The organism is Flavobacterium fragile (assembly GCF_023634865.1).
Taxonomy (GTDB): Bacteria; Bacteroidota; Bacteroidia; order Flavobacteriales; family Flavobacteriaceae; genus Flavobacterium; species Flavobacterium fragile.
Window position 1 is genome coordinate 1 of record NZ_JAMLJN010000001.1, and the last position, 57,671, is coordinate 57,671.

Annotated in this window: 58 protein-coding genes (1 of these 58 running past the window's edge); 27 read left to right on the forward strand and 31 right to left on the reverse strand. The window is 32.8% G+C overall.

Going from position 1 to position 57,671, the window contains the following annotated elements:
* Nucleotides 1-262 precede the first annotated feature (262 nt).
* On the forward strand, nt 263-685 hold the full coding sequence (locus NAT47_RS00005; RefSeq protein WP_250579279.1) for a flotillin family protein: 423 nt from the start codon (nt 263-265) through the stop codon (nt 683-685).
* 102 nt (nt 686-787) lie between these two features.
* Complete coding sequence (locus NAT47_RS00010) at nt 788-1,483, forward strand: zinc metallopeptidase (protein WP_250579280.1); 696 nt, start codon at nt 788-790, stop codon at nt 1,481-1,483.
* Between the two features lie 200 nt (nt 1,484-1,683).
* Here the strand turns inward: NAT47_RS00010 and NAT47_RS00015 are convergent, their stop codons facing one another.
* Nucleotides 1,684-3,054: a saccharopine dehydrogenase family protein gene (locus NAT47_RS00015; RefSeq protein WP_250579281.1), complete on the reverse strand. Its 1,371-nt coding sequence runs from the start codon at nt 3,052-3,054 to the stop codon at nt 1,684-1,686.
* A gap of 123 nt (nt 3,055-3,177) precedes the next feature.
* Here NAT47_RS00015 and NAT47_RS00020 point away from each other — a divergent pair, with 123 nt between their 5' ends.
* Together NAT47_RS00020 and pckA are read left to right on the forward strand one after the other, a co-directional pair.
* Nucleotides 3,178-3,564, forward strand: a complete 387-nt coding sequence (locus NAT47_RS00020; protein WP_250579282.1) for a DUF423 domain-containing protein — start codon at nt 3,178-3,180, stop codon at nt 3,562-3,564.
* Nucleotides 3,565-3,633: 69 nt separating this feature from the next.
* Entirely contained in the window at nt 3,634-5,259 is a 1,626-nt protein-coding gene (gene pckA, locus NAT47_RS00025) for a phosphoenolpyruvate carboxykinase (ATP) (protein WP_250579283.1), read from the forward strand.
* Between the two features lie 69 nt (nt 5,260-5,328).
* Here the strand turns inward: pckA and NAT47_RS00030 are convergent, their stop codons facing one another.
* The 3 genes from NAT47_RS00030 to NAT47_RS00040 form a co-directional block, all read right to left on the reverse strand.
* Nucleotides 5,329-5,661 carry a hypothetical protein gene (locus NAT47_RS00030; RefSeq protein ID WP_250579284.1) on the reverse strand — a complete coding sequence of 111 codons (333 nt, stop codon included), beginning with the start codon at nt 5,659-5,661 and terminating at the stop codon, nt 5,329-5,331.
* 149 nt (nt 5,662-5,810) lie between these two features.
* The gene (locus NAT47_RS00035) at nt 5,811-6,560 is read right to left on the reverse strand and encodes a uroporphyrinogen-III synthase (RefSeq protein WP_250579949.1); all 750 of its coding nucleotides are present in this window, start codon (nt 6,558-6,560) and stop codon (nt 5,811-5,813) included.
* 17 nt (nt 6,561-6,577) lie between these two features.
* Nucleotides 6,578-7,243 (reverse strand): DUF4271 domain-containing protein, encoded by a 666-nt coding sequence (locus NAT47_RS00040; protein WP_250579285.1) that lies wholly within the window; start codon nt 7,241-7,243, stop codon nt 6,578-6,580.
* Between the two features lie 103 nt (nt 7,244-7,346).
* Between NAT47_RS00040 and NAT47_RS00045 the strand changes: the two genes are divergently transcribed.
* From NAT47_RS00045 to NAT47_RS00055, 3 genes are read left to right on the forward strand one after another with little or no spacing between them, the layout of a single operon-like run.
* Nucleotides 7,347-8,069: a polyprenol monophosphomannose synthase gene (locus NAT47_RS00045; RefSeq protein WP_250579286.1), complete on the forward strand. Its 723-nt coding sequence runs from the start codon at nt 7,347-7,349 to the stop codon at nt 8,067-8,069.
* Nucleotides 8,069-9,415 carry a dihydroorotase gene (locus NAT47_RS00050; protein ID WP_250579287.1) on the forward strand — a complete coding sequence of 449 codons (1,347 nt, stop codon included), beginning with the start codon at nt 8,069-8,071 and terminating at the stop codon, nt 9,413-9,415. Before NAT47_RS00045 ends, NAT47_RS00050 begins: the two co-directional genes overlap by 1 nt.
* Nucleotides 9,415-9,792: a DUF4296 domain-containing protein gene (locus NAT47_RS00055; protein WP_250579288.1), complete on the forward strand. Its 378-nt coding sequence runs from the start codon at nt 9,415-9,417 to the stop codon at nt 9,790-9,792. The genes NAT47_RS00050 and NAT47_RS00055 overlap by 1 nt, the downstream gene beginning before the upstream one ends.
* Here NAT47_RS00055 and NAT47_RS00060 read toward each other — a convergent pair.
* Nucleotides 9,773-10,765 carry an NAD-dependent epimerase/dehydratase family protein gene (locus NAT47_RS00060; RefSeq protein ID WP_250579290.1) on the reverse strand — a complete coding sequence of 331 codons (993 nt, stop codon included), beginning with the start codon at nt 10,763-10,765 and terminating at the stop codon, nt 9,773-9,775. The two genes, NAT47_RS00055 and NAT47_RS00060, sit on opposite strands and share 20 nt — an antisense overlap.
* A gap of 178 nt (nt 10,766-10,943) precedes the next feature.
* On the opposite strand from NAT47_RS00060, the gene tyrS reads away from it, so the two are divergent.
* Nucleotides 10,944-12,233, forward strand: coding sequence for a tyrosine--tRNA ligase (gene tyrS, locus NAT47_RS00065; RefSeq protein WP_250579292.1), 1,290 nt, complete (start codon nt 10,944-10,946; stop codon nt 12,231-12,233).
* Here the strand turns inward: tyrS and NAT47_RS00070 are convergent.
* The 5 genes from NAT47_RS00070 to NAT47_RS00090 all read right to left on the reverse strand — a co-directional run bounded on the left by NAT47_RS00070 (nt 12,226) and on the right by NAT47_RS00090 (nt 19,972).
* The gene (locus NAT47_RS00070) at nt 12,226-13,206 is read right to left on the reverse strand and encodes a LuxE/PaaK family acyltransferase (RefSeq protein WP_250579294.1); all 981 of its coding nucleotides are present in this window, start codon (nt 13,204-13,206) and stop codon (nt 12,226-12,228) included. The genes tyrS and NAT47_RS00070 overlap by 8 nt on opposite strands.
* Nucleotides 13,207-13,399: 193 nt before the next feature.
* A complete protein-coding gene (locus tag NAT47_RS00075; protein ID WP_250579296.1) occupies nt 13,400-15,292 on the reverse strand; it encodes a T9SS type A sorting domain-containing protein in 1,893 nt (630 codons plus the stop codon).
* Between the two features lie 210 nt (nt 15,293-15,502).
* Nucleotides 15,503-15,841 (reverse strand): T9SS type A sorting domain-containing protein, encoded by a 339-nt coding sequence (locus NAT47_RS00080; protein ID WP_250579297.1) that lies wholly within the window; start codon nt 15,839-15,841, stop codon nt 15,503-15,505.
* 106 nt (nt 15,842-15,947) lie between these two features.
* Nucleotides 15,948-17,123: a hypothetical protein gene (locus NAT47_RS00085; RefSeq protein ID WP_250579298.1), complete on the reverse strand. Its 1,176-nt coding sequence runs from the start codon at nt 17,121-17,123 to the stop codon at nt 15,948-15,950.
* Nucleotides 17,124-17,248: 125 nt separating this feature from the next.
* Nucleotides 17,249-19,972: a TonB-dependent receptor gene (locus tag NAT47_RS00090; protein ID WP_250579299.1), complete on the reverse strand. Its 2,724-nt coding sequence runs from the start codon at nt 19,970-19,972 to the stop codon at nt 17,249-17,251.
* Nucleotides 19,973-20,152: 180 nt separating this feature from the next.
* On the opposite strand from NAT47_RS00090, the gene NAT47_RS00095 reads away from it, so the two are divergent.
* Nucleotides 20,153-20,842 carry a response regulator transcription factor gene (locus tag NAT47_RS00095; protein ID WP_250579300.1) on the forward strand — a complete coding sequence of 230 codons (690 nt, stop codon included), beginning with the start codon at nt 20,153-20,155 and terminating at the stop codon, nt 20,840-20,842.
* Entirely contained in the window at nt 20,842-21,885 is a 1,044-nt protein-coding gene (locus NAT47_RS00100) for a sensor histidine kinase (protein ID WP_250579301.1), read from the forward strand. The genes NAT47_RS00095 and NAT47_RS00100 overlap by 1 nt, the downstream gene beginning before the upstream one ends.
* Here the strand turns inward: NAT47_RS00100 and NAT47_RS00105 are convergent.
* Both NAT47_RS00105 and NAT47_RS00110 read right to left on the reverse strand, forming a co-directional pair.
* A complete protein-coding gene (locus tag NAT47_RS00105; RefSeq protein ID WP_250579302.1) occupies nt 21,859-22,914 on the reverse strand; it encodes a glycosyltransferase in 1,056 nt (351 codons plus the stop codon). The genes NAT47_RS00100 and NAT47_RS00105 overlap by 27 nt on opposite strands.
* Nucleotides 22,914-23,735 (reverse strand): UDP-2,3-diacylglucosamine diphosphatase, encoded by an 822-nt coding sequence (locus tag NAT47_RS00110; RefSeq protein ID WP_250579303.1) that lies wholly within the window; start codon nt 23,733-23,735, stop codon nt 22,914-22,916. The genes NAT47_RS00105 and NAT47_RS00110 overlap by 1 nt, the downstream gene beginning before the upstream one ends.
* A gap of 124 nt (nt 23,736-23,859) precedes the next feature.
* On the opposite strand from NAT47_RS00110, the gene trmB reads away from it, so the two are divergent.
* The 10 genes from trmB (at nt 23,860) to NAT47_RS00160 (ending at nt 31,455) form a co-directional block, all read left to right on the forward strand.
* The gene (gene trmB / locus NAT47_RS00115) at nt 23,860-24,534 is read left to right on the forward strand and encodes a tRNA (guanosine(46)-N7)-methyltransferase TrmB (RefSeq protein ID WP_250579305.1); all 675 of its coding nucleotides are present in this window, start codon (nt 23,860-23,862) and stop codon (nt 24,532-24,534) included.
* Between the two features lie 53 nt (nt 24,535-24,587).
* Complete coding sequence (locus NAT47_RS00120) at nt 24,588-25,214, forward strand: LysE family transporter (protein ID WP_250579307.1); 627 nt, start codon at nt 24,588-24,590, stop codon at nt 25,212-25,214.
* 3 nt (nt 25,215-25,217) lie between these two features.
* Nucleotides 25,218-25,574, forward strand: coding sequence for an MGMT family protein (locus NAT47_RS00125; RefSeq protein WP_250579309.1), 357 nt, complete (start codon nt 25,218-25,220; stop codon nt 25,572-25,574).
* A gap of 195 nt (nt 25,575-25,769) precedes the next feature.
* Nucleotides 25,770-26,357, forward strand: a complete 588-nt coding sequence (locus NAT47_RS00130) for a YceI family protein (protein ID WP_250579310.1) — start codon at nt 25,770-25,772, stop codon at nt 26,355-26,357.
* 25 nt (nt 26,358-26,382) lie between these two features.
* Nucleotides 26,383-27,771, forward strand: coding sequence for a hypothetical protein (locus tag NAT47_RS00135; protein ID WP_250579312.1), 1,389 nt, complete (start codon nt 26,383-26,385; stop codon nt 27,769-27,771).
* Between the two features lie 63 nt (nt 27,772-27,834).
* Nucleotides 27,835-28,392, forward strand: coding sequence for a YceI family protein (locus NAT47_RS00140; RefSeq protein ID WP_250579314.1), 558 nt, complete (start codon nt 27,835-27,837; stop codon nt 28,390-28,392).
* A gap of 211 nt (nt 28,393-28,603) precedes the next feature.
* A complete protein-coding gene (locus NAT47_RS00145; protein ID WP_250579315.1) occupies nt 28,604-29,746 on the forward strand; it encodes an Mrp/NBP35 family ATP-binding protein in 1,143 nt (380 codons plus the stop codon).
* Between the two features lies 1 nt (nt 29,747).
* Nucleotides 29,748-29,987: a NifU family protein gene (locus NAT47_RS00150; RefSeq protein ID WP_250579316.1), complete on the forward strand. Its 240-nt coding sequence runs from the start codon at nt 29,748-29,750 to the stop codon at nt 29,985-29,987.
* 75 nt (nt 29,988-30,062) lie between these two features.
* Nucleotides 30,063-31,121, forward strand: coding sequence for an NAD(P)/FAD-dependent oxidoreductase (locus NAT47_RS00155; RefSeq protein ID WP_250579317.1), 1,059 nt, complete (start codon nt 30,063-30,065; stop codon nt 31,119-31,121).
* Between the two features lies 1 nt (nt 31,122).
* Nucleotides 31,123-31,455, forward strand: coding sequence for a 2Fe-2S iron-sulfur cluster-binding family protein (locus NAT47_RS00160; protein WP_250579318.1), 333 nt, complete (start codon nt 31,123-31,125; stop codon nt 31,453-31,455).
* A gap of 31 nt (nt 31,456-31,486) precedes the next feature.
* On the opposite strand, the gene NAT47_RS00165 is transcribed toward NAT47_RS00160, so the two are convergent.
* The 5 genes from NAT47_RS00165 to NAT47_RS00185 form a co-directional block, all read right to left on the reverse strand.
* Nucleotides 31,487-32,269, reverse strand: a complete 783-nt coding sequence (locus NAT47_RS00165; RefSeq protein WP_250579319.1) for a DUF3050 domain-containing protein — start codon at nt 32,267-32,269, stop codon at nt 31,487-31,489.
* A gap of 123 nt (nt 32,270-32,392) precedes the next feature.
* On the reverse strand, nt 32,393-33,571 hold the full coding sequence (locus tag NAT47_RS00170; RefSeq protein WP_250579320.1) for an acyl-CoA dehydrogenase family protein: 1,179 nt from the start codon (nt 33,569-33,571) through the stop codon (nt 32,393-32,395).
* Nucleotides 33,572-33,768: 197 nt separating this feature from the next.
* Complete coding sequence (locus NAT47_RS00175; RefSeq protein ID WP_250579321.1) at nt 33,769-34,473, reverse strand: tRNA1(Val) (adenine(37)-N6)-methyltransferase; 705 nt, start codon at nt 34,471-34,473, stop codon at nt 33,769-33,771.
* Between the two features lie 60 nt (nt 34,474-34,533).
* Nucleotides 34,534-35,061: a ribosome maturation factor RimM gene (gene rimM, locus NAT47_RS00180; protein ID WP_250579322.1), complete on the reverse strand. Its 528-nt coding sequence runs from the start codon at nt 35,059-35,061 to the stop codon at nt 34,534-34,536.
* 15 nt (nt 35,062-35,076) lie between these two features.
* Entirely contained in the window at nt 35,077-35,631 is a 555-nt protein-coding gene (locus tag NAT47_RS00185) for a 30S ribosomal protein S16 (RefSeq protein WP_250579323.1), read from the reverse strand.
* A gap of 173 nt (nt 35,632-35,804) precedes the next feature.
* On the opposite strand from NAT47_RS00185, the gene NAT47_RS00190 reads away from it, so the two are divergent.
* From NAT47_RS00190 to NAT47_RS00205, 4 genes are all read left to right on the forward strand, one after another.
* Entirely contained in the window at nt 35,805-36,491 is a 687-nt protein-coding gene (locus NAT47_RS00190) for a DUF6252 family protein (protein WP_250579324.1), read from the forward strand.
* 153 nt (nt 36,492-36,644) lie between these two features.
* Nucleotides 36,645-41,171: a DNA polymerase III subunit alpha gene (dnaE, locus tag NAT47_RS00195; RefSeq protein WP_250579325.1), complete on the forward strand. Its 4,527-nt coding sequence runs from the start codon at nt 36,645-36,647 to the stop codon at nt 41,169-41,171.
* A gap of 97 nt (nt 41,172-41,268) precedes the next feature.
* A complete protein-coding gene (trxA, locus tag NAT47_RS00200; protein ID WP_332841709.1) occupies nt 41,269-41,601 on the forward strand; it encodes a thioredoxin in 333 nt (110 codons plus the stop codon).
* 127 nt (nt 41,602-41,728) lie between these two features.
* The gene (locus NAT47_RS00205; RefSeq protein ID WP_250579328.1) at nt 41,729-42,877 is read left to right on the forward strand and encodes a sensor histidine kinase; all 1,149 of its coding nucleotides are present in this window, start codon (nt 41,729-41,731) and stop codon (nt 42,875-42,877) included.
* 1 nt (nt 42,878) lies between these two features.
* On the opposite strand, the gene NAT47_RS00210 is transcribed toward NAT47_RS00205, so the two are convergent.
* The 3 genes from NAT47_RS00210 to greA form a co-directional block, all read right to left on the reverse strand.
* Nucleotides 42,879-43,967, reverse strand: a complete 1,089-nt coding sequence (locus NAT47_RS00210; protein ID WP_250579329.1) for a transglutaminase domain-containing protein — start codon at nt 43,965-43,967, stop codon at nt 42,879-42,881.
* A gap of 127 nt (nt 43,968-44,094) precedes the next feature.
* Nucleotides 44,095-44,484, reverse strand: coding sequence for an HIT family protein (locus NAT47_RS00215; protein ID WP_250579330.1), 390 nt, complete (start codon nt 44,482-44,484; stop codon nt 44,095-44,097).
* Between the two features lie 49 nt (nt 44,485-44,533).
* Complete coding sequence (greA, locus tag NAT47_RS00220) at nt 44,534-45,010, reverse strand: transcription elongation factor GreA (RefSeq protein ID WP_250579331.1); 477 nt, start codon at nt 45,008-45,010, stop codon at nt 44,534-44,536.
* 153 nt (nt 45,011-45,163) lie between these two features.
* Here greA and NAT47_RS00225 point away from each other — a divergent pair, with 153 nt between their 5' ends.
* Nucleotides 45,164-45,586: a Rieske (2Fe-2S) protein gene (locus tag NAT47_RS00225; protein WP_250579333.1), complete on the forward strand. Its 423-nt coding sequence runs from the start codon at nt 45,164-45,166 to the stop codon at nt 45,584-45,586.
* A 54-nt stretch (nt 45,587-45,640) separates the two neighbouring features.
* Here the strand turns inward: NAT47_RS00225 and NAT47_RS00230 are convergent, their stop codons facing one another.
* The 6 genes from NAT47_RS00230 to NAT47_RS00255 form a co-directional block, all read right to left on the reverse strand.
* Nucleotides 45,641-47,836, reverse strand: a complete 2,196-nt coding sequence (locus NAT47_RS00230) for a TonB-dependent receptor (protein WP_250579335.1) — start codon at nt 47,834-47,836, stop codon at nt 45,641-45,643.
* A 270-nt stretch (nt 47,837-48,106) separates the two neighbouring features.
* On the reverse strand, nt 48,107-48,508 hold the full coding sequence (arfB, locus tag NAT47_RS00235; protein ID WP_250579337.1) for an alternative ribosome rescue aminoacyl-tRNA hydrolase ArfB: 402 nt from the start codon (nt 48,506-48,508) through the stop codon (nt 48,107-48,109).
* Nucleotides 48,501-50,036 (reverse strand): DUF4301 family protein, encoded by a 1,536-nt coding sequence (locus NAT47_RS00240; protein WP_250579339.1) that lies wholly within the window; start codon nt 50,034-50,036, stop codon nt 48,501-48,503. The genes arfB and NAT47_RS00240 overlap by 8 nt, the downstream gene beginning before the upstream one ends.
* Entirely contained in the window at nt 50,006-50,620 is a 615-nt protein-coding gene (gene pnuC, locus NAT47_RS00245) for a nicotinamide riboside transporter PnuC (protein WP_250579341.1), read from the reverse strand. Before pnuC ends, NAT47_RS00240 begins: the two co-directional genes overlap by 31 nt.
* Nucleotides 50,617-51,333, reverse strand: coding sequence for a phosphoglycerol geranylgeranyltransferase (locus NAT47_RS00250; RefSeq protein WP_250579343.1), 717 nt, complete (start codon nt 51,331-51,333; stop codon nt 50,617-50,619). The genes pnuC and NAT47_RS00250 overlap by 4 nt, the downstream gene beginning before the upstream one ends.
* 1 nt (nt 51,334) lies before the next feature.
* Nucleotides 51,335-52,021: a 4'-phosphopantetheinyl transferase family protein gene (locus NAT47_RS00255; protein WP_250579345.1), complete on the reverse strand. Its 687-nt coding sequence runs from the start codon at nt 52,019-52,021 to the stop codon at nt 51,335-51,337.
* A gap of 129 nt (nt 52,022-52,150) precedes the next feature.
* On the opposite strand from NAT47_RS00255, the gene ahcY reads away from it, so the two are divergent.
* The gene (ahcY, locus tag NAT47_RS00260; protein WP_250579346.1) at nt 52,151-53,467 is read left to right on the forward strand and encodes an adenosylhomocysteinase; all 1,317 of its coding nucleotides are present in this window, start codon (nt 52,151-52,153) and stop codon (nt 53,465-53,467) included.
* A gap of 126 nt (nt 53,468-53,593) precedes the next feature.
* Here the strand turns inward: ahcY and NAT47_RS00265 are convergent, their stop codons facing one another.
* Genes NAT47_RS00265 through NAT47_RS00275 form a run of 3 tightly spaced genes read right to left on the reverse strand, consistent with a single transcriptional unit; the run spans nt 53,594 to nt 55,496 of the window.
* Nucleotides 53,594-54,301 (reverse strand): PH domain-containing protein, encoded by a 708-nt coding sequence (locus NAT47_RS00265; RefSeq protein ID WP_250579347.1) that lies wholly within the window; start codon nt 54,299-54,301, stop codon nt 53,594-53,596.
* A 53-nt stretch (nt 54,302-54,354) separates the two neighbouring features.
* Nucleotides 54,355-54,717, reverse strand: a complete 363-nt coding sequence (locus NAT47_RS00270) for an MmcQ/YjbR family DNA-binding protein (protein ID WP_250579348.1) — start codon at nt 54,715-54,717, stop codon at nt 54,355-54,357.
* A gap of 8 nt (nt 54,718-54,725) precedes the next feature.
* Nucleotides 54,726-55,496, reverse strand: coding sequence for a cyclase family protein (locus tag NAT47_RS00275; RefSeq protein WP_250579349.1), 771 nt, complete (start codon nt 55,494-55,496; stop codon nt 54,726-54,728).
* Between the two features lie 52 nt (nt 55,497-55,548).
* Here NAT47_RS00275 and NAT47_RS00280 point away from each other — a divergent pair, with 52 nt between their 5' ends.
* The gene (locus tag NAT47_RS00280; RefSeq protein WP_250579350.1) at nt 55,549-55,935 is read left to right on the forward strand and encodes a hypothetical protein; all 387 of its coding nucleotides are present in this window, start codon (nt 55,549-55,551) and stop codon (nt 55,933-55,935) included.
* Nucleotides 55,936-55,937: 2 nt separating this feature from the next.
* Here the strand turns inward: NAT47_RS00280 and hemW are convergent, their stop codons facing one another.
* Entirely contained in the window at nt 55,938-57,083 is a 1,146-nt protein-coding gene (gene hemW / locus NAT47_RS00285) for a radical SAM family heme chaperone HemW (RefSeq protein ID WP_250579351.1), read from the reverse strand.
* Nucleotides 57,084-57,147: 64 nt separating this feature from the next.
* Nucleotides 57,148-57,671: the 3' portion of a crossover junction endodeoxyribonuclease RuvC gene (gene ruvC / locus NAT47_RS00290; protein WP_250579352.1), read on the reverse strand. 31 nt of this gene lie beyond the right edge of the window; only the last 524 of its 555 coding nucleotides appear in the window; the start codon falls outside the window, past its right edge; its stop codon occupies nt 57,148-57,150.

Consider the following 57,671-nt stretch of genomic DNA (forward strand, 5'->3'; position numbering starts at 1 on the left):
GAAAAAGCTTGCCTTAATTGCAGTTGTAAACAAACTATTAAAACAAGCTTTTGCGATTGCAACAAAAAAAGAATATTATTCAGTGAAAATTAACTAAAATAAATTTGGAAAAAAACACAGTTCATTCTGAACTTGTTTCAGAATCTATATTTTATAACCGCAGACTCGCAGATTTTAATCTATGAGTCTGCGGTTTTTTCTTCTCTTTTTTGTAACTTTTTTCATTTTTTACGTATAATAGGTAAAACTAAAACTATAAAAAATGGAAAAAAGAAATTTAGGAAAATTAGCTTTCGGAATTGTTTTTACGGTGATTTTTATCATTGGTGCTCTAATGTTTGGTTTGCCAAGATACAACGTCTGGCAACAAGAAATGGCAGGAAAAGCGGAAATGGCTAAAGCCGAACAAAACCGTAGAATTTTAGTCGAAGAAGCTAAAGCTAAATTAGAAGCCGAAAAATTAAATGCTCAGGCAGAAATTGAACGTGCAAGAGGAATGGCAGAAGCAATGAAAGTAGAAAACGGAACCTTGAGCGAAACCTATAATCAATATTTATTTATCAGAACTTTAGAAAAGTTAGCCGATAAAGGCGATTTGCCTCAAATTATTTATGTGCCAACAAACGGAATGGTTCCTGTAATGGATGTTTCTAAAAAGTCTCCTGTAAAACAAATGCAAGAGTAGTTGTTTTTAGAAATATTTAACGAATGCCAATTTGACATTTTGTAACTTTGGCTTGCAGTTTGATTAAAATTAATTAAATTTAAAAAATTAAAAAAAATAGGTATGTTAGGATATTATGTTATGATTGGAGCTATTGCTCTTGTAAGTTGGATAGTAAGTTCTCGTTTGAAGAGTAAGTTTAAATACTATTCAAAAGTATCACTAAGAAACGGAATGAGCGGTGCAGAAATCGCTGAGAAAATGCTTCACGATCACGGAATTTTCGATGTAAAAGTAATTTCAACTCCAGGAAGATTAACCGATCATTATAATCCGATGGATAAAACCGTAAATTTATCAGAAGCAGTTTACAACCAAAGAAATGCGGCCGCGGCTGCTGTTGCGGCTCACGAAGTGGGGCATGCTGTGCAACATGCGCAAGCCTATAGTTGGTTAACCATGCGTTCTAAAATGGTTCCAGTAGTAAATATTTCTTCCAGCATGTCGCAATGGTTAATTATGGGTGGTTTGATTTTAGGTTTCGCTTCTAAATCAAGTATTGGTTTTTATGTAGCGGTTGCAGGTTTAATTTTAATGGCAATTGCAACAACGTTCAGTTTTGTTACACTTCCAGTGGAATACGATGCAAGTAACAGAGCTTTAGCTTGGTTGAAAAATAAAAATATGGTAAGCCAACAAGAATATGCTGGTGCCGAAGATTCGTTAAAATGGGCAGCTAGAACTTATGTAGTGGCAGCTTTAGGAGCTTTAGCATCTTTATTATATTGGGCTTTCCAAATTTTAGGTTCTAGAGAATAAACTCAATTTGTGTAAATTAGAAAATCCGTCATACATTCAATTTGACGGATTTTTTTGTTGATTACATTTCAATTTGTTAGTGATTTGCTTTCATTGTCAATTGATTTGATTTGAAAGTAAAAACAGAATCAATTTCAAACGCAATAAAAAAAATCCGAAATCGTAACTGATTTCGGATTTTGTAAATTATAGAATAGTGTTTAATTTTTCACATTCAACGAATTGTAACCCAAATAAGGAACTTCTATTTCTTTGAAAATTACGCCGTAATCTTCTAATTCTTTTAAGATGGGATTATATACTTCTTTAGTAATTGGTAGTTGAACTCCAGGAGTTGTAATTTCTTTGTTTAAGATTTTCAATGTTGCAATAGCTACTGGTAGACCAACCGTTTTTGCCATAGCTGTGTAGGTTTGGTCATCACCAATGCAGACCATAGTCGAATCAATTTGTTTTTTCTCACCATTTAATTCGTAGCCAAACTTGTGATACATCACAATCATGTCTTTGTCATTAGGTTCTAAAGCCCATTTTTCAGCTAATATTTTTTCTAAAATTTGAGCTGGAGTCGCTTTAACTAATCCTACTTTTTTGTTTGGATTGAATAAATCGATTTCCACTAATTTGTCCCAAATGATATCATCTTGATCAATTTTTTGTGCATGGCGTAATTTGATTTCAACAGTATCCGTTGGATGATAAGGTAAAAATGAATTCGTAAATTCACGATACGTCATGTTTTCTGAGTTGTCAATGGTGTACGAATCATCGGTCATACCCAATTGTACTAAAATATCCCAAGCTCTTGAATACCCCACTCTTCTTATGGTTCCTCGGTAACAAGTTAAAGCGTCGTCTAAACCATAAACACTTCTATATTTTAGAGAATCACGATTTGCGTATGCTTCAAATCTTCCGTAGCCTTCTACTTCTAAAAATTCCGTTCTTCTAAATAATTTTGAATAAGGAATGTATTTGTAATTTCCTTCTTGAATAAACTTTGCAGCTCCTCCTTGTCCAGCTAAAACTACATTTCTTGGATTCCAAGTGAATTTATAATTCCACAAATTAGTATCGCTTTCAGGGGCTACTAATCCTCCACAGAATGATTCGAATAAAATGATGTTACCACCTTTTTCGCGAATTTCATCTAGTACTTTCATGGCGCTCATATGGTCGATTCCTGGGTCAAGCCCAATTTCGTTCATGAAAACCAATCCGTTTTCTTTAGCTGCGGCATCTAATTCTTGCATTGCCGGGCTAATGTAAGATGCGGTTACCATATGTTTTTTAAAAGTAATACAATCTTTCGCAACTTCTAAATGCAAATGAGCTGGCAACATTGAAACTACAACATCTGCTTTTTGAATTTCTTCTTTTCGTTGTGCTTCATTAAAAATATCAAAAGCTATCGCTCTAGCATTTTTATGATTGTTGATTTTTTGTTTTGCCAAATCTTCTGATAAGTCACCAATTGTAATCTGAAGATTCTCGGCTTCAGAATGGTCTATTAAATATTTTATAAGAGAAGAAGCAGAACGACCAGCTCCAATGACTAAAATATGTCTCATTTTCTTAAATGTAAAAATATCACACGAAGATAGCTAAATGTTATATTCATAAAAATAATTTCTTCATTTATCTGATAATTTAACATAAAAACTTTTGCTATATTTGATAAAAAATTTGAAAAAATGGATAAGAAAATACTATTAGTTGCTGCTTTTTTAGGTGTAACTGCAATTATATTAGGGGCTTTTGGTGCACATGCGTTAAAAAAAGTACTTTCGTTAGAGCAATTGGCAACATTTGAAGTTGGGGTGCGTTATCAAATGTATCATGCGTTGTTTCTTTTGTTTTTAGGAAGTTTTGCTTTCTTAGGAGAAAAAGAACGTACCATTATTTTTTATTTAACAATTACTGGGGTTTTGTTTTTTTCAGGCTCTATTTATTTTTTGGCAACAAATACAATTACTAATTTGAAGACGAAATTTTTAGGACCTATAACGCCTGTTGGAGGACTATTTTTAATAACTGCTTGGGGGTATTTATTTTATTCCATGTTGACTAAAAAACAATAATTAAAAAGGTTATCTAAAATTAAATTTATAATTTTGCACTTTATTTAAAATACAACATAACACAATTTTATGGATACAAATGCTAAAACTACGAAATCGATTTCGTTAGAACAGTATGGAATCGTTAATGTTTCTGAAATCATATACAATCCTTCATACGATTATTTATATAATGAAGAATTAAACCCGGCTTTAGAAGGTTTTGAAAGAGGTCAGTTGTCAGAACTTGGCGCAGTAAACGTAATGACTGGTGAATTCACAGGTCGTTCTCCTAAAGATAAATACATTGTTAGAGACAGCGTTACAGAAAACACAATTTGGTGGAATTCTGATAAAGCAGCTAACGATAACAAGCCAATTTCTCAAGATACTTGGAATGCTTTAAAAGAAACTACGGTTAAGCAATTATCAAATAAAAAATTATACGTTGTTGACGCTTTTTGTGGAGCAAACGAAAACACTAGACTGAAAGTTCGTTTCATCATGGAAGTAGCATGGCAAGCACACTTTGTGAAAAACATGTTCATTCGTCCAACAGAAGCTGAATTAGAAAACTTTGGTGAGCCAGATTTCGTGGTAATGAACGGTTCAAAAACAAGTTTCAAAGATTATGCAGCTCACGGATTAAATTCGGAAGTATATGTTGCATTCAACTTAACTGAGAAAATCCAATTAATTGGAGGAACTTGGTATGGAGGTGAAATGAAAAAAGGATTGTTCTCGATGATGAACTATTACTTACCATTACAAGGAATTGCTTCTATGCACTGTTCGGCTAACAAAGGAAAAGATGGCGATGTGGCTGTTTTCTTCGGATTATCTGGAACAGGAAAAACTACGTTGTCAACTGATCCAAAACGTGAATTAATCGGAGACGACGAACACGGATGGGATAATGATGGTGTTTTCAATTTCGAAGGTGGATGTTATGCAAAAACTATCGATTTAAGTAAAGAAAACGAACCAGATATTTTCGGCGCTATCAAAAGAGATGCGTTATTAGAAAACGTAACCGTTGATGCTAACGGAAAAATTGATTTCAAAGATGGTTCAGTGACACAAAATACACGTGTTTCTTATCCAATTTACCATATTGATAACATCGTAAGACCGGTTTCTAAAGCAGGTCATGCTACTAAAGTTATTTTCTTAACAGCAGATGCATTCGGAGTAATGCCTCCAGTTTCTAAATTAACTCCAGAGCAAACGAAATACTATTTCTTATCAGGATTTACAGCTAAATTAGCAGGAACTGAAAGAGGAGTAACACAACCAGAACCAACATTCTCAGCTTGTTTCGGAAAAGCATTCTTGTCTTTACATCCAACTAAATACGGTGAAGAATTAGTTAAGAAGATGGAGCAACATAATGCTACAGCTTACATGGTTAACACAGGTTGGAACGGAACAGGAAAACGTATTTCAATTAAAGATACAAGAGCAATTATCGATGCTATTTTAGATGGTTCTATTGAGAACGCAGAAACTAAAACAGTTCCAGTATTTAATTTTGTAGTTCCTACTGCTTTACCAAATGTAGATACTAACATTTTAGATCCAAGAAATACCTATGCTGATGCTGCTGAATGGCAAACTAAAGCAGAAGATTTAGCGTCAAGATTCATCAAAAACTTCGTTCAATATACAGACAACGAAGAAGGAAAATCATTAGTGGCAGCTGGTCCTCAATTATAATCTAAGAAAATTATATAATAAAAAGTCCCGAAATTTTCGGGACTTTTTTTTGTAAAAAAAATATATTATTTAATCTCTAATTATTTTAATACTTATGTCTTTTATATTGTCAATTTTAGAAATATTAATATTTTGACACTTATTTTTTTTAATTGAACGCTTTATTTTTTTCATAATTGGTTTAGTTAGATAATAAAATGATTTATCACTTTCAATTATGATTTTATAAATCTTGTTTGACTTAGATTCAATTTTCACTATTAACTTACCATTAGATAATTCTTCATATATACTTCTGTCTATAATAGTGTTATTTATTTCTTCACAAGTAAAATATTTTTCATTTTGTGAAAAAAGATTAGCAGAAATAAAAAATAGTATAAAAATTATTGCTTTTTTCATTTTGATTTCTTTAAAATGTTTTGAAAATATAACAAATAAACGAAATATTTTCAAATTCATTGCTTTAGGTTTTCTATAGTATTTCTTGAATTTCAAACAAAAAACCCAAACTCTTTCGAATTTGGGTTTTGTATTTTCGGGTGTATTTTTTATTTTCCTTTGTTAACTTCGGCTACATATTTTTCTAAAGCTCCTGTCATCGATGGCGTTCCAGGACTTGGTGCCATAATGTCAACACGTAAACCGTGTTCTAAAGCTTCTTTTTTAGTGGTTTCGCCAAAAACAGCAATTCTAGTATTGTTTTGTTGAAAATCAGGGAAATTTTTAAATAACGATTTAATTCCTGTTGGGCTAAAGAATGCTAAAATATCGTAATAAACATCTTTCAAGTCTGATAAATCACTCATTACTGTTTTGTAGAAAATACCTTGTTTCCATTCTACTTTTAAACCATCTAACGTTTGTGGAACGTCAGCGTTTAATTGGTCTGTATTTGGTAATAAGAATTTTTCGTCTTTGTATTTTTTAATTAGCGGAGCTAAATCAGCGAAGTCTTTTTGACCCACATAAATTTTTCTCTTTCTGTATACTACGTAACGCTGTAAGTAGAAAGCAACGGCTTCAGATTGACAGAAATATTTTAAATCTTCTGGTACTTTGTAGCGCATTTCTTCAGCCACTCTAAAAAAATGATCAACAGCATTTCTACTTGTCAATATGATGGCAGTATAATTATTTAAGTCGATTTTTTGAGCACGAACTTCTTTGGCAGGAACACCTTCTACGTGAATGAAAGGTCTAAAATCAACCTTAACTTTCAGTTTATTTTGAAGCTCAAAATATGGAGAATTTTCTACTTTAGGCTCTGGTTGTGAAACTAATATTGTTTTCACTTTCAAATTTGACATATTTCTCTCTAATTTTTTGTAAACCAATTATAAATAAAATAGTAAGGCGCTATTTCAAGCGTGCAAAGATACAAAATAAAATAAAACATTTTACGGATTAATAAATTTTGATATAATTTCAATGCAACCAAGTAGGTAGTAATGTTTATCGTGATAAGGGTTATTAACAATGTCCAAAAAAACCATTCCGAATCGAAAGAATTGTAGAATAAAATTATGTTGATAGGCAATAAAATGAATCCAAAATAAGCTCTGTAATTCACTTTTAGTAAGTTGAATTGCTCGTTAAATTCTTCTATTTTAAATGCTGTTGCAATTATTTTTTCAATTAAGAATTTAGATAGAATAAAAACACTTAAAAATGTGAAGATTTGAATATAAACAATTAAATCTGTTTTTTCTGCTCTATTAAATTGATTTAAAACCAATAGCGTAAAAAACGAAAATGAAATTAACTGCAAAACAAACATCGAAATGGTAAATCCACTCATCAAGTTACTACTATCGCGATAAATTTTGGTGTATTTATCGGAATATGCCAAACGAATAAACTCATTGAATCGTACAGAAGAAATGGTTTTGTTAATAGCAATTATAGCCACGCAAATCACGAACAAGATGGTAGCCCAGTCTTTGCTTTCTATTATTCTATCGTGTAATTGAATTGCTAACATATGGCTGCAAAATTACAAAAAATACCATCACTTTTATTATTATAAAATTATTAAGAATAGTCAACAATAAATAGCTTATTTTTGCATTTGAAATAAAGAATTTATGACTCAGGGTATTGTAATTATTCCAACATTCAATGAAATTGAAAATATTGAAACTATCATAAGGGCTGTTTTTGCTTTGTCAACACCTTTTCATGTTTTAATTGTAGATGATAATTCCCCTGATGGAACTGCTCAAAAGGTTAGGGAATTGCAAAATGAATTTTCTTCACAATTGTTTCTAGAAGTTCGTATGAAAAAAGCGGGATTAGGAACCGCTTATGTTCACGGATTTAAATGGGCTTTGGCTAAAGGATATGATTACATTTTTGAAATGGATGCTGATTTTTCTCATAATCCTAATGATTTAGAGAAGTTATTGGCAGCTTGTGAAAATGGTGCTGATGTTGCTATTGGGTCTCGATATTCAAATGGTGTTAATGTGGTAAATTGGCCGTTGAGTCGTGTTTTACTTTCTTATTTTGCCTCAGTTTACGTTAGAATGATTACAGGTATGAAAATTGCCGATGCTACAGCAGGTTTTAAATGTTATCGTAAACAGGTTTTAGAGAACATCAATTTAGATAAAATAAAATTTGTTGGATATGCATTTCAAATAGAAATGAAATATCGTGCATTTGTAAAGAATTTTAAAATTATAGAGGTTCCAATTATTTTCACTGATAGAACCAAAGGTCAGTCAAAAATGAGCGCAGGAATTATTAGAGAAGCTGTTTTAGGCGTCATAATGCTGAGATTACGTAAAATATTTAATAGATTATAATGAGTACTGTTTTAATTCGAAATGCCAAAATTGTTAATGAAGGAGCTATTTTTGAAGGGGATATTTTAATTGAAAGTGAATTCATTAAGGAGATTTCTGAAAAAATTAGTCCAAAATCATCCGATTGTGTTATCATCGACGCAGAAGGAAACTATGTTATGCCAGGTGCAATAGATGATCAAGTACATTTCAGAGAGCCAGGGCTCATGCATAAAGGAAACATTGAGTCAGAAAGTAGAGCTGCCGTAGCTGGGGGTGTAACCTCATTTATTGAGCAACCTAATACGGTGCCAAATGCGGTTACTCAAGAACTTTTAGAAGATAAATATCAAATTGCTGCTCAAAAATCATTTGCGAATTATTCGTTTATGATGGGAGGAACCAATGATAATCTTGAAGAAATTTTAAAAACAAATCCAAGAAATGTAGCGGGAATTAAATTGTTTTTAGGTTCTTCAACTGGGAATATGTTAGTAGATAATCCAGAAGTTTTAGAAAAGATTTTCTCTTCTACAAAAATGTTAATCGCGGTTCATTGTGAAGATGAGGCTACTATCAAAGCTAATACTCAAAAATATAAAGATGAATATGGTGATGATATTCCTATGAAATACCACCACTTAATTCGTAGTGCAGAGGCTTGTTATTTGTCTTCGTCTAAAGCAATTGAATTAGCAAAAAAAACGGGTGCTCGTTTGCATGTTTTTCATTTATCAACAGCTAAAGAAATGGAATTGTTTACCAACAAGATTCCGTTAGAACAAAAGCAAATTACGGCTGAGGTGTGTATCCATCATTTGTGGTTTACCGATGCTGATTACGAGACTAAAGGTTCATTAATCAAGTGGAATCCAGCTGTAAAAACACAAACAGACAAAGACGTACTATGGAAAGCGTTATTAGATGATAGAATCGACGTAATTGCAACCGATCATGCTCCTCATACTTTAGAAGAAAAATGCAATCCCTATATGACATGTCCTTCTGGTGGACCATTAGTTCAGCATGCTGTTGTAGCAATGTTTGAAGCGCATCATCAAGGAAAAATTTCAATTGAAAAAATTGTTGAGAAAATGTGTCACAATCCAGCTAAAATTTTCAAAATTGAGAAACGCGGTTTTATTCGTGAAGGATATTATGCAGACTTAGCAATTGTGAATACGCATTTGCCTTGGAATGTTAAAAAAGAAAATTTATTATATAAATGTGGTTGGTCTCCTTTTGAAGGATATAATTTTAAATCGAGAATTACACATACTTTTGTGAACGGTAAGTTGGTTTATCAAAATGGAAAGGTAAAAGAAATAAAAGCGGGCCAACGTTTATTATTTGAAAGAGAGGCATAATGAAACAATTATTATTTCTATTTATTAGTTTGTTAGCGGTTTCTTGTTCTAAGAATCCCGTGCAGAAGCCAGACCCTCTTTTAGAGGAAGAGGTAATGGTAGATATTATTTACGATATATCTTTAATACAAGCAATAGAGGGTTCTATGCCGAATAGGTTGTTGGAAAATAATATAAAGCCTGATCAATTTATTTTTGAAAAATATAAAATAGATAGTACTATTTATCGTCAGAATCAATTGTATTATGCCGCTGATGCTAGAATTTATAAGAGAATTTATAAAAAAGTTGCTGAGCGATTAGAACAAAATAAAATTAAAAATTCAAACGGTTCTCCATCTTCTGCTGTAAATATGGCTACTGAAGTTTCAGAATAGCTTTTAAATACGTTTCTTTTTTTTGAAATGTAACGTGTAGTTCTTTTTTAATTTTTGAAGTCGAAAATCGAGTCGTGGAATGTGAAGAATTGGCGGTGCTTCGGGTTAATTTTCTTTTGCTATTAAGTAATTTTGAAGTCAACCAATCCATTCGCCACGCGATTGATGTCATCCATTTTGTAGCTTCGATAGAAGGTCTTTTTACTTGTAATTCATCTGCAATAAAATGGAGTAAATTTTTTGTTGATATGTTTTCGCCCACTAAGGTGTATCGTTCTCCGTTGATATTGCTTTTCATCAACTCAATCATGCATGTTACAACGTCTTCAACTGATACAATTCCAATAGTTCCTTGAGTGTAAAACGACAATCCTTTTTTAACAGATTGGATAATAACATCACTTCCTTTTTTTGGAAAACCATAACCAAAAATAATACCCGGATTTACAATTACAACCTCTAAGCCTTCTTGATAACCGCGATATACTTCCATTTCGGCACCATATTTCGTTATAGCATAATCACTGTGTATTTCTTCCGGATTCCAATCGGTTTCTTCTGTAATCGTGGTTTCGTGTTCTTTTGGATTTCCTAAAGCGGCGATTGAACTCACATGGCAAAGCTTTTTAACGCCAAAATCGATAGAACAATTTACAATATTTGCAGTTCCTTCAATGTTGATTTTTCTTAGTTCTTCTTCATCATTTGGGTCAAATGAAATTAATGCAGCACAATGGTACACATAGGTAACATTCTGAAAGGCAATTTCTAAAGAAGGAATATCGGTGATATCGCCTTTCACCCAATGAATTTTATCAAAAAGATTGGATTGATTATAAAATGTAAAAACATTCTTTACTTTTTCAATTTGCTTTTCTGAACGAAATAAAGCCTTTACTACTTCATTTTCTTGAAGAAGTTTTACTAGTAAATGCGAACCTACTAAGCCTGTTGCTCCTGTGACTAAAATCATGTGGTAAAGATAAGATTTTTTGAGAAGATAGAATATAGATATTAGAAGTTAGAAAATAGACTTGACTTTATTATTGATTTTTGCATTTGAAATTGAACTTGAATTTGCCCTTGAATTTTGAATAAAACTTTTAAACTTTTAAACTAAAAACTATCTTTGCTCAAATTATTTAAGAATCATGAAAAATTTTATTGAAGAAGTGACTTGGAGAGGAATGCTCCACGACGTAATGCCAGGCACAGAAGAACATTTGATGGAGCAGATGCGTGTGGCGTATGTGGGGATTGATCCAACCGCCGATTCATTGCATATAGGACATTTAGTAGGAGTGATGTTGTTAAAACATTTCCAATTGAGTGGTCATAAACCCTTGGCGCTTGTAGGTGGAGCAACCGGAATGATTGGTGATCCATCAGGAAAATCTAATGAAAGAAATTTGTTAGACGAAGCTACTTTGCGTCATAATCAAGAAGCGATTAAAGGACAATTGGCTCGTTTTTTAGATTTTACTTCTGCGGAACCTAATGCTGCTGAGTTAGTAAACAACTACGATTGGATGAAAGAATTTTCTTTCTTAGGATTCATTCGTGATGTGGGAAAACACATTACGGTGAATTATATGATGGCGAAAGATTCAGTTAAAAAACGTTTGTCTGGAGAAACTTCAGAAGGAATGTCGTTTACGGAGTTTACTTACCAATTAGTACAAGGTTACGACTTTTTACATTTATATCGTGCCAAAAATTGTACGTTACAAATGGGCGGAAGTGACCAATGGGGAAATATTACTACTGGAACGGAATTGGTTCGTAGAATTGAATCTGGTAAAGCGTATGCGTTAACTTGTCCGTTAATTACAAAAGCGGATGGAACGAAATTCGGAAAATCAGAAGGTGGCAACATTTGGTTAGATGCGGAAAGAACTTCGCCTTACAAATTCTACCAATACTGGTTAAATACTTCGGATGTTGATGCTGAAAAATACATTAAAATTTTCACGTTCTTAGATAAAGAAACAATTGAAAAGTTAATCGCTGAACATAACCAAGCGCCTCATTTAAGAACATTACAAAAACGTTTGGCAGAAGAAATTACCATTATGGTGCATTCTAAGGAAGATTTAGAAAATGCAATTGCTGCTTCAAATGCGTTCTTTAGTCCGTCAATGGATGAATTGAAAAAGTTAGATGAGAAAACGTTTTTAGAAGTGTTTGATGGCGTTCCTCAAGCTGAAATTTCTATGGATGATTTGAATGCAGGCTTAGATATGATCGCTGCATTAGCTGCTAAAACCAACTTCTTAGCTTCTAATAGTGATGCGCGTAGAGAATTGAAACAAAACTCAATTTCCTTAAATAAAGAAAAAGTTGGGGAAGATAAAATCATTACAAAAGAAGATTTGATTAACAATCAATTCTTGTTGTTGCAAAAAGGAAAGAAAAATTATTATGTAATTAAGGTTAAATAACCATAAGATTACAACCCCGAATATCAGAATGATCAAAACGTCCCAACACTTCGAAAGAATGGTTGGGATATTTTTTTCCCAAATCCTGAGTAGCAATAAACGAACACGAATTGATATTAGCCAAATCAATCACGTTAATTCCGCCTGTTTTTCCTTCGGAAACATAAGTCAAGGCATCCTCAGTGTCGCGAATTAAAATTTGCATCCAAGGCGGACATTCGAAAATTCCATCGCCTAATGAATAGGCTTGGGAAAGTAATTCGGTCATACCATATTCGGAATGAATTTTAGAAACTCCAAATCCATTACATAAAATAGTGTGTAATTCTTCGCGAATCATTTCTTTACGTTTGCCTTTCATGCCGCCGGTTTCCATTATGATGGTGTTTTTTAGTTGGAATTTTTGCTTCTCAATTAAATCCAATAAAGCATAAGTAACGCCAATTAAAATTACATTTTGTCCTGAATTATCCAGTTCAATTAATTTTGAAATCAATTCATCATAATTATTCAAATAGAATCCAGAGGCTGAATGATTGCTGCTTTGAATTAAATCTTCCACCATGTAAATCAATGATGAACCTTCGCGTTCTAAATAGGAGGGAAGTAAGGCTAAAACACAATAATCTTCAATATTACCATAGAATTCTGAAAAACCTAAGCGGTAACTCATTTCGTACCAACTTACATCAGTAACTAAATGTTTACTGGTTTGCATTCCTGTTGTGCCGCTACTTGTAAAGGTTTGTTGAATGAGTTCAGACGAACTTAAAACGTCATGACTTTTAAAAAACTGAATGGGTAGAAAAGGAATTTCGGTTAAGGATTTCACATTGTTTTTGTCTTTCTTCAAGAAGTTGCAAAATTGTTGGTACACCAAATTATTATCGTACTGATGGCGAAATACTTTTAAAGTAATTTTTTCAAATTCTTTTTTAGAGCTAATTTGGAAAATATCTTCTTGTGAAATCATGGTGCAAAAATAGAAAGAAATGTTCTTTTGACCGCAGATTCGCAGATTTTTGTTTTATGTTGAAATCTGTCTGAAATTATAGAATTTATTTGGATAAATAGGTTTGTTTGGGTAATAATTTATATGAAAAAAGCACCAACTTTCGTTGATGCTTTTTCTATTCTTGTCATGCTGAATTCAGTTCAGCATCTAATTATTGGATAACTAATTTTCTTGTAGCTGTTTTTCCTTCTTCAGTAACCTTAACCATGTAAACACCAGCATTTAAACCAGAAACGTTTACGGTGTTATTCATTACATTGGATTTTAAAACTTCTTTACCTAATACATCAAAAATTTGAACTGACATAACTGCATTAGCAGTAGAAGTTAAGAATAAAGTATCCCCTTTTAATGGGTTTGGATACATGGTTAAGCCTTCGATTGCATCGAATGATGATGATGAAAGTGTAAAGTTAGGAGTTGTTGAAATTGTTAACTCGTCTACAATCATAGCTGGAGTTGCTCCTGCTGCGTCTTGTCTTAAAACGAAATTAGCAATACTATCAAAGGTAGCAGTAGGAGAAAAAGTCATAGTTGGCGTCGCATTACCACCAATAGTTGGATTTTCATATAAAGCTAGCAAATTATTCGTAAAATCATATCTAAGTACAAGGTATTGTGTGGTGTTAATGTTGTATAAGTTTGAAGACCAAACAATATCAGTTGTTGTATTAGAGTTGTTAATACCGAATTGGTATTGAGTACCATTAGTTGTTCTAATCCAAATTCTACCTGAAAATGTATTTGTAGCATTAGACAATGTTGCAAAATATGACTGTCCTGTGGTTGAAATTCCAGTTAAATCAGTTACGCTAACTAAGAATGATGTAAATAAATCACCTGAAGTGGTGCTTGTAAAAGGTGTTCTAGTATCGCTTCCAGCTCCAATAAACGATACAGAATTACCTGTTGAAGTAATACCTGTGTAATTTAGGCTTCCAGAAACTGCTAAAATCTCATCAGCACCAACAGAGGTATTTGTCCAAAATTGAGATGTACTCAGTGCTGTACCAACAGTATAATTGAAAGGTTCGTTGAAAGGGAGTGTATTAGTTACTTTACATTCTGGAGCTGTTATCAAGCTTGATAAAGAACATGCACCAGTTACAGTTAAGGTAACATTAGTGTTTTCATTAATTCCTGTGATAATTATATTACCTGAAGCAGTTGTTGATGGGTTGTCGCCAGAAATTGTTCCTGATGTGGTCGATAATGTATAGGTTCCTGTATTACCTCCAGTAAAAGGAATTGTAGCTGTATAAGTGTCAACTGATGAAGTAATTGCGTCACACAATGTTGTTGCTGAAGCTAATGATAATGAGCAAGCAGTAGTATTAAACCAAGTAGAATAAACTCTTAACCCATCTATTGTGACATTTGGTGAACTGCCTGAAGTAGCAAATTGTCTTAAATAAACACCAGCAACACTTGCTCCTCCTGAACCAGAAGCAGTTACAAGTGGTGTGCCAGCTAAAGCTTCAGTAGCAGGTATTCCACTAGGAAAAACCCATAAACTAACAGGACTAGCAGTTGATACACCATATTTAATGACCACTAGATATGTAGTGTTAAGGTCAAAATCTGTTGTTGAATAAGTAGCAGCACTATTTCCAATTCCAAAATTAATTTTTCCGCTTGTAGCCGAAGGTCTTGTGTATAATCTTGAAAAAAAAGTAGAGGTTCCAGTTCCTAAGCTTAAATAATATCCATCAACTGCGGTCGTTACATTTACTAAGAATGAAACGTATAAATCTCCAGAGGTAACAGGAGCTGCAAAAGCTTTGTTTACATCTTCACCATTATTATCTAATCTAGCGGCATTGCCAATTGCAGCAGCAGTGAAGCCTGTTAATCCTGAATAACCTGTGTAAGTTAGACCGTTTGACGCACCAACATCTATAGCTTGGCTTCCTGAACCACTATGAGCTGTCCATCCGTTAGCGGTAAGTAAAGCATTGTCAGTGTAATTAAAGTCGTCAGATAATAACTGTCCAAAAGACAAAGTACTAACTGCGATTAATAATAAAGTGTAAAGTTTTTTCATGTCTATATGAATTAAAATTGAGTACAAAGATAAAAACAAATTAAATTTCTTACTAATAAAAAGATGTTAAGTTTAAATTAATTTTGTGTTTTTGCTTTTATAATTACCTAAAAAACACGTTTTTAATAAGTTTTTTTATTAACAAAAGTCATTAGAGTAGTAAAAACTCAAGCTTAATATTCAATTTAAGGTTTTAATTTTAGAAGGAAACTAATTAATAATTAGTTTTCTTGTTGCGGTTGCATCGCCTTCTTTTATTTTGATGATGTAGACCCCAGCAGCCAAATTACTCACATTTACTTCTTTAGAAGTAATAACCGTCTCTAATACTTTTTTTCCAAGTACATTAAAAATTTCTACTTTTTTGTCTAAAGACGATTTAGTAGTAATGTAAATTTTTCCAGAGTTTACGGGATTTGGGTAAATGGCTAAGCCTTCAATTGTAGGTTCTTGAGTTTTTGTTGCCCCAAAAGATTTACTGTCCTGAGCTTGTAAGTCAAGAGAAAATAAGGTGATAAAAAGGAAAATATAAAAGTATTTTTTTTTCATGAGCAATTAATAGATTGTAAAGATAACTATTTTTTTATTAGCAAATACGATGCCAAACAAAAAATCCCTCATTAGAGGGATTTTCGTTTTGTTTTTGTGAGGTTTTTTAGAAACCTGTAGTCCATCCTTGAGCCCAAGTAGGTAAAGTTTCACCATTACCAGCTCCTGTTGCAGAAGTGTTTTCAGTGTAAACGCCATCAACATTTACGGCTGTTCCAGCTGTGTTTTTACCTACCGCTTTATTTGTAACGTTAACAAATTTCACATTAGTTGCTTTTAAATCTGTACCTACAAAACCAACTGATTCGTCGTGTTGTACATCAAATCCTGTAGTCCAATTAGCTAAAACTACGTTATCGAATTTAGCTTTTGTCCCTACTCTTAATTTCATTCCTTGGTTTTCATTACCAGTACTAGATCCACTACTAATTAAAGTTAAATTATTGATTGTTGGATTTGAAATCGGAGTTGCTAAATGGTTGTTAGAATTGTTGTCAGCTTCAACTCCTCTGTTACCAGCATTTGTTCTTTTACCATACCAAAAGTTACCAGTTCCTACCCATCCTTCAGTCCAATCAAATAAGTCATCCCCTACCATTGTAGAAGTGTTGTACACTACTAGGTGACTTGCATTTACTGTTCCACCAAACCACTCGATACCGTCGTCAGAACCTTCGTAAATTTGAACATAATCGATAGTTGTTCCACTTCCTACACCAAATAATGATAATCCATTAAATTCTTTATCTGCATTGTAAGCATATCCAGAATATTCAATTCTTAAATATCGGATGCTTCCTGAATTATCAGCTGCAATTGTACCTCCATAAGTTAAGTCAGACACTTCAGCAGAAGCAGTTAAACCTTTGTTGATAGGTGCTTTACCACAGATAACAAGACCACCCCAAGCTCCTGGGTTAGTAGTTTCAGCGGTCATCACTACTGGTTTAGTTGCTGTACCTTGTACGTTTATTTTACCACCTTGAGCTACAGCTATGTAACGAATTGCTGGAGAAGTTTCAGATGGAGAAGATGCAACAATTCTAGCACCAGCCTCAATTGTTAAAGTTGCACCATCTTTTACGATTAATCTTCCTGTTAAATTATACGTTTGGTTAGCTCTTAAAATAACTTCACCATCGTTGATGTCACCTTTTAAGTCGTTTTGTACTAATACAAAAGTTGATGAAGTGTTTGAACTATCGTCACTTGAACATGACGTTCCTAATGTAGCCAATGCTAATACTGCTACGCTTAAGAATTTTGATACTGTTTTTTTCATTGTGTTGTTTTGTTTTGATTATTGTGTTGCAAATATTTTATTTTTTTGCTTGAAATGTGTTAAGCTAAGGTTATTCAATCATGAAATTTTTATTGCTAAAACATTGATTAATGTTAAGTTATGATTTAGAACTGATAACTTAATCCTAAGCTTATGTTAGCACCTCTTTTGTATGATAATACAGTAATGTCGTGAGATGTATTTTCTTGAACTCTGTTGAACGTTGGATTTAATATGTTTTTAGCAACAAAGCTTAATCCCATGTTTTTGTTTAATTTAGATTTAAAGATGAAATCAAGTGTTCCCATACCTTTATCTACTAAATTTCCTTTTTGTTCTACACCAAGAGCGTATAATCTGTCAGAGTAGTACGAATATGCTAACGTTCCAGTAATGTTGCTGTCGTTTTTGTAATTTTTTGTAAAAGTTACGTCAGCATTCAACAATAAGTCAGAAGCTCCAGTAAAACCTGATTTTGAATCTGTTAAGTTGATGTTGTAATTGGTTTCATTTCTAACTTTGTCAGAATTTAGCTCTTGATCTGTCTTCATGTAAGAAACGTTTAAACCAGCTGAAAGTTTTGTATCGTCATCATTAGTTTTGAAAATGTTTTTTCTTGTTTCTAATTCAAGACCCATTACATAACCATAGTCACCTGTGTTGATGAAAGAGATATCGTTTGTTGAAGATGCTAGTGTAATTTCGTTTATTGGATCTAAAATATATTTACCAAAAGCTGTTACAGAGATTAACTCATCTTTTTCTGGGAAAAACTCCCATTTAATATCTCCATTAAAATTTTGAGAAGGATATAAAAATGGGTTACCAATTTTTACTTCCGTTACATCTTCATAAATGAAAAGTGCTCTCTCTTTGAACTGAGGTAAAGTATATGTTTTACTAGCTCCAAAGCGAATATTTTGTTTTTCGTTTACTACATATTTTAAAATGGCGTAAGGTAAAAACTCATTTCTATCAAACGAATTTGAAGCACCTTCTGCATCAAACTGAGTTTTCCATTCTACTTTTTGATTAACTTTTTCAAAACGCATTCCAGCAGTAGCACTTAACTTGTCAGAGAACTCATATTCTACTCCTGTGTAACCAGCATGAATAAATTGTTCACCATTATAAGTTTGAGGTCTAGTAGAACCGTTGAAAGTAGATACAGAAAACAGTCCGTTGTTAAAATTTGTTTGGTTGAAAAATTGATCTAGGTTGTTAGGATCAATAGTAGTATTAAGTTCAGCACCACTTATAGGAAAATTAAATTGAATTGCTTCAAAATCTCTAAACTTGAATCTTCCATTATATCCAAATGTTAATTTTCCATTCGTTTTATCTTCACTATTTTTTCCAAACTTGTAGCTCAAAACTAAATTAGTAGCTGTTTCGTTTTCTGTTAAATTTTGAAAATATCTGTGATTGTCTGTAGTAGTAGCTTGAGCTAATGAGAATTGATTTGCATTTAGTGCGCTGTCAAATTTATTTTGAGTTCTGTCTGGCATATCGCTTTTAATTGTGTTGTATGACATTCCCCAATCAAAGTTAAATCGATCTGTTATTTTGTGTGTTCCTAAAAGTTGATTAACAAATAATGAATTTTGAATATATGTACCACGAATAACCATTAAATCAACTTCTTCATAATCACGATCAGAACCAAGATACTTATCTCTAGATTGCTCTGAAGAATTTACAAAAAGTGAATTGTAAGTAATTTGATGGTTATTATTTAATTTGTAAACAGCACTTAATATACCGGTAGTATTCGTTTTGTAAGCAAATTTTGTTTGATGAAATGATTTTAATTTAGCGTCTTGAGCACTAACGCTTTGGTTGATGCCTTCTCTAAATTCATAACCATTCGAAAAACCAATATTAGTAAAAAGATTTAATTTACCTTCACCAACTTGAAATGATTTACCAGCTTTTAATCCTAAACTTCCAGCAAAAGGAGTTTTTTCTACTGGGTTTAAGCTGTTTTGATATCCATAACTACCTAGTGGATTAGAAGGTATATTAGTATTTGTGAAACCTAAGAATTTAGGACCATCTTGTAACATAAATTCGCTGTTTTTTTCCACAGCGTTAGTATTGATGCCTGAACCAACTGAAAATTCTAGTAAACCTTTTCCTGTGTAATTTTTAGACGTGATGTTTACATTTCCACCTGCAAAATCTCCTGATATTCTAGAAGAATAAACTTTGTCAATTGAAATGTACTCCACAATGTCAGTAGAAAATAAACCTAAATCTATATTCTTTTTTTCAGGATCATTAGACGGTACTGGTAATCCATTTATAGAAGTTGAATTGTAACGATCTCCTAAACCTCTCACATAAACGTTTCCAGAACCTTCTTGTTTACTAACTCCAGTTGTTTTTGCTACAGCTGAAGCAACATCGGAAATTCCTTTCTTAGCAATTTCTTCAGCTCCAATACTTTGTTTGATCTCAACAGCCTTTTGTTGTTCCTGTAATAAAGCACTTTCTTTTTCTTTAGAAGCAATTTTGATAATTTCAATATCACCTAGTTCCACACGGCTTGCTGCTAAAGTGTGGTTAATTTTTATTGTTTCGTTGGCTTTTAAAGTAAATGGAATTTCTTTTGTTTCGTATCCTAAATACCCTATGATTAATGTGTAGCTGCCTGGATCGAGAGAAATAGAATATTTTCCATTTTCATCAGTTGCAGTCCCTTGTTTAGTTCCTTTTACCAAAATGTTAGCAAAAGGTAAAGGTTCGTTGTTAAATTCTTTGTCTAGAATTACTCCAGTTACAGTTCCTTTTTGAGCAAATAGAAAAGCTGTAAAGAAGAAAAACATTGATAATAAGCGTAGTTTCATGTTGTGTTGTTAAATTTTAATGCAAAGGAACTGCTAGTTTGTTATAGCAATGTTAGTAACTTGTTATGAATTGGTTGCGAATGCGTTACGGAATTGTTAATAGATTAAATTATTGTAAAGTACTTTGAACATTTTATTTTATATTTACCTTTACAATCCAAAAAACAACAAATTCTCGTAATGAAGAAAAAAGACATTAAGATCTTATTAGTTGATGATGAGCAAGATATCTTAGAAATTGTAGGATACAATTTATCACAAGAAGGGTATCAAATTGTAACAGCTTCAAATGGTAAAGAAGCAATTATTAAGGCAAAAAAAGAGCACCCGCAATTAATCATTATGGATGTTATGATGCCTGAAATGGACGGAATGGAAGCTTGTGAAAACATTAGAAAAATTCCTGAACTTCAAAATACAATTATCACCTTTCTAACTGCTCGATCTGAAGATTATTCCCAAGTGGCAGGTTTTGATGCTGGTGCAGATGATTACATCGCAAAACCAATCAAGCCAAAAGTTTTGGTTAGCAAAGTTCAAGCTTTATTAAGAAGATTAAAAGGGGTAGAGGGAGTTTCGTCAACAACAACTTTAATGATTGGTAACATCGAAATCAACAGAGAAGAATACAAAATCATTAAAGAGGGCGAAGAAATCATATTGCCTCGTAAAGAATTTGAATTATTCTATTTGTTAGCTACAAAACCAGGCAAAGTTTTTACTCGCGAAGAAATTTTAGATAAAGTTTGGGGTAACGAGGTAGTAGTAGGTGGCAGAACTATAGATGTACACATCAGAAAATTAAGAGAAAAAATAGGAGATAGTCTTTTTAAAACTATAAAAGGAGTTGGATATAAAATCGAATTTTAATGCAATTAAAATTTAAAAAATCTTATAAGTTCGCTATAAAGTCATCGTTGTATATATCGCTGTTCTTTCTAGCGACTATTTTTTTATATCATTATTTGGTTCAACCTCTTAACTTAAATGTTGTATTAATTTTTCTTCTATTCTTTTGTGCAGCCACTTTTTTTCTTATTCAATTTAGAGTGGAGCATTTTATTTATAAGAGGGTAAAAAAGATTTATGATGATGTGTCCCTTTTGGAGAATACGTCATATATAAATCAGCCAGTTACCACAGATATGGCTACTTTAACGAAGGAAGTTAAAAAGTTTGCTCGAGATAAAAAACTGGAAATTGAAACTTTAAAAATTAGGGAAGAATATCGTAAAGAATTTTTAGGAAATGTTTCACATGAATTGAAAACACCTCTTTTTACGATTCAAGGATATCTACTTACACTTTTAGACGGTGCTATGGATGATAAAAATCTTAGAAAAAAATATTTAGAGCGTGCTGAAAAAGGAGTGGAACGATTGATTTATATCGTTAAAGATTTGGATATGATTACCAAATTAGAAGCAGGTGAAATCAATTTAGACATAACCCGATTTAATATTGTTGATATTGTTCAAAATGTATTTGAGCTGTTCGAAATGAAAGCAGCAAACAAAAATATTACTTTGACTTTTGATATGAAATACCCAAGACCAATTTGGGTATTGGGGGATCAAGAAAAAATTCAACAAGTAATTACTAATTTAGTGGTGAATTCCATTAAATATGGAAAAAAAGGAGGAACAACAGAAGTTGGTATTGAAGACTTAACCAAAAATAAAGTAATCGTTAGAGTGACAGACAACGGTGAAGGAATTGAAAAACAAAATATTCCTAGATTGTTTGAGCGTTTTTACCGTGTAGATAAAAGTGGTGCGCGTAGCGAAGGCGGATCAGGTTTGGGATTGGCCATAGTAAAACATATCATCGAAGGACATGATGAAAAAATCTACGTTGAAAGTCAAATAGGAAAAGGGTCAGAGTTTTCATTTACTTTGGAAAAGTCGAAATAACTCGTTCCAATTTTGATCAACGGAATAATCTTTAAAACCTTTGTAGAAGTCAATTTTTTCTAGTTTAGAAATTTTAAATTTCTCTTGCTTACAACAAGGTGCAATAATTTCTGATTTGAATTTTTTAGCCAAATATTCCTGTTCGTATTGCCCTGGTGTTGGAATAAAAAACGCTTTTTTCTCTAATTTTGCCAAATCCATCACGGTAGTATAACCAGAACGACAAATAACAAATTCACTTTCGTTAAAGGCTTCTGCTAGTTGCTCAGAATTCATGAAATTATAATAAGTAATCGAATTTATTTTTTCAATTTGTTGTTGAGGTTCTACAATTCCTTTAACAAAAAGAATTTCTTTTGAACTGTTTTCTAATTCTTTAGTTAGTTTTCTTTCTAATAATGTACGTTGCGGCTCAGGTCCTGATAATAAAACCATGATGTCGTACTTGATTGGAAGTGATTTTTTTTCGATTCGGCTTAAAGGTCCAATGTAGGTAATGCTATTCATTAACTTTTTAGTATGACCCAATTTTCCAGATAAATTTTCCGCACCTGCTACATCGGGAACCCAACAAGCATCAAATTTTGAAATATAACGTGAGTGTAATTTAGTTGTTAACCAAGATGTTTTTCCTGAAAGTACATTTAATTGATGGGTGATAAAAACCGAAGGAACCTTTGAAGAATAAATCCCTAATCGGTTATCGCTAATGATGCCATCAATTTTATAGTTTTCAATAATTTTATTGATTTTAGACTTCTCTTTTTTGACGGCCAACATCATTTTGGGTATTTGAAGTACTAATTTCCATTTGAAGTTTTTCCCTTTTTCTGCATATTGAATATTGTAAGCGGGCAATTCTATGCAAATTAGATCAGGAAATTCTTTTTTTAATAAAGCTAAAGCTACTCCGTCAGAAGCAATAATGGGTTCAAAACCATTTTCTTCTAATGCTTTTATGATAGGAATACATCTTGTGGCATGTCCTAATCCCCAGTTTAAAGGTGCTATGAGTATTTTTTTCTTCATTATTTTTTCAAAACCGCAATAAATTGTTCGGCTAATTTGTTTTCGCGTTCAAAATTATACTCATTTTCATCTAAACTAAAATTTCTATCGTGTTGATACAATTTCCATTTTTTATTATTGTATTCCAAAGCGGTTAAGTTTTCAACCCAATCACCCGAATTCAAATAAAAAACATCTCCTTTTTCATTTTCCATTAATTCAATTTTAGGTTCGTGTATATGACCACAAATTACATAATCGTAGTTATTTTCTATTGCCAATTCTACACAAACGTTTTCAAAGTTAGTAATAAATTTAACGGCTGATTTTACATTATTTTTAATTTTCTTTGAAAGCGAGTAGGGTTCTTTATTAAATAGAGCTAAAACCCAATTTACAAAACGGTTAATTAAAATAAGGATATCATAACCCCATCCACCTAATTTTGCCAACCATTTTGCTTGGGTAATGGAAGCGTCGAAAACATCACCATGAAAAATCCATGCTTTTTTGTGGTCTAATTCTAATACAAGTTTATCAATTAAACTGATGCTTCCCATGTGTAAATCAGTAAATTTCCTAAGAAATTCATCATGATTTCCAGTAATGTAATACACTTTTGTACCTTTTGTACTCATCGAAATAATTTTCTTAATTACCTCTAAATGTTTCGATGGGAAATAAGATTTTCTAAATTGCCAAATATCAATAATATCGCCGTTTAGAACTAAAATTTTAGGTTTTATCGAAGATAAATAATCCAATAATTCTTTTGCATGACAACCATAAGTTCCCAGATGAACATCGGAAATAACAGCAACTTCAACTTTTCTCTTTTTCAAATCTTCAAATTAAAATTTGAAACAAATGACTAAAATCTATCTAATGTTAAGGTTATTGAAACATTATTAAAAGTTTATTTGTGATGCTAATTATTTGCTTAATTTTGCCCAAAATTTAAAAGTCGTGGGAAGTAAAAATAAATTGAAAAGATTTAAAGAAAACGAAACGTTTACTAATGTGTTCCAGCCAACCAGAGAAGAAGTGGTAGGAGATCAATTTCCGTTGAAAGGAAAATGGAGTAGCGATTTCTTTAAAAACGATAATCCAATAGTATTAGAATTAGGTTGTGGAAAAGGAGAATACTCTGTAGGATTGGCGGAACGATTCCCAGAAAAAAACTTTATAGGAATAGATATTAAAGGGGCAAGATTTTGGCGTGGTGCTAAAACTGCGGTTGAATCTGGTATGAATAATGTAGCTTTTGTACGAACACAAATCGAGTTAATTCAACATATTTTTGCTGAAAATGAAGTGTCCGAAATTTGGATTACATTCCCAGATCCACAAATCAAATACAAAAGAACGAAGCATAGAATGACCAATGCCGAGTTTTTAGAACGCTACAAAAAAATCCTAAAACCAAACGGATTGATGCATTTAAAAACCGATTCAGAATTCATGCACGGTTATACATTAGGATTATTACATGGTTTAGGTCATGAAGTAATTTATGCCAACCACAATATTTATAAAAACGAAGGAGCACCAGCAGAAGTAACTGGAATTCAAACGTTTTATGAAAGTCAATATTTAGAAGTAAACAAGCCAATTACGTATATCAAATTCCGAATTAAGTAATTTTTGTTACTTTCATTAAAATATTCTTCCTTACTTTTGATAAAAATCAATTTATGACATTTCTTTTAGCCATTTTTTTAGGTTTGATAATTTCCATTGGTGGTATCATTATTCCTGGTATGTTGAATATGACAATTGCCAAAATCAGTATTAAAGAGAGTCAAAAACAAGCCCTAAATTTTGCTTTAGGAGCGGTTGTTGTAGTTTTTATCCAAAGTTTTTTAGGAACGTATTTTGCGAAATTCTTAGATGCGAATCCAGTTTTCAGTGAAGGGTTGAAAAAAATAGGCACTTTTATTTTCATTGGATTAACCATTGCTTTTACTATAATGGGATTTAATGCTAAAAAGAAAAAACAAATTGAAGTGAAGATTGACAAAAAAAGAAATCGTTTCTTTTACGGTATGGCATTATCTTCCTTTAATATGTTTGCGATTCCGTGGTATGCCTTAACTTCCTTAATGATGGCGTCAAAAGATTTATTTCACTACGATATTGTTTCTATTCTTTTGTTTAATTTATCAGCAGCTTTAGGGACTTATTTTGTATTTTATTTGTATGCTAAATTCTTTAAGAAAATTGAACACAGACTTACTTTTATAGTACAAAATATTAATTTTTTAATTGCAATACTAACAGGAGTAGTTGCAATTTCTTCCTTGTATAAAATGTTTTTTTAATTTTTGACGAAATTAAAATCAAATAACGACAACTTTTTTGAACGTGTCTATGAAATCGTTCGCCAAATTCCCGAAGGAAAAGTAACTTCTTATGGTGCTATTGCAAAGGCACTCGGTGCTGCTCGATCGGCAAGAATGGTTGGCTGGGCAATGAATGCATCTCATAACTTAGAAGATGTTCCAGCTCATCGTGTTGTAAATAGAGTTGGTATGCTTTCAGGTAAACATCATTTTGAAGGAACAAATTTAATGCAACAATTGCTAGAAAATGAAGGTATTCAAGTAGTCGATAATCAAATTGTCGATTTTGAAAAGCATTTTTGGAATCCTAATAAAAGACAGATAACTTTCAAAAAATGAGGTTTTTACAATTATTTTTTTTACATTCGTAAAAATACTCCTCCAAATTTACTTTAGTTCAAAAGTTAAACATTCCTTAAAATAATACTAACTTTCTTTATCAAACGTGATAAATGTCATGTTATACGTTTTTTTTTAGTAAGAAATTTGTACAATAAAATTAAAGCAAATAGTAATCCAATAAATTAAGATACCATGAGCAAATTAAGAACACAATTAGGAACTTTATTAGTGCTTCTAACTGTATTTAGTAACTTAAATACTTTATTAGCCCAAGAGTCAAAAGTTATTTTGGCCGAAAGTAAATTAAAAGTATTAGGAACTTCAAATGTTCACGATTGGGAGATTGAAGCAAAAGGAATGAACGGGAAGGCTTCTATGACCATTGATGCGGGAGATTTAAAAGCAATAAAAAGTTTAGATTTTGCAGTTGAAGTTGAGCAGTTAAAAAGTGGTAAAAGTGGAATGGATAACAACACTTACAAAGCTTTAAACAGTAAAACACATAAAACAATTAATTTTAAATTAACGAATGTGTTAAAAATCACTGAAGCATCAGCTGGAAATTTCACAGTAGAAACACAAGGAGATTTAACCATTTCAGGAGTAACAAAAAAAATTAATCAAACGTTCGCAGTTAAAATTGTAGGTAAAAAAGCAGTAGTTTCTGGAAAAACTAAAATTGACATGACAACTTACAGCGTAAAACCTCCAACAGCTTTAATGGGAACAATTAAAACGGGCAAAGACGTCACCGTTGATTTTAAAGTAACTTATAACTAAACAAACATATTTAAATTTAAAAATCATGAGAACATTTTTAAGAATATCGGTCATAGCAGCGGCTTTAAGTTTTGCAAATGCTATACAGGCACAAGCTCCTTCATTTGGACAAATGCAGAATATGATTCCTAGAGGTAAGGCAGGAATTAATGTATTTGATGTTAAAAAAGACAGTGCTGAATTTAAAGGACTTAGCGTTGATTTAGGAGCGGCTTTTGCTCTACAATATCAAGCGGTTAACTCATTTAACAAGCATGAGAATTTACCAGCACCTATCGCTGGATATAGATTGAACAATCTAGAGAATAATTTTAATTTACCAATGGCTAATATGACCATTGGAGCTCAACTTTACGATGGTGTTAGAGTTAATTTAGATGTGTATTTAGCAGCAAGACACCACAATGAAACTTGGGTTAAAGGAGGATATTTACAAATTGACAAATTAGATTTCATTAAAAAAGATTTCCTCGCTGGTTTCATGAAGTATGCTACTATTAAAATTGGACAAATGGAGAACAACTATGGTGATGCTCACTTTAGACGTTCAGACAACGGACAGGCTTTATTTAACCCATTTATCGGAAACAATGTAATGGATGCTTTTACCACTGAAATGGGAGCAGAATTATATTACAACAGAAGTGGATTTGTAAGTATGATAGGTATTACAAACTCAAAATTGAATCAAAATGTAAAAGAGATCGTACCTGGTACAGCTACTCCAACAGCTCCAGACCAAAACACAACTATAAGTCCAACAATTTTAGCTAAATTAGGTTATGACAAACAGATTAATTCTGATTTAAGAGTAAGATTGACAGGGTCTTTATACCATGTAGCAAATTCTAGTGGTAACTTATATGGTTCTGATAGAGCCGGTAGCCGTTTTTATGGTGTGATGTCACATTCAGCTTACACAGGTGGTAATGGAGCAGCTGTAGCAGACAACTTTGATCCAACTGCTAATTATGCAACAGGTAGATTTAATCCTGGATTTGGTAACTGGGCTACTTCATATATGTTTAACCCATTTGTGAAATATAAAGGATTTGAATTTTTCGGAACTTTAGAATTTGCTTCTGGAGGTGATTTTAAAGGAACAGATGACAAACGTACAGTAAATCAATATGCAGGAGATGTTGTATATAGATTTGGACAAGATGAAAAATACTATGTAGGTGGTAAATTCAATACCGTATCAGGCAAATTAAAAAATTCTGACGCGAATAAAGTAGATGTTAATAGATTTGAAACAAGTGCTGGATGGTTTATGACTAAAAATGTATTGGCAAAATTAGCTTACGTTCAACAAAATTACCAAGGATATAGTCAGTACACTGGAGTTAATCCAAATGATTTGTATGGTGGTAGATTTAAAGGAGTTATGTTTGAAGCGATTATTAGTTTCTAACAGCAATTAAAATAATATTTAAAAGCGAAAAGTTTTTTAGCTTTTCGCTTTTACTTTAAGGTTATGAAAACAATAGGTATTATATCACTTTTTATTTTTCTCAGTTTTGGTTTTTCATCAAACGAAACTAAAGTTAAAATTACAAATAAAAGTGAAGTTACTATTAAAGGTAAATCAAATGTAAATAGTTTCGAATGCAAATATGATTCAGATTTTATTGAAAATGATTTGAATGTGCAAATAGTAAAAAGTAATTCGAAGATAATTTTAGGAGGAGCTAGATTAGCAATTAAAAGCAAAGGATTTGATTGTGCTCACAGAATGATTACTAAAGATTTTAAAAGTATTCTAAAAGCTGATGACTACCCTCATATAATTATTTACGTTAAAGAAATTAATACATTAAAAGACAATATAACCGCCAAGTTAAATGTAAGTATAGCTGGAAAAGACAAAGACTATATAGTGCCAATAACTTACAATCAAAACACAAATAATGTAAAAGGACAATTAAGATTAGATATCAAAGATTTTAAATTAAAATCTCCTAAAAAATTATTAGGCATGGTGGTAGTTAATGACAATGTTGATATCAATTTCAACTTATTCTTACAGTATTAATACTATTTTTTCAATTAGTTTAAGAAAGCAATCTTTTTATGAAGGGTTGCTTTTTTATTTGATCATAGATTCTAACTATCAAATTATAAAAACTTTAAACTTTTTAAGTTTTAAACTCCTAAACTTCTTATTATCTTTGCAATTCATATTAAGTTTAAATAAAAGTTCTGAAAACTTTTAAACTTCTAAATACATAAACTTTTAAGTAAAAATGAAACTAGATAGAAAACAAATATTAGCAGCATTAGAAACTATTTCTGTAGCAGGTGAAGGTAAAAATATGGTAGAAAGTGGTGCCATTCAAAATGTAATCACTTTTGGAGATGAAGTTGTTGTTGATGTGCTTTTGTCAACTCCAGCATTACACATTAAAAAACGTGCTGAAGTAGATATCATCAAAGTAATCCACGAAAAAGTTTACGAAAAAGCCAAAGTAAAAGTAAATATCAAAGTTGAAGCGCCAGAAAAACCAGAGAATCCTAATTTGATTCGTGGAAAACAAATTCCTGGAATTTCAAATATTATCGCAGTTGCTTCAGGAAAAGGTGGTGTAGGAAAATCTACTATTACAGCTAACTTAGCCGTTTCATTAGCAAAAATGGGATTCAAAGTTGGAGTTTTAGATGCCGATATTTACGGACCATCTATGCCTATTATGTTTGATGTTGAAAATGCAAAACCAATTTCAGTTGAGGTGGATGGAAAATCAAAAATGCAACCTATTTCAAGTTATGGGGTTGAAATTTTGTCTATCGGATTTTTTACAAAGCCAGATCAAGCAGTAATCTGGAGAGGACCAATGGCAGCCAAAGCTTTAAACCAAATGATTTTTGATGCGAACTGGGGTGAATTAGACTTTATGTTAATCGATTTACCACCAGGAACAGGGGATATTCACTTATCAATTATGCAGTCATTGCCAATTACAGGAGCGGTTGTAGTAAGTACACCTCAAGCGGTTGCCTTAGCAGACGCTAAAAAAGGTGTTTCAATGTTTATGTCAGAATCGATTAATGTTCCCGTTTTAGGAATTATTGAAAACATGGCATACTTTACACCAGAAGAACTACCTGAAAATAAATATTACATCTTCGGTAAAGAAGGTGCTAAAAACTTGGCTGAAGATTTACAAGTGCCTCTTTTAGGAGAAGTGCCATTGGTACAAAGTATTCGTGAGGCAGGAGATTACGGTAGACCAGCAGCGTTACAAACGGCGTCAGTTTTGGAAAGTATTTTTGAAACTATTACAAGAAACGTAGTGCAAGAAACGGTAAATCGTAATGAAACGTTACCGCCAACAGAAGCTATCAAAATAACAACAATGGCAGGATGTTCTGCTGTTAAAGGGAAATAACATGACTACAACAGAAATCAGAGAAAATGTTGAGAAAGCATTGGAGGAAATTCGTCCATTTTTGAATTCAGATGGAGGAAATATTTCATTAGTGGAAATTATCGACGATAAACATGTAAAAGTTCGTTTAGAAGGAGCTTGTACCAATTGTAGTTTAAGTATTAGCACTATGAAAGCAGGTGTTGAAACTACCATTAAAAAGTATGCTCCACTAATTGAATCGGTAGAAAACATTGCATAGATATAGATAGCATGATATAAATCATATTTCTATACTTTACGAGTTTGTTACTTTGCTATCTTCAAAATAAAAAAAATGATTAAAACAGATATTCTTATAATCGGTGCAGGTCCTACGGGACTTTTTGCCGTTTTCGAAGCCGGACTTTTACAATTAAAATGCCATATCATTGATGCTTTACCGCAGCCAGGTGGTCAATTAGCTGAATTATATCCAAAAAAACCTATCTTCGATATTCCTGGTTATCCTTCGGTTTTAGCGGGTGATTTGGTTAATAATTTGATGGAACAAATCAAACAGTTTCAACCGGGATTTACTTTAGGAGAAACTGCTGAAACCATCCAAAAATTAGATGACGGAACTTTTATAGTAACTACTAACGAGGGAACACAACATCATGCAAAAGCAGTAGCTATTGCAGGTGGTTTAGGAACTTTCGAGCCAAGAAAGCCTATTTTGAAAGATATCGAATTCTACGAAAAAGAAGATCGCGGCGTAGATTACTTCGTAAAAGATCCAGAAAAGTATCTTGGAAAAAATATTGTAATTGCGGGCGGAGGTGATTCTGCTTTAGATTGGAGTATTTTCTTGTCTAATGTGGCGAATTCTGTGACTTTAGTTCATAGAAGAAACGAATTCCGTGGTGCTTTAGATTCGGTTGAAAAAGTACAAGAATTAAAGAACGCTGGAAAAATTAAATTAGTTACTCCTGCAGAAGTGGTTGGGTTTAATGGTAGTGAGAGAATTACCGCTGTTGACATTGAAGTTAATGGCGCGAGAATGAAAGCAGAATGCGATTATTTTATTCCGCTTTTCGGATTAACGCCAAAATTAGGTCCAATTGCTAACTGGGGATTAGAAATCGAAAAGAACGCCATTAAAGTAAATAACGCATTAGATTATCAAACCAATATCGACGGAATTTACGCTATTGGTGACGTAAACACCTATCCAGGAAAATTAAAGTTGATTTTATGTGGATTCCACGAAGCAACTTTAATGTGTCAAAGTGTGTACAACAGAATCAATCCAGGAAAACGTTACGTGTTGAAATATACCACGGTTTCTGGAGTTGATGGTTTTGATGGGACAAGAAAAGAAGCAGAAAAAGCGGTTGTTAAATCGATTGATTAATATGAGTCAAGACGTAAAAATTTTCATAACCGACAGAAACGGAGTACGACATGAAGTGTTAGCTCCAACCGACATGAACATGAACATTATGGAGTTAATTCGTTCGTATGAATTGGCCGAAGACGGAACTGTTGGTGTTTGTGGTGGAATGGCGATGTGCGCTTCTTGTCAGTGTTATATTTTAAATGATGTCGTTTCTTTAGAACGCAATCCTGATGAAGAAGCGATGCTTTGGGAAGCCTATCACGTAAAGGATAATTCACGGTTAGGTTGTCAAATTCCAATCACAGAAGATTTAGAAGGTTTGGAAATTGAAATAGCACCAGAACAATAAAAAAAGCGAGAAGAAATTCTCGCTTTTCATTTTATACTAATTCATGTTTGTGTTCCATTTGCTCTTCAATGGCATTCCAAAGTCCGATTCTTTTTTCTAAAGCTAAAACCGAAACTTCTTGTACTTCATTCCATTTTTGTTCAGAATCGCCACAAAGTTCTGCAATCATTTGCATCGCCATTGGGCCGTGTTCATCAGCATCTAATTCAATATGTCTTTCGAAATAATAAATGAGTTTTGATAAATCCGTTTCTGGAAAGTTTTGCTGAAAGTTTTTCAAGATTTCAGTAAACATATTTGGAATCAAATCTTCTCTTCCAAAAGTAAAAGCAGCTGCAATCTCATGCGGTTTTCCTTGTTCAATTACTCTAAAAGTAAAATCTAAAAATGCCTTCACATTCGGATGTAAATCGCTTTGTTTTATCGATACAAAAATGTTTTTTGTTTCTTCAACATTCTTCAAAAATGCATTAATCTGAGTTGTAGAAGCACCACATTGTGTCATCGCATCCAAATACATTTCAAAATGACTTTGACGTGTTCCGTCCAATGTTAAATCGGTTTCTTCGGCTACAACTATTTCATTAATTAAATAACAAATTTCTGGATTTCCAATCGGTAACCAAGGCGTTATAGTACAAGTTAATTTATTTTGTAAGGCTTTTAGTAGCGACATAAAATCCCACACCGCATAAATGTGGTTTTCTAAGAAACAATGCAAATCGTCTATCGTTTTTACTTTATTGTATAACGAATGATTTAATAATTGTTCTTTCTGATTTTGAATCGATTGGTTTATGGTTTGAATATTCATTGGGCAATTTTTGTTTTATATACGAAATTTTAACCTCTTATGGTTTTGAATCCATACAATACAAAAGTAAAAATGCTTCCCTAAAAAGAGAAGCATTTTGTATCAAATTTATCTATTGTTTAATTACTTGAATGCAGGGAAACCAGTTACATCCATACCTGTAATTAACAAGTGAATATCATGCGTACCTTCGTAAGTAACTACAGATTCTAAATTCATCATGTGTCTCATGATGGAATATTCACCTGTAATTCCCATTCCGCCTAACATTTGACGTGCATCACGAGCAATAGTTAACGCCATATCAACATTGTTTCTTTTTGCCATCGAAATTTGAGCTGTAGTCGCTTTTCCTTCGTTACGTAAAACACCTAATCTCCAAGTTAATAATTGCGCTTTCGTGATTTCAGTAATCATTTCGGCTAATTTCTTTTGTTGTAATTGAGTAGCTCCAATTGGTTTGTCAAACTGAATACGTTCTTTTGAATATCTTAAAGCTGTATCATAACAATCCATTGCAGCTCCAATCGCTCCCCAAGCAATTCCATAACGTGCCGAATCTAAACAGCCTAGTGGTGCTCCTAATCCAGATTTGTTAGGTAATAAGTTTTCTTTTGGAACTTTTACGTTGTCAAAAATAAGTTCTCCAGTGGCTGAAGCTCTTAACGACCATTTATTGTGTGTTTCAGGAGTTGAAAAACCTTCCATACCTCTTTCCACGATTAATCCGTGAATTCTTCCTTCTTCGTTTTTAGCCCAAACTACTGCAATATCAGCAAAAGGCGCATTCGAAATCCACATTTTAGCACCATTTAAAAGATAATGATCGCCCATATCTTTAAAATTAGTCACCATTCCACCTGGATTTGAACCATAATCTGGCTCTGTTAAACCAAAACAACCAATCATTTCTCCAGTGGCTAATTTTGGTAAATATTTCATTCTTTGTTCTTCGTTTCCGTATTTCCAAATAGGATACATAACCAATGAAGATTGAACCGAAGAAGTCGAACGTACACCTGAATCTCCTCTTTCAATTTCTTGCATGATTAAGCCGTAAGAAATTTGATCTAATCCAGCACCACCATATTCTACTGGAATATAGGGGCCAAATCCACCAATTTCTCCTAAACCTTTTACGATTTGTTTTGGAAATTCTGCTCTTTGTGCGTATTCTTCAATAATTGGAGATACTTCTTTTTTTACCCAAGCACGTGCAGCATCACGCACCATTTTATGTTCGTCAGATAATAATTCGTCTAATAAATAATAATCTGGAGATTGAAATAAGTCTGGTTTCATATTTTTTAATTTGAAAGAAACAAAAGTAAGTAAAGATTTTTAACAAATCAATCAACAAGTGTTATAATTTTATATGAAGCTTTTTCCAGCTGTTCGCTATATCTTTTTGTTTTATCGAATTCTAAAAAAAATCGTTATTTCATAGTAAAAGAAATGCTTGAAAAACAAAAAGGATGCCGCTACCATCTGGGCTAGGGCTACATCTTCAAGTAGAACTCTTTCGTCAATTCTATGTATTCCGAAGTGTAATTATGTCTGGAAATTTCAATAATTAATTCATCAATTAACGGCGTTTGTTCCATTCGGCAAAAAGCCAATAAACTTCTTTTAATTTCTGATGTTGGAGTGCCTTTTACACGAGTAATTTTTAATGGAAACAAATCCAATTCTTTACACATAGCAACAAAACGTTCTTCTTCTTTATAAGGAATAATTACAGAGAAAATTCCGTTATCCGAAAGTAGTAATTCAGCTGCTTCAATTAATTCTTCAAAAGGCAAAGCATCTTCAAAACGAGCTAAATCTCTCGAAGTAGTGGCAGATTTGTAATCATCGGTATAAAAAGGCGGATTGGAAATAATTAAGTCGTATTCGTCTTCAGGTTCGTCTACAAATTCATCCAAACCTGCATGAAAACAAAATAATTTATCACCCCAAGGCGAAGCTTCAAAGTTTTCGACACATTGTTCGTAAGCGTCTTCGTCAATTTCAATCGCATCGATTTGTTCGGCGTTGCTTCTTTGGGCTAACATTAAAGATAAAATCCCAGTTCCAGCACCAATATCTAAAATATTGTATGGATTGTTGATTAATGGAGTCCAAGCGCCAAGCAAAACACCATCGGTGCCAATTTTCATAGCACAACGATCTTGATCAACAGAAAATTGTTTGAATTTAAACAAGATGAATAAGGATTGAATTTAACAATTTAAAAAACTGTAAACTGTGACTGCGACTGTCAACTACTGTAAATAAAGGTCAACCAAACCTTCAGGAGTTTCTAAAGTAATGGTTTTGTTTGATCTGTCAAGTGCAATAATGAAATCATCAATAAGCGGAATTAAAATTTCGGATCCGTTTTTATCAATTTCAAAAAGAGGTTGAGCGCCACTGTCATTGATAGCGGTAATTTTACCAATGTTACCCAAACGAGTATCTAATACATCAAATCCAATTACTTCGTGGTAATAAAATTGAGTTCCTTCTAATTTTGGTAACATAGAAAGTGGAAGATATAATTCACTTCCCATAATTTCATCTGCTTCGTCTTCTGTTTGAATGTCTTCAAAACGGATACGTAAGAACTTTTCTTTGTGAAGCGAACTACTTTCAATAAAAAATGGAACCAGACTTTTGTTGATTTCAACAAAAACTGATTCCAAATTTTGATACAATTCGGGTTCGTCGGTGTCTAAATACGCCAATACTTCCCCTTTGAAACTAAATTTTTTCGCGATTTTACCTAAATAGAAACAGTCTTCTTTACGCATGGAATCGCTGTAAAATTATGCTTGAGTTTCTTCGTTGTTTTCTTCAACAGCAGGAGCTTCTTCAGCAGCGGCCTCAACTACTTCTTCAGCAACTTCTTCTGTAGCTTCAGCAGCTTTTGCAGCCTCAGCCTGAGCAGCAATACGTTTTTCGTTTGCTTCTTTTTCAGCTTTTAAAGCTTTAGCTTTAGCATCTGCTTCCGCTTTTGATAAACCAGCTTTTTTAGCATCAACTTTGTTTGCTTTTTCTTCTAACCAAGCTGCTAATTTAGCGTCTGCTTGCTCTTGAGTTAAAGCACCTTTACGAACTCCTCCATCTAAGTGGTGTTTTAATAAAGCACCTTTGTAAGATAAAATTGCTCTAGCAGTGTCAGTTGGCTGAGCACCGTTGTGTAACCATTGTGCAGCTTTTTCGATGTTTAAATCGATAGTTGCAGGGTTAGTGTTTGGATTGTAAGTTCCTAATTTTTCTAAGAATTTACCATCTCTTTTTGATCTTGCATCTGCTGCAACAACCCAATAAAAAGGTTTCCCTTTTTTTCCGTGTCTTTGTAATCTAATTTTTACTGACATAATCTTGTGATTAATTTGAGGTTCTCGACCTCGGTTATTTAAGGGTGCAAATATATAAAACTTTGCATTACAATTCTATTATTGGGTCTAAAATATTTTTTTATGTAAAACGCTTTTGTTTCAATAAAAAAGTTATTTTTGTTTCCATTACAAATGTTAGAATTTTTTAAAAAATGAGAAAAATAATTTCTTTGTTGGCTTTACTTGTAATTTTTTCTTCTTGTGAAGAAGATATCAAAACAAATACGCCAGCATTTCAAGCCAATCTTGATAATGTTTTCTGGAGAGCAAATGATGCAAGAGTTACGGTTAATCCTGCAGGTGGATTAATAATAACTGCTTACACGCCTTATGAAACTGTAACATTGGAAACAAATAGCGCTTCAGTTGGAACGTATATTTTAGGTACTAGCGATGACTCTAATTTTGTAACTTACGATATAGATTCTCCAGTGTTGACCAATACTTATGATAGTAGAGTTGTTGCTGGTCCAGCATACAAAATATCTAATTTGGTTAATCAAGGCACTCTCTATACAAATAATTCTGCAGCACAAACTACAGGAGGTTCTGGATCGGGATTAAGAGTGGCTACTCAGACTTTAAATGGAAGGGTAACCAGTGCAACTATTGTTTCAAGAGGTTTGGGTTATGTAGCAGGTGATTTAATAACTGTAGTAGGTGGAAATAATAATGCCACTTTCAGAGTTGTAAATGTGCAGCAAAGTAATGGACAAATCACCATAACGGAAGCGAGTGATGGTAAATTTTCCGGAACTTTTAATTTCAGTGTAGTTGACCAAGATGGAGAAGTGGCAACATTTTCAGATGGATTTTTCTACAAAGTTCCTTCCATGTAAATTACAATTCATGAATATGATTCAAAACCACTTAACTTTCTTAAGTGGTTTTTTTTGTTGATAACTTAAATTGGCATTCACTAACTTAAAATGTATTTTTGTTTTTATTCAAAATTTGCTTTTGTTTTTTTCTTTAGCTTAATTATCAGATAGATGTACTTAATTTTTGATACAGAAACCACAGGATTGCCTCGTAGTTGGTCGGCACCGATTACTGATACCGACAACTGGCCTCGTTGTATACAAATAGCATGGCAATTGCACGACGAAATGGGAAATTTAATCGAGCACCAAGATTACTTGGTTAAGCCCGAAGGTTTCAATATTCCTTATGATGCTGAAAGGATTCATGGTATTTCCACCGAGTTAGCAATGGAACAAGGAGCTCTGTTATCAGAAGTTTTAGAGAAATTCAACATCGCACTTTCAAAAGCAAAATTCATCGTTGGGCAGAATGTTGGGTTTGACGTTAATATCATGGGATGTGAATTCCATCGTATGAATATTGGTTCGGATATGACTAAAATGCCGGTTTTAGATACTTGTACTGAAATCACTGCTAACTTATTAAAATTACCAGGAGGTCGTGGAGGTAAATTCAAATTACCAACTCTTACCGAATTACATCAATATCTTTTTAACCAACCCTTCGCAGAAGCGCACAATGCCACTGCCGATGTAGAAGCAACAACACGTTGTTTTCTTGAGTTGATTAAAAGAGAGGTTTTTACTAAAGAAGAATTAGATGTAACGCCAGAATATTTTCGACGTTTTCGTGAAAATAATCCAGGCGAAATTCAGTTGATTGGTTTAAAACACATCAATCTCAAAAAAGCTTCGGATGAAATCAGAACCCGATTACAAAAAATCCAAAGCGAAGAAGAGCAAGCCACTATTTCAGATGCTACAAAAGCCGATTTAAAAGACGCTGCTTTTGCACATTTGCACAATCACACACAGTTTTCGGTATTGCAATCTACTATTGCAATTAATGATTTGGTAAAAGCTTCGGCAAAATTTAAAATGCCAGCGGTTGCCATGACCGATACCGGGAATATGATGGGTGCATTTCATTTTGTAAGCGCCGTTTTAAATCATAACAAAGCTGCTGAAGCCAAAAATAAAGAGTTAATTGAAAACGGTGAAGAACCAACGGAAACCGTTATTAAACCTATCGTAGGGTGCGAGTTCAATATCTGTGACGATCATAAAGATAAGACTAAAAAAGACAATGGTTATCAAGTAGTCTTATTAGCAAAAAATAAAAAAGGCTATCATAATTTAGCCAAAATGTCCTCTATCGCTTATACCGATGGTTTTTATTATGTTCCTCGTATCGATAGAAATATTGTTGAGAAATATAAAGAAGACATTATTGTGCTGTCTGGAAATTTATATGGAGAAATTCCAAGTAAAATTCTGAATGTCGGTGAAAGTCAAGCCGAAGAAGCACTAATTTGGTGGAAAGAACAATTTGGTGCTGATTTCTATTTGGAATTAATGCGTCACAAACAAGAAGACGAAAATCGTGTGAACCAAACATTGATAGCTTTCTCAAAAAAGCATAATGTGAAGTTAGTTGCAACCAACAATACGTATTACGTTAATAAAGAAGACGCCAACGCACACGATATTTTATTGTGTGTAAAAGATGGTGAGAAACAAGCAACACCAATTGGTCGCGGACGGGGTTATCGTTATGGATTGCCAAATCAAGAATATTATTTCAAATCGGGTGACGAAATGAAGCAACTTTTTGCCGATTTACCCGAAGCTATTATTAATATTCAAGAAATTATTGATAAAACGGAACCGTATTCTTTATATCGAGATGTATTACTTCCAAAATTTAAAATTCCTGACGAATTTGAAGTAGAGGAAGATAAAATAGATGGAGGTGTTCGTGGTGAAAATGCCTATTTGCGTTATTTAACCATGGAAGGCGCCAAAAAACGTTACGGCGAAATTACACCCGAAATTCAAGAACGTCTAGATTTTGAATTACTTACGATTTCCAATTCAGGTTATCCAGGATATTTCTTAATTGTACAAGATTTCATTGCCGAAGCTAGAAAAATGGACGTTTCCGTTGGGCCAGGTCGTGGTTCGGCTGCGGGTTCGGCTGTAGCCTATTGTTTAGGAATCACGAATATCGACCCGATTAAATACGATTTGCTTTTTGAGCGTTTCCTAAATCCCGACCGTGTTTCTATGCCCGATATCGATATCGACTTCGATGATGAAGGTCGTGGTCGTGTGATGCAATATGTAATTGATAAATATGGAAAAAATCAGGTAGCTCAAATTATCACTTACGGTAAAATGGCTACAAAATCAGCCATTAGAGATACCGCACGTGTTTTGGATTTACCACTTTTTGAAGCGGATAGAGTAGCTAAATTAATTCCAGGTATGATGCCTTCTAAATGGAATTTAGCAAGATTCTTAGCCGAAGATGAATCCGAAGTTAAAAAAGCATTACGTTCGGAAGAATTTGACCGAGTAAAAGAATTAATCGAAATCGCCAATTCTGAAGATTTAGCAGGTGAAACTATACAGCAAGCTAAAGTGTTAGAAGGTTCCATGCGAAATACGGGTATTCACGCTTGTGGTGTGATTATTACACCAGATGATATTACAAATTTCGTTCCCGTAACCACTGCAAAAGATTCGGATTTATATGTGACCCAATTTGACAACTCGGTAGCAGAAAGTGCTGGTTTGTTGAAGATGGATTTCTTAGGATTAAAAACCCTAACCTTAATTAAAGACACGGTGAAATTGGTAAAATATCGCACGGGAATCGAATTGAATCCTGACGAATTTCCAATTGATGACGTTAAAACATATGAGTTGTTCCAAAGAGGTGAAACGGTTGGTATTTTCCAATACGAATCACCCGGAATGCAAAAATACATGAAGGACTTAAAGCCAACTGTTTTTGCCGATTTAATTGCCATGAATGCGTTATATCGACCTGGACCATTGGAATACATTCCGTCTTTCATTCGTAGAAAAAATGGAGAAGAACCGATTACCTACGATTTAGATGCTTGCGAAGAATATTTAGGAGAAACCTACGGAATTACCGTTTACCAAGAGCAGGTGATGCTTTTGTCGCAAAAATTGGCAAATTTCTCTAAAGGTGATGCCGACGTACTTCGTAAAGCGATGGGTAAAAAGCAAAAAGATGTCTTGGATAAAATGAAATCTAAGTTCATCGATCAAGCAAAAGCGAATGGTCATGACGAACAAAAATTAGATAAAATTTGGACCGACTGGGAAGCGTTTGCGAGTTATGCCTTCAATAAATCGCACTCCACTTGTTATGCTTGGATTGCTTATCAAACTGCGTATTTGAAAGCGCATTATCCTGCGGAATATATGGCTGCGGTGCTTTCCAATAACATGAACGATATCAAACAAGTTTCGTTCTTTATGGAAGAATGTAAGCGTATGGGATTAGCCGTTTTGGGTCCAGACGTGAATGAATCGTATTATAAATTTACGGTAAATGAAGATTATGCGGTTCGTTTTGGAATGGGAGCCATCAAAGGTGTTGGAGCAGGAGCCGTTCAAACCATCATCGATAACCGAAAAGACGGAAAATATAAATCCATCTTCGATTTAGCGAAACGAATTGATTTACGTGCGGCTAACAAAAAAGCATTTGAAAACTTAGCTTTAGCCGGAGGTTTTGATGGTTTTGCAGAAACCCATCGAGCACAATATTTTCATCATGATGGCGACGGAATTACATTTTTAGAAAAGGCGATTCGTTACGGTTCGAAATTTCAAGAAAATGAAAATTCTGCCCAAGTAAGTTTGTTTGGAGATGCTTCTGAAGTACAAATTGCAGAACCACAAGTACCACCATGTGAAGAATGGAGTACTATGGAGAAGTTGGCGAAAGAAAAAGAAGTAGTAGGAATTTACATTTCGGGTCATCCTTTAGATGATTATAAATTTGAAATGAAATATTTCTGTAATACTAATTTGGAAGGTTTGAAAAACATAGAACAAAACGTTGGAAAGAACCTTTCTTTTGGCGGAATTGTAACTAATGTGCAACATCGAACAGCTAAAAACGGTAAAGGTTGGGCGACTTTTGTAGTGGAAGGTTATGATGAGAGTTTCGAATTCCGAATTTTTGATGAAGAGTATTTAAAATTCCGCCATTTTTTATTGCAAAATCAGTTTGCTTACTTTAAAATTACGGTGAAAGAAGGTTGGGTAAATCGCGAAACGGGTAAAAAATCGGATCCAAGAATTCAGTTTATAGATGTGAAAATGTTAGCTGACGTGTTGCCAACATTTGCCAAAAAAATAATACTCCAGTTAGCAATTAATGAAGTGAAAGAAGGGGTGATTACGGAATTAAATCAAATTTTTACCCAACACAAAGGCGATCATAATGTAACTTTTGAAGTGATGGAATTGGAGAAAATCAAGCGAATGGTGGAAGAAAAACCAATTGCCATGATTGCAGCCGATACAGAAGATGAAATGGAAGAAAATTTTGATGAAATGGAAGAAATGGATATCGCTGTTCCAACAGAAAAAGAGGAAATAGTAGTGAAAACTAAGTTAGTGATGCCAAGTAGAAAGTTAAAAGTCAAAATTTCATCGGAATTATTGCAAGAATTAGAACGCATGCAATTGAGTTTTAGGTTGAATTAGTATCAATTCTGAAAATGCAACTATAACAAAAACTAATTTTTAAAAGCGAATTCATTTCAATTTAATTCCTAAATTTGCATATCAATAAAGTAAAAACATAAAGAAAAACAATATGGCATTAGCAATTACAGATGCTACTTTTGAGGAAGTAGTTTTAAAATCAGATAAACCAGTAGTAGTTGATTTTTGGGCAGCTTGGTGTGGTCCATGTAGAATGGTTGGTCCAGTTATCGACGAAATTTCTGCTGAATACGAAGGTAAAGCAGTAGTAGGAAAAGTAGATGTTGACGCAAATCAAGAATTTGCTGCAAAATATGGAGTTAGAAACATCCCAACAGTTTTAGTATTCCAAAACGGAGAAGTGGTTGGAAGACAAGTGGGTGTTGCTCCAAAGAAAACGTATACAGATGCAATTGATTCATTGTTATAGTCTTTGAAAAAGAAAAATTTAGGCTCAACGAAAGTTGGGCCTTTTTTATTTTCAAAATACGTTATTCTTAAGTTTCTTAGTTTCAAAATAAAATGGTTTTTAGTATTTTTACATCAAATCTTGATTCATGCAGTTTTCAGAAAGGCGAAATCTTACTCGTTGGTTTATTATAATCGCATCGTTTTTTATTGTTATTTTAATACTTTGGAATACTTATAATTTCTTCCAAATTTTTAAGAACGAGGAGCGCGCTAAAATGGAGTATTGGGTAAGTGCCCAGCAAACATTAGCAAACGCGAATGAGTATACTGATGTAGAACTTCCACTTCAAATTATTACCAACACTACTTCAATTCCGATGTTTGTTACGGATAGTAAAGATTCAATCATTAATTTCGATAATATTGATGAAACCATCTCAAAAGATACTTTATCATTAAAAAGATATTTCAATTCGATAAAAAATGATAATCAGCCTATTACGATGCATCTTTCTAAGAAAAGTTATCAGTTGGTTTACTATGGAAATTCTCCCTTATTAAATAAATTGAAATATTATCCAATTGCCTTATTGCTTATTATAATTTTGTTTGGTGCTGTGGTGTATAATTTTTATAGGGCTACAAAAATGGCTACACAAAATAAACTTTGGGCTGGAATGGCTAAAGAAACAGCACACCAAATAGGAACTCCATTGTCTTCCCTAATTGGTTGGTTGGAAATTTTAAAAATGGAAAATATTGACGAGAGTACTATTGTTGAAATTGAAAAAGATATTAACCGACTTCAAACTATAACCGATCGATTTTCAAAGATTGGAAGTGAACCCATTTTAGAAAAAAGAGATCTAGTAGAAGATACACTTAAAACGGTTGACTATCTAAAAACTAGGGTATCACAACAAGTTAGTTTTCATTTTGAAGCTCCGGAACATCCAATTTTTGTTGAAATCAATCCAGCTTTACATAGTTGGACAATTGAAAATTTAGTTAAAAATGCGATTGATGCCATGAAGGGTAAAGGCAGTTTAAATATTGTAATTTCTGAACTTGAAGATATTGTAAAAATTAGTATTACCGATTCTGGAAAGGGAATTCCAAAAAATCAATTTATCAAAGTTTTTGAACCTGGATTTACAACTAAGAAAAGAGGTTGGGGATTAGGATTATCCTTAACTAAGCGAATAGTTCAAGCGTATCACAAAGGAAAAATTAAAGTGGCTCATTCTGAAATTGGAAAAGGAACAACCATGCAAATTAGTTACAATAAGTTGTAAACTATTTTACAGGTTTTCCAAACCAATTAGTAGTTACACTGAACATTTTTTTTCTTTCTTTTTTGTTTTTAGAAATGTATTCTTTTACAAACTCATATTGTTCTTGGGCTTGTTTAACAGTTTCGGTAATGGATAATTTAAGGGAGCTATGTGTTGCGGCATTTTCTTTTCCAATACTTCCCAAATTAAAAAAATCTTTCTGAACCTGTTCTAATCGTTCTTTTGGAGTTTGAATCATTTCTGAAAGAATAGCATCAGAGAAAGATGGAGTAAATTCTTTATTTCTGTAAATAATAAAATCGTTTAGCAATACGATAGCAACATTATATTCTTCAACAATTTCATTGAATTTAGTTACGTTTGTATTCATTCGATTTGTATTAAAAACACTTTTCAGATAATTATACTGCTCTAAAATTAGATCGTTAATTATTTCATTATTTTTAATTCTTTCAGCACTTTCAAAAGCTTTATCGACATCTGAAAGTTGAAAATATTTATCAATTTCAGTTTGATAATTGAAATTTAATTTTGGCTTTCCTTCATATGGTTTTCCGTTGTAAAATTCGCGATTGGAAATCGGTTCTTTTGTGAATTGCCATAAATAGTCAAATGGCATATGTGTTAAAATTGCTTTAGAAGGTAACATTTTAAAATATTTGAAACTTATGTTTCTTGTATATTTCCCTTCTTTAACATAACCCGAATCCCAAGTTGGGTCAAAGAGATACCAATTATTATCTTTCATTTTTATTGCACACCAAGCATGGGATAAATTTCCAATTTGATTATTTTGTTTGGTATAACCGGTCACAATTTCACATGAATATCCTAACTTATTTAAAATTGCTTTTAAGAGTTTTGCATAATGTATACAAACTCCTTTTTTGTTAGCTATCGTTTTACTTACAAAATCTTCATCGCTACTAAATAATTCCGTTGAAAAATTATAATTAACATCATAATCTACAGAAGAAATAACATGAAAATAGGCAGCCTTAATTTGTAATTCTTCGTTTGAAAAATTGCTTTTTATATAATCCGAAATCTCTTCAACAGATTTGCTTTTTAATTGAGGAATAGATAACATAGGTTTCTCTACAGAAGAATAGAAACCCTTTACTTGTGAAAAAAGGGAAGTTTGAAAAAAAATTAGATAGAATAGATATTTCATCGTATTTATTTGTTTAAAAAAAGACACCTTTAGGTGTCTTTTTTTATAAATTTGAGTAGATTTCTTTAGCTAGTGTTTGAAACTCTTCAGTTGATAAGCTTGTTTTTCTTTGAAAACGCATGTCGTCCATATCTTGAAGAGGAATTAAATGTACGTGAACATGAGGGACTTCCAATCCTACAACAGCTACACCAATACGTTTGCATTCTACTGTTTTTTCAAGAGCTTTAGCAACTTTTCTTGAAAATTTCATGAGGCCTAAATAATGCTCTTCTTCCATATCAAAGATTTTGTTAATCTCTTTTTTGGGAATGCATAGCGTGTGACCTTTGGTATTAGGGTTCACGTCTAAAAAAGCTAAATAATTTTCATCTTCAGCAATTTTATAACAAGGAATTTCTCCGTTTACTATTTTAGTGAATATTGAACTCATGTTTTCAAGATAAAGTTTTATAGGTCAGTTACTATTATTCTTCTGATAATTAATCGCGAGTAATTTCTAAGATTTCTACCTTTAAAACGCCATTAGGCACATTGATTTCAGCAATGTCGCCAACTGATTTACCTAATAAACCTTTTCCAATAGGTGAAGTAACAGATATTTTTCCAGATTTTAAATCAGCTTCGCTTTCTGCTACTAGTGTGTACTTCATTTCGGTTCCGTTAGCTTGATTTTTAATCTTAACTGTCGATAAAACCAATACTTTTGATAAATCTAATTGAGACTCATCAATTAAACGAGCGTTTGCTACAAGCTCTTCCATTTTAGCAATTCGCATTTCTAACAATCCTTGCGCTTCTTTTGCAGCATCATATTCTGCGTTTTCAGATAAATCGCCTTTATCTCTTGCTTCAGCAATGGCTTGTGAAGCTTTTGGTCGTTCTATACTTTTTAAGTGATCTAATTCTTCTCTTAATTTTTTTAATCCTTCTGCTGTGTAATAAGATACTGTACTCATAACTTCATTATTTATATAAATAGAAAGAATCCCACCTTCATGGGATTCTCTTTTCACAAAGATAGTAAATATTTTAATATTAAATTATGTTCTATTTAATGTTTTGTCAAAAGTAAATAATTAAATTTGTTTTTCAAATGCTGTATAAAAATCATGAAAAAATATTTATTATTATTGTTATTGTCTTTTTTTTTAAGTTGTGACACCGATAATTTCACAAACAATAATCCGTATATTCCTGGTTATGGTTTTAACGTAAATATCAATATGAATTTGCCTCAATTTAGTAATTTACAATTTCCGAGTAATGGTGTTTATATTGGAAATGCAGGAGTAGGAGTTAGAGGGATTTTTGTTTTTAATACAGGAAGTGGTTATGTAGCATATGATGCTGCATGTCCCAACCAGGAACTGAGTTCTTGTTCAACGATGACTTTGAGTGGAATTGACGCTATTTGTCCTTGTGATAATGTACGATATAGTTTGTTTTCAGGTCAAGCCCAAGGAATGCAATATCCTATGAAACGATACAGGGTAGAACAACTAGATGAGTTTTCACTTCGTGTTTATAACTAACAGAAAAGCCTGAAAAAAATAGATATTTCAGGCTTTTTCGATTAACACATGAAATTAAAATTTTAAAGTCACTCCTAAAAGGAAGTTTATCCCTGCTTGTGGATAAAAGCCCGCACCTTCTATTGTGATTGGTGTTGGTCCAGACCAAGTATCTTCATAAGTATAGAAATAACCATTAGATTCATATTCAACATTAAAGATGTTGTTAACTAGGGCTGAAAAAACGACCGATTTGATTCCTTGGTTTATTTGCCAATCGTAGGAAGCATTAAAATCATTCACTAAATAACTATCCAAAATAGATTTTTTTGAATCGATATTTCCCATGTATTGTTCTCCAACAAATTTTGATAACAATGATAATTGCAAACCTTTAACAGGTAAATAAGCTAATCTGTTGCCTGCTACCATACTTGGAGAAAAAGCAATATTGGTATTTCCTAAGTCTTGAATAATTCCATCGCGTTGAAAATAAAAATCTTCGTTTTTATTTTGACTTAATGTAATGTTCGGATTCAAAATTAATTTATCACTTAGTGCTATAACCGATTCCACTTCTAATCCTAAGCGATAACTTTTTCCACTGTTAGTGAAAATTGGCGAACCAACATCATTTAAAGCCCCTGTCATAACAAGTTGGTTGTGATATCTCATGTAAAAAACATTAGTATTTAAACGAATTTTCTTTGAATTGTATTTCCAACCCAATTCATAATCTAGCAAACGTTCTGGTTTTGTTGCGCCACTTTCATAATCATCACGTCTTGGTTCTTTGTTAGCTATCCCAAAATATCCGTAAAAAACATTTTTCTCATTCAACTGAAAATTAATTCCTGTTTTAGGATTAAAGAATCGAAATATGTCATTTACATCATTAAATCTAAAACTATTTGCCTCATAAAAAACCATTCGATATTGTAAATCGGCAAATAAATTGAACTTGTTCGTAATATTGTAAGACGCTTTTGTATAAAAATTCACATCATCTTTGTTGCCGTAATTATCATAATATCGATTAGGAGAAGGAATATAATTTTGGGTCCAAACTACTTCTCCATAATGTAATCCTAAATAGCGATTGGCTGCACCTCCAAGTAAAAAATCTGTTTTACTATCTCTATAGTTTAAAGAAAAAGTAGCTCCAAAAAAATCATTATCTAGCCAACGTTTTCTTACCAAATCAGAAATTGAATTTCCGTTAAAAGCAGGCAAATAGTAATCCGTTAAATCTTCATCCTCTTTGTATTGTTCAAAATAACCTTTTCCAATTGTGTAATGTAAAGCCGCATTCGAAATCCAGTTCTCTGACCATTTTTCTGTCCAATGCAATTGAAAATGATTTTGCCAATAATTATCAGTTTCATCATCATAGAATTGCATGTTACCGTTTTCATCAAAATACATTCCGGCAGGATTAAAAGTTCTGTCGTTTCTTAGTTTTTCAGGATCTTCAATTCCGTACCAAGCTTGATAGGTTTTCTCTTTTCCTCCAAACGCCATGAATTTCACAAGAGTTGACTCTTTAACATAATTGGCATTAAAAAAGTAGCCAAACATATTTGATGAAGCCCTATCGATAAATCCATCCGAAGCAATGTTGGAAATGCGCCCGTTCAATTCAAAATTGTTATGCAATCCTGTTCCAAAAGCCAATGTGTGTTTTCTGGTATTAAAACTTCCGAAAGAATTTGCAATTTCAGCATACGCTTTTTCTTGATAGGATTTGGTTGCCATGTTTAAACTCGCGCCAAAAGCTCCGGCTCCATTAGTTGAAGTTCCTACTCCTCGTTGTAACTGAACACTTTCTAATGAAGAAGCAAAATCAGGCAAATTCACAAAAAACGTTCCTTGGCTTTCACTATCATTAAAAGGAATTCCGTTTAAAGTTACGTTGATACGAGAACCATCAGAACCACGAACTCTCATATACGTATAACCTACACCATTTCCAGCGTCAGTTGTACTTACGACAGAAGGCAAATATTGCAACAAAACCGGCACATCTTGACCTAAATTTCTTGGCGCAATTTCTTCTTTGGAAACATTTGTAAATGTAATTGGATTTTTGTCTTTTGCTCTTACAGATGAAACGGTTACTTCTTTAAGTTTTGTAGCTTTCAAGCTGTCTTTCTGAGTTTCTTGTGAAAAAGAAGTAAAAGGTAAAAGGCAAAAGGTAAAGGGTAAAAGGCTACTAAAATAGCGACTTTTTATTTTTGGCACTAAGCCATTTTTTTTGAATAAAGTTTTCATTCGTATAATAAATACGAATAAAAGGGGTAATTATTCTTTTGTTAAAAATTAAATTGATACTCTTAGACGCCAATAAACGTGCACATTTACTTTTGTCAAATCCCTAAACAGCATTACCTGTTCTAGGTTCTATGGGTATGATCTCAGCTCGTTATTTTGAGCACCCCTTTGAGACAGTGCAAAGATAAAGCAATATCAATGACAATTACAAGAACAATTTTAATTTAGCACATTTTTATTGAACTTGAATTTTGAACTTGCCATTGAAATTTAAAAGTTTGGTTTTTTCCTATTTTGTTTCAAAACACTCATTACTTTTTTTGCATTCAGGCGTTTTTCTTTTACAGCTCTTGGAATTTTTGTTTCTTTTCGCTCTTTAGGAACCACCAAAGCGTTTTCTAGCAACTTAAAACATTTCTTAATGACTTTTTCTTTGTTTTTTAGTTGACTTCTGTCTTCTTCACTTGTTAAAATTAGGATTCCTTGTTGCGTAAGTTTAGTTGCAATTTTAGTTTGCAACAATGTTTTTTCCTCTTCTGTTACTCCTTTTGAATTTATCAAATCGAAAGTCAATACTACTTTAGAAGACACTTTGTTTACATTTTGTCCTCCTGCTCCACTGCTTCGAACCGCTTTAAATGAAAATTCCGACGAAATAATTGATTTATCCATTATCTGGTTGGTGTGACGATTTTAATAAATCATTTACAGTTTTCACTGGATTGAATGTTTCTAACGGAACCTCAACAAAAATAGTAGTCCATTTTGCCATAGCACCATTCCATAATCCAGGAAGTTCAAAAGCTTTAATTGGTTTGCCGTTTTTTGTTTTTTCTGTAATAAAAGCCGTTTTTGGATCAATAAATTGGGTTAAATCAAACTTTTCTCCTTTGAAGTTTTTGACTCCACAAACGATATCAACAGGATTAAAATGTGTAGCTTCTTTTGCTATATTTTTTTGCGATTTATTATTCAAATCTATTTGAGAAGATTCTACAATTTGTAACGTTTGACGTCCTTTTTCATCTTGAACCCAAAATGGCCCTCCGCCAGGTTCGCCTTCATTTTTAACCATTCCACAAACACGAATAGGTCGATTAAAAACTTTGATTAAATATTCAATTTTGAATTTGGTTTGAAAAAAATTGAATTCTTCTGGCAACGGAAAAGCCATTTTACTTTCTGCAAAATCTTTTATTTCCGTAATTTGAGTCTCGGTAACATCGCCACTAGAAAGCAAATTAAGGTATTCGAAAATTTTGAATTGCATCCAAAGTAAAACACCTCCTAGCAGCTTCTTATTGGTTTCAATAACTTTTTTGTGATTTTGGGAAACGTTATCAATATTTTTTATAAAAACAATATCCGATTGTAATGCGTTTAAGTTTTCGATTAAAGCACCATGTCCGCCAGGTCTAAAAAACAATTTGTTGTCTTCTGTTCTAAACGGAATATTATTTTCGTTAACCGCCAGAGTATCTGTTGATTGGTCTTGATAGGAAAAGGTAATATCAAAATCTGGAAATAAATTGGTAAACTTTTCAAAGTCGGATTGAAATTCTTTATTAATCGTGAAATGAATTTTTGTCTTTTGATTTTCTTTTTTGAAAAAATCGGCTTCAAAAATATTTTCTTCAATTGGAGTTATGATTTTCTCATCTCTCTGATGAAAAGGCAAAATACCTTTTGGTTTACTAGCAAAATCTAATCCTTCCTTACTTAACAAAGTTTTTATTAAGGCATAATATTTTGCGTCGCTTGACAAAGAGTAATAATTAGGATGCAATTGAATAGTTTTTTCCTTCAATTCTTTGTAAAAAGGGAAATTTTTCAATCCAAAAATAAAAATCGATACATCTTTAGCATTTTGCTTGTTGATATAACTATTTATGGTATCATTTTTTGGATCAAAATCGTTCAAAAACTCATTCAAAAATTTGAACATACGAGTAGCAGCACCTGAGGCAGGTACAAACTTTTCGATGGAATAATTCGATTTGTGTTTATCAAAATAAGAAACAAAATCGTTTATTTCTTGTTCAGAAAACTTCCAAATTCCATCTCCAACTTTTGCAGATCGAACTAGGTTAATTTTGGGAATTCCTTGGATAAAAAAATCCAACTGTTGTTGAATTTTATGGATTGAATTTCCTCTATTTTGTATGTAAATTAAATCGTCTTCTGTAAATATTTTTTCCATTCTCTATAGCCCAAAATAGCAATAAACGTAAATAGTATAAATTGAAAACTCGAAAAGGTTAAGCCCTTATAAAAATACAATGGAATCGAAATGATATCCGCTATAATCCAAAAAATCCAGTTTTCGATTTTTCTTTTGGCCATGAGCCACATTCCTACGAAAAACAATCCCGTAGTGAGTGCATCTACATAAGCCGTCCAATGAGTAAATTTATCAAAAAAATAGTAAATTAAAGCAACAAACGTTAAGGTAATTAAAAAAATAAGTGATGAAATCACAAATTCTTTTCTACTAATCGTTGAAATAGGAAATTCTTCATGTCCACCTTTTGTTTTAGACCATAAATACCATCCTAGAAAACTCATAATCGAATAGTAAATATTGATAATTAAATCACCATACAATTGAAATTTATACAAAATATAAACGAAAAGAATCGTGCTTACTAGGCCTGTTGGATAAACTAAAATATTATTTTTCTTGGCAAACAAAACACTAATCACTCCAAAAACGACAGCAATGAATTCTAATGCTATTAAGTAAGCAGGATAGTCTTTGTATTGATCGAATAAAAACGCTATCATATGCCAAAAAAGTTTGGATCATTTTCAAAAGCGGTTCCAATCACAACCAAATCAGCACCCGCATCATATAGTTCTCTTATGGTTTTTATAGAACGTATACCGCCTCCAACAATCAAAGGAATTCGAATATTTTGAGATACATAGTGAATCATTTCTAACGGAACGTGTTGGTTTGCTCCACTTCCTGCTTCCAAATAAATCAGTTTTTTGCCTAGGAACTCTCCTGCTTTTGCTGTTTTATAGGCCAATTCGATATTGTCTTGTTCAATTGGTTGGGTTTGACTTACACGTTGAACCGCAGTTTCTTTTCCTCCATCGATAAGTAAATAACCTGTTGGGATGATTTCTAAATTTGATTTTTCTAATGCTTCAACCGAATTAATATGATGTTCAATTAAATATTCTGGATTTCTTCCTGAAAGTAAACTTAAGAATAAAATACCATCGGCTTCATTAGAAATTTGGGATGGATGACCTGGAAAAATTAAAATAGGTAATTGTATTTCATTTTTTAATAATGCAATCAAATCATCTAAATGCGTTCCGCTAAAAGTGCTTCCGCCTACAAAAATATGAGTTGCCGGCGAAGCCTTAATTTTATCTGACAAAATCGAAACTTTTTCTATCGAAACTTTTTCTGGATCGATTAAAACAGCCAATAATTTTCGATTATCGTTTTTAGCTTGAAGTATGTGCTGAAAGAGATTTTGCATTTTAATTGTTTGGGAAAGCGCAAACAAAGATATAATCTTCTATTTGATAAAAGTGGATTTGAAACTTTTCTATTGTGTTATTAAAATGCAATTCAGCCGAACATGTTCCATCACGTAAATCAAATTCGTTTTCAAAAATATGCTTTGGAAAACTGATTCCTTTTTCGTTCTTTATTTTGAAAATCGACTCTTTTATGCCCCAAACCACCGTTGCCTTCTCCATTTGTTCCAGAACAGAAAGATTTTCCAAATGCTTCACTTCCATGAATCTAGGTGAAATTTTTAACGTTTTTTCTTTAATTTTTTCCAAATCGATTCCCATCGGTTCGTCACTTATACAAATACAAGAGAACTCATGCGAATGCGAAATGGAGATGTGTTGGGTGATAGGTGTTAGGTAATGGATGTTGGGTTCGCTTTTACCTTTGTCCTTTTTCCTTTTGTATTCTAAATGAGGTTTTCCGGCTTCGTCATATGTTAAATCATAATCGGTGTAACCTAAATGTTGTAACAACATTCGAACCGCTAAAAACCCTTTTTGATGTTCCTCCGACTTCATTCCTTCTAGGCGAAATAAGGAAGTGTCTTTGAGTGAAACTGTTCTAAATAAAGAGGTTACATCTTCGGTAATATGCCAAAAATAAGCAGTTGTAGTATCGTTGATTGCGATTGATTTAAAAAATGGCATTGATATTTAATTGTGATTCAAATGATTAGCAAAATAAACAATTCACAAAATTTTAAACATTATTTAGAAAATAGAAACTTATGTTGTAACTTTGCACCCTCAAATTTAAAAAATAAATTGATAAAAATAATGAGTACAAAAACAATTCCATATGTACCATACAAAGTTAAAGATATTTCTTTAGCAGCATGGGGAAGAAAAGAAATTCAATTAGCAGAAGCTGAAATGCCAGGTTTAATGGCTTTAAGAGCAGAATATGGTGCAAGCCAACCCTTAAAAGGAGCTCGTATTGCTGGATGTTTACACATGACCATTCAAACAGCAGTGTTAATTGAAACATTAGTTGCTTTAGGTGCTGATGTTACTTGGTCTTCATGTAACATTTTCTCTACACAAGATCATGCTGCTGCTGCTATTGCTGCTGCTGGAATTCCAGTATATGCTTGGAAAGGAATGAATGAAGAAGAATTTGATTGGTGTATTGAGCAAACTTTATTCTTCGGAGAAGAGCGCCAACCATTAAACATGATTTTAGATGATGGTGGTGATTTAACTAACATGGTTTTTGATAGATATACTGAATTAGTTGAAGGAATTAAAGGTTTGTCAGAAGAAACTACAACTGGAGTTCACCGTTTATACGAAAGAATGAAAGCAGGTACTTTATATATGCCAGCTATCAACGTTAACGACTCTGTTACTAAATCTAAATTTGACAACAAATACGGATGTAAAGAATCTGCTGTAGATGCAGTTCGAAGAGCTACTGACGTAATGTTAGCAGGAAAAAGAGTAGTGGTTTGTGGATACGGAGACGTAGGAAAAGGAACAGCAGCTTCTTTCCGTGGTGCTGGTTCTATTGTAACGGTTACTGAAATTGATCCAATTTGTGCTTTACAAGCCGCTATGGACGGTTTTGAAGTAAAAAAATTAGATACTGTTATTGCTAATGCCGATATTGTAATTACTACAACAGGAAACAAAGACATCGTAGTAGGTCGTCATTTCGAAGCTATGAAAGATAAAACGATTGTTTGTAATATTGGGCACTTTGATAACGAAATCGATATGGCTTGGTTAAACAAAAACTATGGCAATACTAAACAAGAAGTTAAACCTCAAGTTGATATTTACAACGTAAACGGTAAAGAAGTTATTATTTTAGCTGAAGGACGTTTAGTAAACTTAGGTTGTGCTACTGGACACCCAAGTTTTGTGATGAGTAATTCATTTACTAACCAAACGTTAGCTCAAATCGAATTATGGACCAATAGTGCCGCTTACAAAAATGAAGTATATATGTTACCAAAACATTTAGATGAAAAAGTAGCAGCCCTTCACTTAGCTAAATTAGGTGTTGAATTAGAAACTTTAAACCCAGAGCAAGCTGCTTACATTGGAGTTGAAGTTCAAGGTCCATTCAAACCTGAATATTACAGATACTAATTGTTATACTGAACTCGTTTCAGCATCTCAAAATATTTCAAACCCTTGCAGCAATGTGAGGGTTTTTTGTATAGTTTTCTAAAAAAAAGAAACCCAACATTTCAAATGTTGGGTTTTTAATTTTTCTTACAAATATTTCAAAATTTCACCTTTCAATCTATCATATTCTCCTTGAAGGATTAATCCATTATCTAATAATTTTTTATAGTTCTGAAGTTTCGCAAACAATTCGTCTTGTGATAAATGTGACAATCCTTTTTCTTCTGAAATAGGCGCTTCTACTTCTGTATCACGAATAACATCGTTTGGAGTTGGCATGATTTCAGCAAAATGCGTTACTTCTTCCGTTTGAATTTCCTCAACAACTTCTTCTTGAACTGGTGATTCAATTGGAGCTTCTGCTTTAACTTCTTCTACAATTGAAGTTGCTACTTTTGGATTTTTCAACAAATCCAATTGCTCTTTAGCGTAAGTATATAATTTTCGCGCTTGATTTTTTGGCAAATAATCAACCGTGTGTGTTAAATCAGAATTAGTTGTAAAAGTGAAATCAGCACCTAAAATGCCTTCTTTTACAAATGAACCTGCGATATCATCCCAATCGTAATCAATGAATTCCATTGATAATCCTAAGTTTTTAGGCTTACACAAAATAATACGTTTATTGGTCACCACAATGCTATCTGGAAAAATAGTTACAGCAGGTTTTTTCTGAACGGCAATATATCCTACTTCTTCATTCGACATTAAAAGATTCTCCAATTTAGCCGTGATTTTCTCAATAGCTTTTGGATCTTGATCTTCGTTTAATATTTTTTTTAAGTTGTCTATCATGATAGTTACTTTGAATTTTCTTATTTACTAGCACAAAAGTAATGCCTAATTTTCTATTCTTGAATTTCTTGTTGCAGTTTTTTCGTTAAACTTTTGAAAACAAGTTCATAGGAATGATTAATCAATTCACACATCATTTTATCGGAAACATCACCGTGAAATCGAACCGTATTCCAATGTACTTTACTCATATGATAACCAGGTTCTATCGCTTCATATTCCGCTCGAAGTTCCAAAGCACGTTCCGGATTGCATTTTAAATTTAACGAAGGCGTTCCTTTTTCCCATTCGGATAATGAGGTTAGGCAAAACATTTTTCCACCTACTTTAAACACCAACGTATCTTCATCAAAAGGAAAATGTTCGGTAACGCCTTTTTTAGATTGACAGAATTCGTATAGTTGCTGGATGTCCATTTTCGTAATTACTTTTCAATTTTATACAAAACAGGTTTTGATGGTGAAGCATCATTTTCAAACGACGCAAATTGTAAATTCAAGATATAGCTTCCGTCTTGAATTTCTTCATTAACGTAAATCATTTCGGTAATTGTACAATTAAAACGAGCATCTTCATTAACTTGATTCACATCTTTTACATTCCAAAACGCTTTATGTGCTAATAATTTTCCTTCGTCGTGTTCTTTGTCGACACTTGGCAAATCGACAAGCAAATGTTGAATTCCTTTTTCTTTAATAAAAATCGCAGCAGCTTCTTCCAAATAAGGAGGATTTGTATTGGAATAATTCAGATGCTTTTTGCTTTCTGAATTTGGCAATGTTCTGATGATGATTGCTTCTGGCGAATTTCCTCCCAATGCTGATTCAATTTGCTCTTTTGTAATAACTAAATCTTCCCCAACCTTTTTTGGCTCCACCGAAATCAATTCCGCAGTAAAGAAAAACTGCTTTAAACATTGATTTATTGAATAAAAATCGAGGGTAATATGCCCCAAACATTCCGTATGCGTGCCATGCGCGTGCGGATTGAAGAAAATATTATTAAAGTTCGTTGACGATTTCCCTTCCGAAACTTTCCCTATCCAATCGCCCATTTTTACAGGTTCGATTACAGGCGCATTTTGATACCAAGCAATCGGGTTTTGATTATCATTTGTTAGTGGAATCGAAATATCAATTGGTTTTGACAAGTCGATTTGGAAGGTTGAATTATTATGAATAATTGTTGTTTTCAAAACAATATTTAATTAAATTTACACTGATATTGAGACTTTAAAGATACACAAAATGAAGAAATATTTGATTGTTTTATCGCTTTTATCCTCCTTTTGTTTGTTTTCTCAGATAAAAACAGATACTATTCAATATTATCTTCAACCTGTTAAACCCAATTTCAATTGGAATAAAAAAACAGATTTTTTCAATTTCAACCAATTGGATTTATATACAAAAACTGATTTTTCTATCTATAATAGAGCAACATTGATGAATGATAATTACTCCATTTATAATGGAAAATTTGAGTATAAAAACTCCATTTTAATTCCAGAAAATATGTTTTTCAATTCAAAACTAGATTCTTTTAATCCTAATGGTAATGGTACAATTGAATTTGGAACCAGTCTAATCATTGGAATTTTAAATTTAGCAGAAGGCCTATTTCAATCAAAATAAAATTATAAATTCAAAAGAAACAAATCACTAGCAATACCATCACTCAAAAACTTTCCTTTTTTTGTGGTTTTTAATACAGTCTCGACTTCGCTCGACTTGACAAATTCTAATAATGCTTGTTCTATGTGTTTTTTTGATTGATTCAATAAATAATCCAAATAGGTTTTCCCAAATTCTTGTTCGACTTTTTCTAGAGAAACACCCCAAATCGTTCGCAAACCCGTCATGATATATTCGTTATAACGGTCGGTTTTGGTTAAAGTTTCGATTTCAATTGGCAATTTATTTTCTTGAATCGATTTGATATAAAGTGAATTATTAGAAATATTCCAACCCCGATTTTTTCCATCATAACTGTGTGCTGACGGGCCAATTCCGATGTATTTTTTACCTAACCAATAACTCGAATTGTTTTTGGAAAAATAGTTTTCTTTTCCAAAATTCGATAATTCGTAATGAATGAATCCCTTTTCCGAAAGTTTATCCACCAAAATATGAAAATGTTCCTGTGCCACTTCATCATCAGGTTGCGGAATAATTCCTTTTTGAATAAACGAATGCAAAGCGGTTTTAGGTTCGACCGTCAAGGCATAACTCGAAATATGCGGAACACCAAAAGACAAAGCGGTTTCGATGTTTTGCAACCATTTTTCGTTACTCATTTCTGGAATTCCGTAAATCAAATCAATGGAAATATTATCAAAATATTGTGTTGCCGTTTCCAAACATTTTTTAGCTTCTTCAGCATTGTGTGCGCGATTCATCATCTTCAAATCATCTTCAAAAAATGATTGAATTCCGATTGATAAACGGTTTACAGGCGTATCGGCTAATTGACGAATTGTCTCCTTATTTAAATCATCAGGGTTTGCCTCAACCGTAATTTCTGGATTTTCCACTACTTTATAATTTCGATACACTGCATCAATCAAAAATCTCAAATCTTCAATCGACAATATCGAAGGCGTTCCACCACCAAAGTAAATCGTTTCTACAATCTCATCTTGAAACTCACTTTTTCGCATTTCAATTTCTTTAGCTAATGCCAAAACCATTTCCTCTTTCTTCTTCATGGAAGTAGAAAAATGAAAATCACAATAGTGACAAGCTTGTTTGCAAAAAGGGATATGGATGTAGATGCCACTCATTTTTTATTTGTATTCAGTCGCAGTCTCAGTTTACAGTACTGAGACTGAAAACTGAGACTGAAAACTATTTTTTTATTCTCGATTCATTCTGTTTTACAAAAGCATCCCAACCCGAATAACTTTTCCCCACTTCAACTCTTCCCGAATTGAAAAAATGACAAACAGCTGCTGCCAAACCATCGGTTGAATCGAGGTTTTTTGGTAATTCTTTTAAACCTAATAGTTGTTGGAGCATTTTGGCAACTTGTTCTTTGCTGGCGTTTCCGTTTCCAGTAATTGCCATTTTGATTTTCTTAGGTTCATATTCTGTGATAGGAATATCTCTCGAAAGTCCGGCTGCCATGGCAACGCCTTGCGCTCTTCCTAATTTCAGCATCGATTGTACGTTTTTTCCAAAGAAAGGCGCTTCAATCGCAATTTCATCAGGATTATGTGTGTCGATTAGTTCAATAGTACGTTCAAAAATGACTCTTAATTTCTGATAATGGTTGTCGTATTTAGACAAAATGAGTTCGTTCAACTGTAGAAATTCCATTTTCTTGTTGACTACTTTGATTAATCCAAAACCCATAATCGTTGTTCCTGGGT

Coding starts and splice junctions, on each gene's coding strand:
- NAT47_RS00045 (WP_250579286.1), top strand. CDS start 7,347: ATGACTCAGGGTATTGTAATTATTCCAACATTCAATGAAATTGAAAAT.
- NAT47_RS00280 (WP_250579350.1), top strand. CDS start 55,549: ATGAAGAAATATTTGATTGTTTTATCGCTTTTATCCTCCTTTTGTTTG.
- NAT47_RS00255 (WP_250579345.1), bottom strand. CDS start 52,021: ATGCCATTTTTTAAATCAATCGCAATCAACGATACTACAACTGCTTAT.
- NAT47_RS00230 (WP_250579335.1), bottom strand. CDS start 47,836: ATGAAAACTTTATTCAAAAAAAATGGCTTAGTGCCAAAAATAAAAAGT.
- dnaE (WP_250579325.1), top strand. CDS start 36,645: ATGTACTTAATTTTTGATACAGAAACCACAGGATTGCCTCGTAGTTGG.
- NAT47_RS00070 (WP_250579294.1), bottom strand. CDS start 13,206: ATGATTTCACAAGAAGATATTTTCCAAATTAGCTCTAAAAAAGAATTT.
- arfB (WP_250579337.1), bottom strand. CDS start 48,508: ATGGATAAATCAATTATTTCGTCGGAATTTTCATTTAAAGCGGTTCGA.
- NAT47_RS00165 (WP_250579319.1), bottom strand. CDS start 32,269: ATGAATATTCAAACCATAAACCAATCGATTCAAAATCAGAAAGAACAA.
- NAT47_RS00130 (WP_250579310.1), top strand. CDS start 25,770: ATGAGCAAATTAAGAACACAATTAGGAACTTTATTAGTGCTTCTAACT.
- NAT47_RS00095 (WP_250579300.1), top strand. CDS start 20,153: ATGAAGAAAAAAGACATTAAGATCTTATTAGTTGATGATGAGCAAGAT.
- greA (WP_250579331.1), bottom strand. CDS start 45,010: ATGAGTACAGTATCTTATTACACAGCAGAAGGATTAAAAAAATTAAGA.
- NAT47_RS00040 (WP_250579285.1), bottom strand. CDS start 7,243: ATGTTAGCAATTCAATTACACGATAGAATAATAGAAAGCAAAGACTGG.
- tyrS (WP_250579292.1), top strand. CDS start 10,944: ATGAAAAATTTTATTGAAGAAGTGACTTGGAGAGGAATGCTCCACGAC.
- NAT47_RS00020 (WP_250579282.1), top strand. CDS start 3,178: ATGGATAAGAAAATACTATTAGTTGCTGCTTTTTTAGGTGTAACTGCA.
- NAT47_RS00250 (WP_250579343.1), bottom strand. CDS start 51,333: ATGCAAAATCTCTTTCAGCACATACTTCAAGCTAAAAACGATAATCGA.
- pnuC (WP_250579341.1), bottom strand. CDS start 50,620: ATGATAGCGTTTTTATTCGATCAATACAAAGACTATCCTGCTTACTTA.
- NAT47_RS00015 (WP_250579281.1), bottom strand. CDS start 3,054: ATGAGACATATTTTAGTCATTGGAGCTGGTCGTTCTGCTTCTTCTCTT.
- NAT47_RS00075 (WP_250579296.1), bottom strand. CDS start 15,292: ATGAAAAAACTTTACACTTTATTATTAATCGCAGTTAGTACTTTGTCT.
- NAT47_RS00050 (WP_250579287.1), top strand. CDS start 8,069: ATGAGTACTGTTTTAATTCGAAATGCCAAAATTGTTAATGAAGGAGCT.
- pckA (WP_250579283.1), top strand. CDS start 3,634: ATGGATACAAATGCTAAAACTACGAAATCGATTTCGTTAGAACAGTAT.
- NAT47_RS00145 (WP_250579315.1), top strand. CDS start 28,604: ATGAAACTAGATAGAAAACAAATATTAGCAGCATTAGAAACTATTTCT.
- NAT47_RS00210 (WP_250579329.1), bottom strand. CDS start 43,967: ATGTTATCTATTCCTCAATTAAAAAGCAAATCTGTTGAAGAGATTTCG.
- NAT47_RS00215 (WP_250579330.1), bottom strand. CDS start 44,484: ATGAGTTCAATATTCACTAAAATAGTAAACGGAGAAATTCCTTGTTAT.
- NAT47_RS00150 (WP_250579316.1), top strand. CDS start 29,748: ATGACTACAACAGAAATCAGAGAAAATGTTGAGAAAGCATTGGAGGAA.
- NAT47_RS00205 (WP_250579328.1), top strand. CDS start 41,729: ATGCAGTTTTCAGAAAGGCGAAATCTTACTCGTTGGTTTATTATAATC.
- rimM (WP_250579322.1), bottom strand. CDS start 35,061: ATGCGTAAAGAAGACTGTTTCTATTTAGGTAAAATCGCGAAAAAATTT.
- NAT47_RS00090 (WP_250579299.1), bottom strand. CDS start 19,972: ATGAAACTACGCTTATTATCAATGTTTTTCTTCTTTACAGCTTTTCTA.
- NAT47_RS00055 (WP_250579288.1), top strand. CDS start 9,415: ATGAAACAATTATTATTTCTATTTATTAGTTTGTTAGCGGTTTCTTGT.
- NAT47_RS00105 (WP_250579302.1), bottom strand. CDS start 22,914: ATGAAGAAAAAAATACTCATAGCACCTTTAAACTGGGGATTAGGACAT.
- NAT47_RS00225 (WP_250579333.1), top strand. CDS start 45,164: ATGAAAAAATATTTATTATTATTGTTATTGTCTTTTTTTTTAAGTTGT.
- NAT47_RS00085 (WP_250579298.1), bottom strand. CDS start 17,123: ATGAAAAAAACAGTATCAAAATTCTTAAGCGTAGCAGTATTAGCATTG.
- NAT47_RS00135 (WP_250579312.1), top strand. CDS start 26,383: ATGAGAACATTTTTAAGAATATCGGTCATAGCAGCGGCTTTAAGTTTT.
- NAT47_RS00270 (WP_250579348.1), bottom strand. CDS start 54,717: ATGGACATCCAGCAACTATACGAATTCTGTCAATCTAAAAAAGGCGTT.
- NAT47_RS00240 (WP_250579339.1), bottom strand. CDS start 50,036: ATGGAAAAAATATTTACAGAAGACGATTTAATTTACATACAAAATAGA.
- NAT47_RS00060 (WP_250579290.1), bottom strand. CDS start 10,765: ATGATTTTAGTCACAGGAGCAACAGGCTTAGTAGGTTCGCATTTACTA.
- NAT47_RS00140 (WP_250579314.1), top strand. CDS start 27,835: ATGAAAACAATAGGTATTATATCACTTTTTATTTTTCTCAGTTTTGGT.
- NAT47_RS00155 (WP_250579317.1), top strand. CDS start 30,063: ATGATTAAAACAGATATTCTTATAATCGGTGCAGGTCCTACGGGACTT.
- ahcY (WP_250579346.1), top strand. CDS start 52,151: ATGAGTACAAAAACAATTCCATATGTACCATACAAAGTTAAAGATATT.
- NAT47_RS00185 (WP_250579323.1), bottom strand. CDS start 35,631: ATGTCAGTAAAAATTAGATTACAAAGACACGGAAAAAAAGGGAAACCT.
- NAT47_RS00160 (WP_250579318.1), top strand. CDS start 31,123: ATGAGTCAAGACGTAAAAATTTTCATAACCGACAGAAACGGAGTACGA.
- NAT47_RS00120 (WP_250579307.1), top strand. CDS start 24,588: ATGACATTTCTTTTAGCCATTTTTTTAGGTTTGATAATTTCCATTGGT.
- NAT47_RS00010 (WP_250579280.1), top strand. CDS start 788: ATGTTAGGATATTATGTTATGATTGGAGCTATTGCTCTTGTAAGTTGG.
- NAT47_RS00100 (WP_250579301.1), top strand. CDS start 20,842: ATGCAATTAAAATTTAAAAAATCTTATAAGTTCGCTATAAAGTCATCG.
- hemW (WP_250579351.1), bottom strand. CDS start 57,083: ATGAGTGGCATCTACATCCATATCCCTTTTTGCAAACAAGCTTGTCAC.
- NAT47_RS00190 (WP_250579324.1), top strand. CDS start 35,805: ATGAGAAAAATAATTTCTTTGTTGGCTTTACTTGTAATTTTTTCTTCT.
- NAT47_RS00030 (WP_250579284.1), bottom strand. CDS start 5,661: ATGAAAAAAGCAATAATTTTTATACTATTTTTTATTTCTGCTAATCTT.
- NAT47_RS00005 (WP_250579279.1), top strand. CDS start 263: ATGGAAAAAAGAAATTTAGGAAAATTAGCTTTCGGAATTGTTTTTACG.
- NAT47_RS00080 (WP_250579297.1), bottom strand. CDS start 15,841: ATGAAAAAAAAATACTTTTATATTTTCCTTTTTATCACCTTATTTTCT.
- NAT47_RS00170 (WP_250579320.1), bottom strand. CDS start 33,571: ATGAAACCAGACTTATTTCAATCTCCAGATTATTATTTATTAGACGAA.
- NAT47_RS00265 (WP_250579347.1), bottom strand. CDS start 54,301: ATGATAGACAACTTAAAAAAAATATTAAACGAAGATCAAGATCCAAAA.